The following is a 57,671-nucleotide window of genomic DNA, read 5'->3' as shown; positions in this document are numbered from 1 at the left end:
TCGAATTCGACCGTTTGCGTTCGACTGGATCGCGCTGGCCATCATTGCCGCCGTGCCGGTCGCCATTTTCTGGCAGTCGGCGACATCGCTTGAACAGCAGGGCGCCGCCTCCGGCGGTCCGCTGGAAAATGCGGCCTTCTATCCCCGCGTCATTGCCGTCCTGCTTGCCTTTATCGTTGCTGTTCATGTGGCCCGGCTCGGTCTGGGAAAGGTGCAGACGCTTTCGCCGCTCAAAGCCAGCGACGGAACCCGGCTTGCGCTGGTCCTGTCTGCGGTGTTCGTCGCGTATCTTCTGGTACTGCCCTATGCCGGCTTTCATATTGTTACGCCGGTCCTGCTGCTCGTCTTCCTCCTTGCTTTCGGGGTTCGTCCGGTTTCAGCCGTTCCCGGCGCAATCGGGATGTGGCTCGTCGCGTCTTTCGTCTTCGAGGGACTTCTGAACGTCGTTCTTCCCGTCGGCGTCTTCAACATCACCCTTTTCAGCTAGTGGTCGCCCATGTTTGAACTGTTGCGCGAGGGGCTGCCGCTCTTCTTCAATTTCCAGGCCATACTGTTGACATGCCTCGGCGTCGTCGGCGGCCTCTTCATTGGCGTTCTGCCCGGTCTCGGTCCGTTGATGGGAATCGTGCTGCTGCTGCCGGTCGCCTTTCACATGCCGGCGATCCCGGCAATGGGCATGCTGATCGCGGTTTATATCGGCGGTTCGGCCGGCGGTTCGATTTCCGCCATCCTGCTACGGATACCCGGCACCCCGCTGGCCGCGGCCACGCTTTTCGACGGTTATCCGATGGCCCAGAAGGGCCGCGCCCAGGATGCGGTCGGCCTTGCGGTCAGCGCATCGGCCGTCGGCGGTCTGATCGGCGGTCTCGTGCTGGTCTTCCTGTCGCCCTTGCTTGCGAAATTCGCCCTGCGTTTTGCGCCGCCGGAATATTTCGGCATGGCGGTTCTCGGCGTGCTGACGATCGCGCTGGTTTCGGAAGGCTCCGCAATCAAGGGCCTGCTTGTCGGCGGTTTCGGCCTGTTCCTGTCGATGATCGGAACCGATGAATTCACCAATGCCTATCGTTTCACCTTTGACGATATCCGGCTTTCGAGCGGCCCCAATCTGGTTGCCGTCGTCGTCGGTCTGTTCGCGCTGTCGGAGCTTTTCTTCCAGATCGAGTCGCGCGGCTTCAAGAACAAGCCGGTCGTCGAACGCCTGATCGTTTCGTTTTCCGCTCTGGGCATTCTGCTCAGGCACCGGTTCAATCTTCTGCGTTCGGCACTGATCGGCACGTTTTTCGGCGCCATACCGGGCGCCGGCGGCGATGTCAGCGCCTTTATCTCCTATGCCACCGCGAAGAAACTAGCGAAACCGGAAGATGGATATGGCGAGGGCGCGGAAGGCGGCGTCGTGGCCACCGAAGCGGCCAATAACGGCTGTTGCGGCGGCGCGCTGATCCCCACGCTCTCGCTCGGCATTCCCGGCGATGCCTCGACCGCCGTGCTGATGGGCGCGCTGATTTTGCTCGGTTTCTTCCCCGGACCCGATCTTTTCCGGGACCACCCGGATGTCGCCGGCGGCGTTTTCATTTCCTATCTGATGGGTAATGTCTTCCTGCTCATTCTGGGCACGCTGCTGGCGCCGTTCTTCGGCTCGGTCCTGAAGCTTCCGAAGGCCTGGCTCCTGCCCGCCGTGCTGCTTTTGTCGACGCTCGGCGTCTATTCGCTGGAAAATTCGGTCTTCGACCTCTGGGTCATGCTGGCCTTCGGCATTATCGGCTACATCCTGCGCCGCGCTTCCTATCCCCTGGCGCCGATGATCATCGGCATGATCCTTGGTGGCGTCATGGAGGCCAATCTGAGGCGTTCGCTGCTGATTTCCCGCGACGGGTTGATGATTTTCGTCGAGCGCCCGATCTCGGCAATCATCCTGCTGATCGATCTGGCTCTGCTGATCTCCATTGTCTATTCGACAATAAGATCCTCGAAAAAGCCGGTTGACGTGAAAGCGGATGACCTTGCCTGACCTCTGCCGTGCAAACTCTGTCCCGTTTTAAAACGGGGCAGAGTAGCGGCAGGGCCTGATCCTTACACCTTCCTTTGAAATCCGTTTGCAGGGCTCTCCATTTCCCGTGTCTTTTCTGCCCGATCTGAATTCATCCGTTCTCCGCTCGACCGTGCGTGCGACCAACGCCTGGATGCATCTCCTCTCGCCTGTGCTGAGGCTGCGTCTTCTGGTCCGGCGCAGCGAGATCTGGCTGGTGGCGATTGCCTCTGTCATCGGTGTCGCCGCCGGACTGGCGCAGGTGGCGATATCGTCATCGGCCTATGGCCTGCAATCGCTGCTGTTTTCACTGGAGCCGGGCGAACGGCTGAGTGCACTGACCGGCTCGCCCGGGCTTGTTGCACTGGCGGTTCCGTTGATCGGCGGCGCCATTCTGGTGCCGATTGCCTATCTGGTGAAGCGCAACGGTCGCCGCATGGTCGACCCCGTCGAGGCCAATGCGCTGCATGGCGGACATCTTTCCTTCTACGACAGTCTCGTCATTACCCTTCAGACCGTGGTTTCCAACGGCTTCGGCGCTTCCGTCGGGCTTGAGGCGGCCTATGCGCAGATGGGCGGTGCATTCGGCTCGAAACTCAGCGCGTTCCTCCATGCCCGGCGTTCCGATATGCGGCTTCTGCTCGGTTGCGGCGCGGGCGCGGCGATTGCCGCGGCGTTTCAGGCCCCGCTTGCCGGTGCATTCTATGCCTTCGAGCTTGTGATCGGCACATATTCGATTGCTGCGCTGGCGCCGGTCATGGCGGCCAGTATTGCCGCGACCTTCGTTTCCGGCTGGCTTACGGATGCGCACAAGACCCATCTGGGCAGCATGCCGTCCATCGATACCGGCATGTTTGCGGCCCTGATGGGGCTTGCCGTGGTAACGGCCATCTGCAGCGTGGCGCTAATGCTGCTGGTGAGTGAAACGGAAAAGCTGTTTTCGCGGCTGCGGGTGCCCGCGCTCTTCAGGCCGATTGCCGGCGGTGCGCTTCTTGCCGTGGCGGTTGCGTTTGCGCCTTTCGTCCTGTCGTCGGGACATGGCGCGCTTCAGGCGACGCTGGAAGCCCCGCCCGCCTCGCTCTGGGTGCTTCTGTTGATGATCGCCGCCAAGATGGTCGCATCTGCAGTGTCGCTTGGTAGCGGCTTTCGCGGCGGGCTTTTCTTCGCCTCGCTGTTCGTCGGCGCTCTCATCGGCCTTGCCTATTTCCGGGGTCTCGACATGCTGGTTCCGGGCATGATCGGCGATGAGCGCGTGGCCGCATTCGCGGGCATGACCGGTCTTGCCGCCGCCGTGGTCGGCGGTCCGCTCACCATGGTTTTCCTCACGCTCGAGGATTCGGGTTCGCTGTCTCTGGCCATCACCATGCTGGCCGTCGCCACGGTGTCTTCCGTGCTCATCCGCCAGTTCTTCGGCTATTCGTTCACCACATGGCGTTTTCACCAGCGTGGTGAAACCATCCGTGGTGCGCATGATATCGGGCTTATCCGCTCACTGACGGTCGGCCGGATGATGCGGCGCGATATCCGCACGGTGAATGCCGGCGTATCGGTGGGTACCTTTCAGCGCATGTTTCCGCTCGGCGCCGCAAAACAGGTGGTCGCCGTCAATGATGAGGGCGGCTATGCCGGCATCGCCCTCATGCCGGAAATCCACGCTCTCGATACCGATATGCTCGACCAGCCGCTGGACCGGTTTCTGGCGCTGAAGACCTGTGTGCTGACGCCGGACATGAATGCGCGGCAGGCCGCACAGCAGTTCGAGGAACAGTCATCCGATGCGCTTGTCGTCGTCAGCGACCGCATTTCGAACCGTGCCATCGGGCTTTTGAGCGAAAGCTATGTTCTGCGCCGCTATGCCGAGGAACTCGACAAGGTTCGCATGGATATGAGCGGCGGCAGCCGCGGCTCGGTCGGTGCTCCCGGCGGGCTACGAAAATAGCCGCCCGCTTTCCAAAGCGATCAGGCACTGCAGCAAGTCAGAGATATTCCGCTCAGCCAGTCCGGTTGGCCTACCGACTATCGTTTCGGAAGGGATGATGTTGGCCTGATCCCCGCATGGTCCTGCGTTTTGATGCAGAATTTTCCCAATCATATAAGACAGATTTATGCGAAAGAGCCGATTCACCGAGGCACAGTTTATTGGGACGATCAAGGAACAGGAGGCCGATCTTCCAACGTCCAATGTTTACCGCGTATGGTGGTATGAAGGTTTCCGAGGCTGCCCGGCCAAAGGCTTTGGAAGACAAGCACACCAAGCCCAAGCGGCTTCTGTCCGATACGATGCTCGGCAATGGCGTGCGAAGGACCTCATGGAAAACAACTGACACCATCGGAAGACGGAGCGGGTCTCGATATCGACCTGTATGGTGCGATTGCGGGTCTCTTACACCTTGCGGGGGTGTACGGATGCCAGAACGACCAAAGCCCCCGCGATTTTGCGAAGGCTTTTGGTGATTGCTGATACGGACTTGATTGCGGGGGCAGGATTTGGACACTGTTTTGTGGACCGTTCACAGTCGTTCATTTGAGCAAGATCGGGTCTCCTTTTCCCATGCCCTTCTCTCTGGGATAGGGATTTAGGGACACCACCAGAGCCGTTTGACTGATATTTCTGCCAGATACTGGCGATGATGGACGAAGGAAAAAGTGGTGATCGCCTTGGCCTCGTGATGTCGCTAACCAATTAATACACCCTCGAAGGAGTGAACATAGCACTACCGAACAGGATACCAGATCTGCGAAAGAACAAATAGCATAAGCAGGTTGGAGTTGCGCCAAACCACCGGCTACGATCCGGGCCATTTTGCCCTTCGGCCTGATCATCGCGACCTTGCCCGTCGCAGAAAAGAACGACATAAGATCTTCATTCTTCAAAAGTGTAAAACATTTGTTCCGTCGGCCATGCGCGGCTTACCTATGTTCAGCCCGTCGAATAGATCGGAAAGGACATTGATCAAAGCGCGCGCCGTTGCCCGCACGTTTTCTGCCGCGAGCGACCTTCACATGCGATGGCGGTCGCATCGCCGAGCACGGCCAGAGCGTCTTCAATAATATGCATCGGGAGACACGAAGGCGTTGACGGGGCTTTTGCGGTTCCATTCGGCGCGGCCCAGCAGCAGGTCCACCGTCGCCTCCTGCATCGCCGTCATTGTCGCCCAGGCATTGATATAGGTCGGCACCCTTGGCGCATCGTAGAGATAATAGGGATAGCCGAAGGAAATCATCACCACCGGGATCTCGTGCCACAGCCGGCGCATGGCGCCGTCGAGACCCTGGCCGAGTTTTGCCCAGTCGAGGAATATCCGCCCGCGCGTTAGCAGCGTTTCCTCCGAGAGGGCATAGAGCGCCAGATCGTAGCCCGACGGGTCGATCGGGTCGCCCATGCGGTGAACGTCGACCGCGAAGCCCTCGGCGCGCAGAAGCTCCGGCAGTTCCAGCGGCAGGGTCTGGCCCTGCATCGGCTCGACGATGCCGGGGGCGAACATCAGGATGCGGCGATGGCGCTGCGGGTCGAGCGGCAGCGTCTGGTTCACGTCCTTTTCCAGCACCGGCGCGCGGCGCGAAACCTGCCGGCTCCAGTCATCGCGCGGCGCGGGGAAGGCCGGCGGTGCGGCCGGCCGATGAAGGCCAAGCGCCGCCTTCAGCCCCAGAACCCGGGTAACCGCGTCGAAGAAACGTTCCGGCGTGATCCGGCCGGTTCTGACCGCCTCGCGCACGCCCGCCATCTCGCCTTCGGGATCGAGCGAAAACAGGATCATGTCCGCGCCCGATGCGATGATCTGAACCTTGCTTTCGACGGCCGGCATGAAGGCCGAAAGTCCGGCCATGCGACTTGCATCCGAAACGATCACGCCATTGAAGCCGAGCTTGTCGCGCAGGAGGTCGGTGTTGAGCGCCGCGCTGACCGAAGCCGGGCGGAACGCCTCGACGCCATCTCCCTTGCCGATGCGGCGCGCCCAGTCCGGGAAGGCGATATGGGCGGTCATCACGCTCATCACCCCGGCTTCCACGGCCTCGCGATAGAGGCGGCCATGGGTCGCCTCCCAATCCTCGACCGAGAGCGGATTGATCGTGGTCACCAGATGCTGGTCACGGTCGTCATGCCCTTCTCCGGGCCAGTGTTTTGCGGTTGCCGCAAGCCCTTCTTCCTGAAAGACGCGGATCTGCGCCAGGGCATGGCGCGCGATCACATCCGGATCGGAGCCATAACCGCGGGTCGCGACGATGGAACTGCGCCAGGCCGCGTTGATGTCCAGAACCGGCGTGAACGACCAGTTGACGCCCACCGCGCGGGCTTCCCGCGCCATGATCCGGGCAACCTCCTCTGTGACGGAAAGATCGTCGATCGCGGCAAGGGCGATGGGGTTTGGCACCTGCGTGCCGAAGGGAAGGCTCATACGCGAGCCCTCGAGATCGGCGCTGACCAGCATCGGCACGGCGGCATCGCGCTGAAAGGCTTCGAGACGCGCGCGCTCTGCCGGGCCGTCTTCGCCGAAAAAGCGCGTCACGCCGCCGGGCGCAAGGCGGGCGACGCGTCCGGGCTCGTCTTCGTCATAGCCCTTCGAACGCAGATTGAAGAGCTGGCCGACCCGAGCTTCTTCATCGAGCGCCTCCCAGGTCTTGCGCACCCATTCGATGGCCTCCCGGTCGAGGGAAAACGGCGGCTTTTCCAGGTGGGCAAGATTCATGGATGTGGCTCCTCAAAAAATTTTGTTCGGTGTTGCATCTGCGTCGGCCCCGGCCCACGCTGGAAGCCGCCTGCCGGGTTTCGCGTGACGATAAATCAGAATGAGGTTTGAAGTGTTCGGACAAGACAGCCGGAATGCGGGCCGACCGCGTCAATAACGCACAGCATATCGGATCGGTCCCGTCTTTTGCATGTCTCCTCCCGCCGTGGCCCGTCCTCACCGCGGGCCATCAGCTCCGACAAAATAGCACCGGTTCGGCAACACGCAACATTGCGAAAACTTCGCGCAACGATAAATTCACTGCATGGCTCCGAACCGTGCCGAAGGACGTGGTGAAAATATTTGCGTATCGCTCACCGGAGTTATTGCATTGTCTATGCATGCGTCGCGCGTAGTAATATTTCGAGGCATTCGCCCCGGTGTTTGCGTGAGGAGCGTGGGCGACCGGCGCCAATTGGGAGGAGAACATGAACAAATTACTGACCGCCGCCTCGGCGGCCCTGCTTTTGTCGTTCGGATCGGCAATTGCCGAAGTCCCGAATGATTCCAACGTCATCGCGCTGGCAAACCGGCTGGACAACACGACTTTCGCCCGCGACAAGATCGAGATCGGCAACCGCCTGGCCTATTGGGCGCCGGTGCTTGAAACACTGCTGACGATCATGCCCGACGGCTCGATCGAGCCGAACCTTGCCACCGACTGGAGCTATAACGGTGACAACACCGCGCTCACGCTCACCCTGCGCGAGGGCGTCAGCTTTACCGACGGCACGCCGTTCGATGCCGAAGCGGTGCGGGCAAACCTCGAGGCGCTTCGCACCGGCACCGGACAGAACGTCTGGATGGTACAGTCGATCAAGGACTACGATATCGTCTCGCCAACCGAGATCGTGATCCATCTGACCGAGCCCGATCCGGCGCTGGTGCGCAACCTGACGCTGGTTGCCGGCGCCATGGCAAGCCCCGCCTCGCTCGGCACCGAGGAGGCCGCCAACGTGCCCGTGGGCACGGGGCCTTATGTCTACGACACCGATGAAAGTGTAGTGGGCCGGCAATATGTCTACCAGCGCAATCCCGACTACTGGAACCCCGGGGCTTTCCCCTACGGTACGATGACCATCGCGCCGATGACCGATCTCAGCGCGCGGATGAACGCGTTGAAGTCGGGCCAGATAGATGTGGCCGCGGGCGAGACCGTCTCGGTTGCCGATGCCAAGGCCAACGGCTTTTCGGTGACCACCAACCCGGTCAACTGGCAGGGCCTCTTCCTCGCCGACCGCGATGGCACCATGAATCCAGCCCTTGCCGACCTCAGGGTGCGCAAGGCGATCAACATGGCCTTCGACCAGGATTCAATCCTGAAATATGTCGAACAGGGTTACGGCGTCGTCTCCGACCAGGTCTTTCCCGAGACCAGCATTTCCTACGACCCGGAGCTGACGAACTACTACCCCTACGATCCGGAAAAGGCGCGCGCCCTGCTTGAGGAAGCGGGTTATGGCGACGGGCTGACCCTGACCATGCCCGATGCGCCGCAATTCGCGCAATATTACCCGATCGTCGAGCAGCAGCTCAACGATATCGGGATCGAGGTCGACTGGGTGAAAGTCTCGCCCGATGCGCTGATCGCCGACATCACCAATGGCCGGTTTGGCGCGTTCTTCTTCCGGCTTGGCAACCAGTCGGACTGGGGCGACCTGCTCAAGCTCGCCTTCAAGAACTCCGCCTGGAACCCGCTCGGCGCGACCACGCCCGAAATGCAGGAACTGCTCGCCACCGCGCAGAATGCCAGCGAGGCGGACAAGCCCGTAGCCTTTCAGGCGGTGAACCGCTATCTGGTCGAAAACGCCTGGTATGCGCCATGGTATCGGCCGGAGGCGATCAGCATCACCGCGCCCGACGTGATCGAGCAGCCGATCCCCGGCAACGTCGTAACCTTCCCGGAATTCTACAGACCGGCGGAGTGAAGCCTTATAGATAAAAAATGCCGGAGACCGGCCTTCGCAGCACCCTGCGGAGGCCGGTGCGCTTTTCGGGATTTCATCGTTTCGTCAGGAAAACGAAAGCCCTTGCAGCACCTCGCCGCTGGCCTCGCCAAGCGCCTGCACCGGCTCCCAGCCGGCCGCCTCCTCGCGGATGACCATGCCGATTTTTACCTCGCGCCGGGTCAGGCCCACCGGCACCGGCACAAGCCGTGGAGAAACAGCAGCCATGGTGATGGGTTCCGGCAGCAGCGACAGGTAGTCTCCCCGCTGCAGCGAGGCGAGCGCCGTGTTGAGGCTGTCGCAGACCAACGCAATCTCGGGCGGCTGACCAAGCCGCTCGTGGATCGCGTGCATCGTGATTTCGCGGTAAGTCTGATATTCGGTATAAACCAGCCAGGGATAGTCAAGCAGCGCTTCGGAAGGAACGCGCCCTTCGGCATCGACGCGATCGAAGACCGGATGGCCCTCGCGCGCGACGATGAGATTGTTCACGACCCCCAGCTGTTTCTGCACCAGCCGCGGAAAGCGGTTCTCGGCGCTGATGCCGGAGAGGATGACGTCCAGCCGCCCCTCGCTCAGATCCTCATAGGAATCGGTGGGATGCGCGCGGTGGATCTCGAAGACCATTTTCGGGAACCGGCGCTGCATCCTGAGCATCACTTCAGGCAGGATCACCGTGCGCCAGACCGGGCCCGCGCCGATTCTCAGATGGATGCGCCCTGCGCGCCCCTCGGTCCGCAATTCCTCGTCCGTCAGCTCCCACTGGCGCATCAGCCGCAACGAGGCCGAACGCACCTTCAGCCCGAAAAGCGTCGGCCGCACGCCGCGTGCATGCCGTTCGACCAGCGGCTGTCCGAAATAGTTTTCCAGCTGCGCCAGCGACCGCGAGAGCGCGGGCTGCGTGATATGCAGCCGCTCGGCCGCCTGCCGCAGGCTGCCTTCCTTGATAATGGCCTGGAGTCGAAAGAGATGTGTGATCTGATCGAGCACGAGCAATAAACTCCACGCATTGCTTTCAGGTCTAATTGCATTATCGACGTATAGTGTCCTTGTCTAGACTGGCCAGTCTGGATGTCACCGGAGGATGCCGGCGCGGCAAGCGCGGCGGCAGACATTGAGGAGGAAAATGTATGCTGGGCTATCTGAGCCGGCGCATCGCGTCGGGGATCGTGCTCCTGTTCGCGATTTCGCTTCTGACTTTTTCGCTCATGTACGGCGCGACCGGCAACGTCGCCCGTAATTTTCTGGGCGAGAATGCCACCCAGGAACAGGTGCGCGCCCTTGAGGACGAACTGGGCATCAACCGTCCCCTGATGGTCCAGTATGGCGATTGGCTGAGCAGCGCGGTCACCGGCGATCTCGGCCGTTCCTGGACATCGAATGCCCGGGTGAGCGACGAACTCGGCCGCAGGCTGCCGGTGACGCTGTCGGTCGTCGCCATCGCCGTCGGCTTCATGGCGATCCTCTCCGCCGTGCTCGGCATTACCGCTGCGGTGCGCGGCGGCTGGTCCGACCGGCTGATCCAGGTCGGCAGCGTCATCGGTTTCGCCCTGCCGAATTTCTGGCTGGCGCTGATGCTCGTCATCGTCTTCGCGGTGAACCTGCGCTGGCTGCCGGCAACCGGCTATGTCTCGTTTTCCGCCTCACCGTCTGCCTGGCTTGCCTCCCTGGTTCTGCCCGTGGGCGCGCTCGCCTTTTCCGGCATCGCCTCCTCGTCGCAACAGGTTCGCGGCGCGGTGATCGATGCGCTCAGGGGCGATTATGTCCGCACCTTGCGCGCCCGCGGCATCAGCCCGCGCTCGATCCTCTTCCGCCACGTGCTGCGCAATGCCATGCCCGCAGCGCTCACCGTGCTTTCAGTGCAGTTCATCGCCCTACTCGGGGGTGCGGCGATCATCGAGAGGGTCTTCGCGATCCCCGGCATGGGATCGCTCACCGTCACCTCCGCTCTGGCGGGCGACGTGCCGATGCTGATGGGCATTGTCGTCACCCTCATCATTCTGGTGCTGCTGGTGAATATCCTGATCGACATCATCAATGCGTGGCTCAACCCGAAGGTGCGCGTATCATGAGTGATCCGAACGTCGCAGAGCTGCCGCTCCCCAAAGGCCCGGCACGGGAAAGCTTCTTCCTTTCGGTCCTTCGCAATCCGCTTGGACTGCTGGCGATCATCCTGCTCGGCCTGGTGATCCTGACCGCGATCTTCGCGCCGGTGCTGGCCCCCAACGACCCGACGCGGGTTCAGATCTTCTCGGTCAATGCCCCGCCCGGCCAGGGCTATCTTCTGGGCGGCGACGGTTCGGGCCGCGACATCTTCAGCCGGCTGATCTACGGCGCCCGAAACACTTTGACGGGCGCGCTCATCGCGGTTTGCGTTTCGGGGCTGATCGGCGTTTCCGCCGGGCTTTTCGCTGGTTATCACGGCCGCCGCTTCGATCTCGTCGCCAGTTGGATCTTCGATGCCTTCATGGCGCTGCCGGCGATCATCGTGCTGCTGGCGCTCTATCAGTCGCTCGGCTCGTCGATCTACATCTCCATGGGGGTTTTCGGCGTTCTGCTGTCGCCGGGCTTCTTCCGCCTGACCCGCAATCTGGTGCAGGGTATCAAGCACGAGCTCTATATCGACGCCGCGCGCGTCTCGGGCCTGTCGGATATCAGGATCATCGTGCGCCACATCCTTCTGGTGGTGCGCGCGCCGCTCATCATTCAGGTTTCCATCGTCTCGGGCGTTGCCATCGTCATTCAGGCGGGGCTGGAATTTCTCGGCCTCGGCGATCCGTCCGTGCCAACCTGGGGCGGCATGTTGCAGGACGCCTTTGCCAACATGTTCACCGCGCCGGTCTCGCTGATCTGGCCGGGCCTGACCATCGCGATCACCGTGGCATCCTTCGTGCTGCTGGCCAATGCCATCCGCGACCGCATGCAATCGGGCGGCTCGACCACCCACCGCAAGCCGAAGCTTCCGCCGGCGACGGCGACCACAACAGCAAAGCCGACGCAGGACCCCGACATCGTGCTCGATGTGCGCGACCTCGTCGTCGCCTATCCCGATGGCGACGCGTGGCGCGAGGTCGTCAAAGGCGTATCGCTTGAGGTGCGCAAGGGCGATGTGCTGGGCCTTGTCGGCGAAAGCGGCTCGGGCAAGACCCAGACGGCTTTTGCCATTCTCGGCCTGCTGTCCACCGGCGGCCGTATCCTCGGCGGGTCGATCTTCTTCGACGGGCAGGATCTGTCCAAACTCTCGGAGGCCGAAATCCGGGCGCTGCGCGGTCGCCGCATCGCCTATGTGCCGCAGGAGCCGATGTCGAACCTCGATCCGTCGTTCCGCATCGGCTACCAGCTTGTCGAACCCATGTGCACCGTTCTCGGGATTTCGCGCGCCGAGGCGAAAAAGCGCGCGCTGAAGCTTCTGGCCCGCGTCGGCCTGCCCGACCCGGAGCGCACCTTCCGCTCCTATCCGCACCAGATTTCGGGCGGCATGGCGCAGCGCGTGCTGATTGCCGGCGCCGTCTCCTGCAATCCCGACCTGCTGATCGCCGACGAGCCGACCACCGCGCTCGACGTGACGATCCAGGCCGAGGTGCTCGACCTGCTGCGCGATCTCGAGGCCGAATTCCACATGTCGGTGATCCTCGTTACCCACAATTTCGGCGTGGTCGCCGACAGCTGCAACAAGGTGGCGGTGATGAATGACGGCCGCGTGGTCGAGGCCAACGACGTCAACGCGCTCTTCGCCGCGCCGCAGCACGACTATACCCGCATGCTGCTCGGCTCCGTGCTCGAAGACGGCGACACCCGCACCTACACGCCGCCCAAGCAGGCTTCGACCGCCAATGAGGTGACCGCATGACCGACCAGACGCTCATCGATTGCAGGGAGGTGAATGTGCATTTCGGCGCGCTTCACGTCCTCAAGAATGTCAATCTCGATATCCGCCGGGGCGAGACGGTGGGTCTCGTCGGCGAAAGCGGGTCGGGCAAGACCACGCTCGGCCGCTCGATCCTCGGCATCGGGCCGGTCACCTCGGGAAGCATTCGCTATGAAGATCAGGAGATCGCCGGCCGCAGCCCGCGCGAGCGCGGCGCGGCAGGCTCCGAAATCCAGGCGGTGTTTCAGGACCCCTACACCTCGCTCAACCCGTCGATGACGATCGAGGACATCCTGATCGAACCGATTGTCGCCCGCCGCCGGCAAAGCGCCAGCGAGGCCCGGCGACAGGTGCGCGATCTGCTCGACCATGTGAAGCTGCCCGCCGATGCCGCCCACCGCTTTCCGCGGGAATTTTCCGGCGGCCAGCGCCAGCGTGTGGCCATTGCCCGCGCGCTTGCCCTGTCGCCGCGCCTTATCGTCTGCGACGAACCGGTGTCCGCGCTCGATCTTTCGACCCAGGCGCGGGTGCTGGACCTTTTCATCCAGATCCAGCAAGAGACCGGCGTGGCCTATCTGTTCGTCTCGCACGACCTTGCCGTCGTTCGCCACATCTCCCACCGGGTCGCGGTCATGCGCGGCGGCGAGGTGGTGGAATTCGGCGAATGCGATCAGGTCACCGCCCGGCCGAACCACGCCTATACGCGGCGACTGCTGCTGGCGGCGCCGGTCGCCGATCCCGTCCGGCAGGCAAAGCGCCGCGCCGAATTCAAAGCCATGAAGGAGGGCTGAACCATGCGCGCCATCGTCTTGATGTTCGACAGTCTGAACCGCCGTATGCTGCCCTGCTACGGCAACACGTCCACCCATGCGCCGAATTTTTCCCGGCTGGCCGAACGCACGGCGGTCTTCGACACCTGCTATGCCGGCTCCATGCCCTGCATGCCGGCGCGGCGCGAGATGCACACCGGGCGCTACAACTTCCTGCATCGTTCCTGGAGCCCGATCGAGCCCTTCGACGACAGCGTGCCCGAGATGCTGCGCAAGGCCGGCATCTATACCCATCTCATCACCGACCATCAGCATTACTGGGAGGATGGCGGCGCCACCTATCATAACCGGTTTTCCTCCTACGAGTTCTTCCGCGGCCAGGAAGGCGACCTCTGGAAGGGCGACGTGACCGGCATCGACCGCGATCAGCTCGGCAATTTCGCCTATCGGATGCGCCAGCAGGACAAGGTCAACCGCCGTCACATGGCAAGCGAGGCCGATCATCCGCAGACCGGCGTGTTCGACGCCGGGCTGGAGTTCATCACCACCAATGCCGGTGAGGATGACTGGATGGTGCAGATCGAGACCTTCGATCCGCACGAGCCATTCTTCTCCTATGACCGCTGGCACCGGCTTTATCCGGATAATGGAAAGGACTTCGACTGGCCGCCCTATGACCGCGTGACCGAGGACGAGGCGACGGTAACCCAGGGGCGCAACCGCTATCTCGCCCTGCTTTCCATGTGCGATGCCAATCTGGGCCGGTTGCTCGACCTGATGGACGAGCGCGATATGTGGAAGGACACGATGCTGATCGTGTGCACCGACCACGGCTATATGCTGGGCGAGAAAGGCTGGTGGTCGAAATCGGTGATGCCCTGGTATGACGAGACGATCCACACACCCCTTTTCGTCTGGGACCCGCGCGCGGCGGTCAAGGGCGAACGCCGCAAGTCGCTGGTGCAGACCATCGATATCGGCCCGACCCTGCTCGACCTCTTCGGCCAGGCGCCCACCCGCGACATGGAAGGACAGGCCCTGTCCCGGACAGTCAGGTCAGACACGCCCGTGCGCGAGGCAGGCCTGTTCGGCATGTTCGGCAGCCATGTGAGTGTGACCGACGGGCGCTATGTCTATATGCGCGCTTCCGCCACGCCCGAAAACCGGCCTCTTTTTGAACACACGCTCATGCCCACCCATATGCGCGCCCGGTTCTCGCCGGAGGAGCTGGCGGAGGCCGAGCTTTTCCCGCCGTCCTTTTCCTTCACCAAGGGCGCGCCGGTGCTCAAGATGCCGGCATGGACCATGGGTTCGCCCTGGAGCTACGGCACGCTGCTGTTCGATCTCGAAACAGATCCCGAGCAGGAGACGCCGCTCGACGATCCCGCGCTGGAGTTACGGATGATCGGCCTTCTGGTCGACCTCATGCGCCGCAACGAGGCGCCCGCCGAACAATTCGAGCGGCTCGGCCTGCCCGCAACCGGCACGCCCGACGAAACCCACCTTCTGGTCCGCGCGCAATGGGCGCAGGTGCAGACCGGCCGCCGCCGCGCCCTGCGGGAAAGCGATTTCCCCGACGACGCCCGCATTGCCACGACGACCATCGGGGAACTGATGAAAACCCCCGCCCGCGACCTGCTGTCCAAACGCCTGCCACAGCCGCAGAACGACATGATGGCCTATCTGATGTCCGGCAAGACCATCGTCCAGCTCGCCGCCACCCATCCCGAACTGACCCGCGACCGCCTCGAGGAGATCGAACGCGACCTTGCCGCACTCAGCCCATCATGAGGCTCGGCCTCGGTATGGCGTTCCCTCCGCGACCCCGGCGCGGGCGTGCATAATAGCCACATCGCGAGAGCCTATATGCCGGCCTGGCGGGTCTTTGCGCTGCTTTAGTTGAGATCAGGGATCCCGTTTTCCGCCACCAAGCGTCAGGAACATATTTCACCCCCTCCTGCCAAAAGCGGTTCGTGTTTCAGGACGCAGAGCATGATGCACTGCGCCCTGATATGACTGTGGGCAATCCCGTAAGCCTGAGATCAACCGGTCAGGCGGTGCCTATTCAGCGCTGCAGTCCCAGCTGAAGCGTGAGAAATCGGTGTCCCAGCTCATCATCGGCACGAACTCGTAGCCCTGAAGGCAGTTGCTTGCCGCGTAGCGGCGATTTTCCACAAGCATGAAGACATCCGGCTGCTGTGCGACGATCTTGCGCTGCAACTCCTTGTAGATGTCATTCTGCTTGTCGACTTCGGTCGTGGTGCGGGCATCCTCGATCAGTGCATCGACTTCTGGGTCCTGCAGCCATTCCATCGAGGCCCATGTGCCCGACGCGGCCGAGTCGTACTGCACGTAGAACACGCTGTCGGGGGACGGATAGCTCGGGCCGTTGAAGACCTGGGTCGTGTTCGGCGTCGTCTCGGGCTTGGCGGCAAGCTCGGTGATGCGGTTCCACGGCTCCGGACGCACGTCCAGCGTGACCCCGATCTGTTCGAGATTGGCCTGCATCAGCAGCGCGATGTCTTCCTCGAAGGAAAGCCCGGCCACATAGGAATGGGTCAGGGTAATGTCCTGCCCGGCATATTTCGACTTGGCCAGTTCTTCGCGCGCCTTTTCCAGATTGTATTCCGGCGTCGGCAGATCGCCGGCATAGGCATCGGCAAAGGCCGACGCCATCGGGCCGGAAAGCTCCGAACCCGGATAGATGGCCTCGCGGATTGTCGCATAGTCGGTCGCATAGGCAATCGCGCGGCGCACGTGAATGTCATCGGTCGGCGGCAGCTTGGTGTTCATCTTGATGTAGAAGGCCGTTGCCGTCGGCGTCTCGATGAGCTTGTAGCCGTCCATCGCGCCGATGGCTTCATAGGTCTCGTTGGCCTGCGAATCCGATGACATGCCAAGCTCGCCCTTGGTCGCCAGCGCCTTCACGGTCGCTTCGTCATTGGTGATGACAAAACGAATTTCGTCGATCGGCGTGCCGCGGTCCCACCCGCCGTGATAATCCGCGTAACGCTCAACCACCATCTGCGAACCGCGCTTCCAGTCCTCGAGCGCGTACGGCCCTGCCCCGACGCTGTGGCTGGCGATGTAATCGCTGGCCCACTCCTCGTCGCTGTTGGCCTTTGCCTCATCCTCGTTGACCACGAGGATCAGCGGCGTTGTCGTCAGGAAAGGCGCATAGACCTTGGTCAGGCCGATTTCGACGGTCTTGCTGTCCACCGCCTTCAGCTTGTCGGGGTCGATCAGCTTGGAAAACAGATAGGACGGGCCCTCATTGATCGCCAGCAGACGCTTCAGCGTGTAGACGACGTCGGATGCCTCGACCGGCGAACCATCCTGAAAGGTCGCGCCGTCCTTCAGCTTGAAGGTGTAGGTCAGATTGTCGTCCGAAACGGTCCAGCTTTCGGCGAGCTGCGGCACGATGGAGCCGTCGCCGGCCACCGTCGTCAGGCCGTCATAGAGGTTCACCGCTGCCATGTATTCGGTGTAGTCGTTGATGCGCGCCGGGTCGATGGTGCCGAACACCTGCGTGGCGTTGACCACGATCGAAACCTTGTCCTGCGCGGCCGCCGGGACCAGCGCGGTGGAAGCCGAAGCAGCGAGCGCCAGCCCGGCGACCGCAAGCATTTTCCGTGTCATTGCAAGTTCCTCTCTTTTTGAGATCTCAGTTACATTCTGAATTTATTTTCTTGTTATCGTTCAGTTTTTCGACAGGCATGAAGTCGTGATCATAGCCAAAATAGCCCGGCCCCACGAGCGCGAGTCCCGCTTCCGTGCGCCATTTCGCGTCGGCCGGCAGACCGGTGAACTCCACCAGCAGGCCATAACGCATCTGTTCGGTGGTCACCGGCATGCCGGCATCGGCATCCAGCGCGCAGATCAGGTCGGGCGTTGTCGCCATGACGGCTCCCGCATCGTCGCGGGCCACGAGAAACTCGTTCTGGAAATCGACGCTGAACTGCCGCCCGGCAAAGTCATCCGTGCCCTTGATGATCGCCCGCCCCCGGGCGAAACCGCCGACGGTCCTGCGCTCGATATCGACCACACGGCCAGTGAAAAGGTGGTGGCCTGAAAACCGGGCGCGCAGCGCAGCGCCGGGATGGCGATGGGCCTTGCGCTCGGCCATCAGCGTTTTGCCGATGTCGCGGATCATCGTCATCGTGCCCGGCAGAATGCTGTCGCGCATCTGGGCGCCGGTCATGGAATAGGCCGCCACCAGCGCCGCGCCGCCCATCTGCACCGTATCGGCACGGGCCAGCCGCTCGGTCCAGAGATTGTCGACGGCATTGATCAGCACGGAATTGCCCTTGTCGTCGGCCAGCACCAGAGGCGTGGCGCGAATGCCCGACATCGTGAAGGATACCATCTGCAGTTCCGGGAAGGCGCGGCCCATGCCGTCGCCATCGATCAGCGGCAGGCCCGTGGCCGCCGCGACGGCAAACGGAATGGTGGAGTTGAGGCCGCCGGCTTCCACGCACATCAGCGCCGTGGCCTTCTTGCCGAGATAGGCCTCGAGCTGGGCAAGAGCGGCCATGATTTCATCGCCGCTCGGCAATTTTTCCAGCATCACCGTCGGCGCGCCCATCATGAACACCGGCACGCACAGCGCATCGTCAGCCACATCGGCAGGGTCGATCAACGTGACCGGTCCGGTTTTAGAAAGTGCGGCCTTGGCCATCAGCTTGCCGATATAGGGGTCCCCGCCCCCGCCGGTGCCCAGAAAGGCGCCGCCCAGCGCGATGGCGTCCAGTTCGTCGGCATTGATCAGCGTTTTCGCCATGGCGATCAGGCTCCTGCAAACGGACGGTAGGTGACATCGGAAAACCCGAAAGCCTTCGGGCCGACGACCTCCAGAGCTGCCGGCGACTGCAGCAGCGGATGGCAGGGCAGGACAAGGATGGCGACGCGCTGCCCGTAGCGCAGCATTTCCGTGGTGATGGCATGCCCGCTGTCGATATCCAGAACCACGATCAGGTCCGGCACGGACACTTTCACTTCGCCCTCGTGGGTGAACACCAGATTCTCGTTCTGGATCATCACCGAGGCCGCCTCGCCGCTGTGGTTGTCGACGCCGGCGAGCATCGCCTCGCCGACCACGAAACCGCCGCGCAGATGGCGCTTCAGATCGGTGATCTTGCCGGAGAAGATGTGCTTGCCTTTTTCACGCTCGCAGATGGCGGCGATCGGATCGCGGTGCTGGCGTTGGGCATCCATGACCGCCCGGCCCAGCGCAATCGCCTGGGTATAGGAGTTCGGTATGGCGAATTTCTTCAGGAAGGCCCCGGCCATCGGCGCCGCCGCCATATCGGAGCCGCCGCCCTGCGCGACCACACAGGCGCGCGCCATGCGCTCGTGGAAAATCTCCGTCACGGCATGTTTGAACACAACGATATTGCCGTGAACATCGCACATCACGCTTGGCGTCGAGGTGTGGCCGTAGATGGAATAGGTCGTCATCTGCATTTCCGGAAACGCCCGGCCCATGCCGTCGCAATCGACCACCGGAAGGCCGGTCATGCCGCCGACGATCAGCGGTTCCATGGCGTTGGAGCCGCCGATTTCCTCGCAGACGATGAGGTCGACCGGAAACCCCTGCATGTCTTCGATCGCCCGCACGCAGCGCAGGCCTTCGCGCCCCTCGCGGAGGCGTTCATGGCCGACAACGGGCGCGCCGATGCCGCCGAGCGAAACACAGCAGGCCTCGTCCGGCACCTTGTCGAGCGGCAGGATGGAAAGCGTATAGCCGTCCTCCAGCGCCTGACGCGCGCGCAGCTTTCCGATATAGGGATTGCCGCCGCCGCCGGTGCCCAGAATGGCCGAGCCGATTTCCAGCGCTTCGATATCCTCGCGGTCGAGGACCCACAGGTCGGCCGGGTCGAATTCAAGTTTCGGACGGGAAAGGGTCTCAGACATTGACGCCTCCCATCTCGCCGACGACCTTCACATGAATGCGGGTCGCATTGCCCGGAAGATAGGCAAGCGGCACATCCTCGCGCTCGATCACCTCGATGGTTTCGGCAAGGGCGCCGGCGGCGACCGCCTTTTCCGTCGCTTCCTTTTCGGCTTCGGCAAGGCAAAGCTCGCGTGTCAACCCGTTCTCGAGCGCATAGACGCGATCAACCTCGCCGGAGATCTGGGCAATCGCCGCGCCGACGGCATTGGCGACGGCAAAGTTCTTGGGCCTGATCACGTCGAGATCGCCAAGTCGGTCGGGCATCAGGATCGAACCGCCGCCGACGGCAATGACCGGAATGGGTTCCGGCGACATCCGGCTGCGCTCGACGGCGTTTTCCAGCATGGCGATCATTTCCGCCTCGGCGGCCCGGGCGAGTTCCGTGTCGACATCACTGACGCGGGCGGCATCACCGACGGCGGCAGAACCGAGCGAAACGGCAATGTCGGTTGCCGTCAGCGTTTCGCCGCCGAAAACCCTGGCGTCCTTCGTGATCCGGTAGCCGACCGACTGCGGGCCGACGGTGACCTTGCCGGTATGGTCCTTGCGCACCAGCGAACCGCCGCCAAGGCCGATGGAAAAGACATCCGGCATGCGGAAATTGGTGCGCACCCCGCCGACATCGACAACGGTTGCCGCCTGACGGGGAAAGCCCGCATGCAGCGAGCCGACATCGCTAGTCGTGCCGCCGATATCGACGACGATGGCTTCGCGCACGCCCGTCAGGAAGGCCGCGCCGCGCATCGAGTTGGTCGGACCGGAGGCAAAGGTGAGGACCGGGAAACGGCGGACGACGTCGGCGGCCATCAGCGTGCCGTCATTCTGGGTGATGTAGAACGGGCAGACGAGACCGGCATCGGCGAGCGCCTTTGCGAATGCGCTGACCGTGCGGTCGGCAAGCGAAAGCAGGCTGGCATTCATGATCGCTGCGCTTTCCCGCTCCAGAAGCCCGATCCGGCCGATATCGGTCGAGATAACGACCGGGAGACCGGGGCAGTGCTTTTCGAGTAGCGCCCTGGCCTTTTCTTCCATGGCGTGGTTGATCGGCGCGAAGACACAGGTGATTGCGGCAGCCTTGATGTCATTATCGCGGATTTCTCCGGCGATGCGCACGATCTCTGCCTCGTCCAGCGGCGAGATTTCACGCCCGTCGAATTCATAGCCGCCCTTGACCAGATAGCCGCGATTGCCGACGACCTCCTTCAGATCGTCCGGCCAGTCGACCATCGGCGGCAGGCATGCCGTTGCCGGCAGGCCGAGGCGGATGGCGGCCACCTTGTTCAGATGGCGGCGCTCGATCACGGCATTGGTGAAATGCGTGGTGCCGATCATCACATTGCCGATTTTCGCGCGGTCGATCACGGCCTTGGCAATAGCCCCTTCCAGCGCCTCGATCACGCCACTGGTCACGTCTTCCGTGGTCGAGGCCTTGACACCCGAAAGCACCGTGTTGCCATCCATCACCACGGCATCGGTATTCGTGCCGCCGACATCAATTCCCAGTCGATACACGTGGGTACTCCTTGTCTTTTCGCCGCCTTTAGCGCGGCACTCGCAATGTTTCGTCTTCGCCCTGCTCGCCGGTGCTCTGCACCAGGAAGCGGGCGCGTTCGGCGGCGCTGACCTTCGGCTTTTCCGCCTCTTCCTCATCACTGAGAACCGGAATGGCGGCGATCAGCGCGCGGGTGTAAGGGTGTTCGGGACGGGCGAAGACATCCGCGGTCGGTCCCTGTTCGATGATTTCGCCCTTCAGCATGATGGCGATGCGCGAGCAGAAATTGCGCATCAGCGAGAGGTCATGGCTGATGATCACATAGGTGAGGCCGAGCTCTTCACGCAGCGTCAGCAGCAGTTCGACCACCGTCTTCTGGACCGAAACATCGAGCGCCGATGTCGGCTCGTCCAGAATGATGATGCGCGGCTCGGCGGCAAGCGCGCGGGCAATGGCGACGCGCTGTTTCTGCCCGCCGGAAAGCTCATGCGGATATTTGGAAAGGAAATTTTCCGGCAGCCGCACCAGCGCCAGCAGCTCCTTCTTGCGGGCCTCCGCCCTATGGCGGTCATAGCCGCCGTAATTCAGCGGAACCGACAGGGTCTGCGAGACGGTGCGCTTGGGGTTCAGCGACGTGCCGGGGTTCTGGTAGACAATCTGCGTCAGCCGGCGCGGGTCGGCCGTCTCAGCGGCCGCGCCAACCTGAATGGTCCCCGACGTCGGTTTCAGAAGGCGCATGATCATGCGCGCAACCGTGGTTTTGCCGGAGCCGCTTTCGCCCGCGATCCCGAACACTTCGCCTTCGGCAATCGACAGGCTGATCGATTTCGCCGCATGGTGGCCGGGCCCGCGTGACATGAGAATGCCCTTCGAGCGGTAGACCTTGTCGACATTGTCCAGCGTCACGATCGGCGGCTTGTCGCTGACGGGCTGGTTGACCACGCGCGAACCGTAGAGCGGGGGCACCGCTTCCATCAGGTCGCGGGTATAGCGCTCCCGCGGCGCGTTGAAGATGACTTCCAGCCGTCCCTCTTCCACGATCTCGCCATGGCGCATCACCAGAACGCGGTCCGCCGTCTGGCGCACCACGCCGAGATTGTGGGTGATCATCAGCAGCGACAGGCCCTCGTCGCCGACAAGGCGGTTGATCAGCTTCAGGATCTCGTCCTGCGTGGTCACGTCCAGCGCCGTGCCCGGCTCGTCGGCGATCAGAAGATCGGGCTGGTGCAGCAGCGAAAGCGCGATCAGCACGCGTTGGCGCATGCCGCCGGACAGTTCGTTCGGCCATGCATTGAAAATGCGCTCGGGGTCTGCCAGCTGAACGCGGCGGAGAACGTCGAAAATCCGGCTTTTGCGCTGTCGGGCGTTACTGACCGTGGCATTGCGTCGGTCGGCGTAATAGAGCACGTCGTCCAGAAGCTTTCCGATCCTGAACACCGGATTGAAGGAGGACAGCGGGTCCTGCATGATGATCGAAAAGGCAGAGCCCTTCAGGCCGTCACGGTCACGCGGCGACATGGCGAACACATCGGCGCCCCGATAGAAGATATTGCCGCTTTCGATCGCCGCATTGTCCGGCAGGGTGCCGAGAATGGCCTTCGAGGTCACGGATTTTCCCGAACCGGTCTCGCCGATCAGGGCCACGCGCTCGCCGGCGGCGATCTCGAAACCGATATCCTTCAGCACGTGGTTGCGGCGGCCATAGCCGGTAAAGGCGATGTTGAGGTTTTCAACCTTGAGCAGGGGGACAGCCATCGGGTCAGGCCTCCACGTCGAACATGTCGCGCAAGCCGTCACCCAGAAGGTTGAAGCCGAGCGTGGCATAGAAGATGGCAAAGCCGGGGGCGAGCACTTCCCACCATTTTTCCGGCAGGAACTGGCGGCCGTCGGCCACCATGGAGCCGAGGTCCGGCGTTGGCGGCTTGACCCCGAAACCGAGGAAGGAAAGCGTCGCCCCGAACAGGATGACAAAGGCCGCATCCAGCGTGGTTTTCACCGAAATCACCGAAATGCAGTTGGGCAGGATCTCGCGAAACAGAATGTGAAACGGCCCTGCCCCGGCAAGACGCGCGGCCTCGATGAAGTCCTCCGTCGCGATCGAGCGGGTGACGCGATAGACGAGCCGGGCGTGCCATGTCCACCACAACAGCGTAATTGCGATCATCGCGTTGATCAGGTTCGGCTGCAGGATGTTGCCGATGGCGAGCGCCATGACCAGCGGCGGCATGGCCAGCATGACGTTGGTGAGCCCGGTGATGATGCGTTCCCACCAGCCGCCGAAATAACCGGAGATCATGCCCAGCACCGCGCCCACCGGCACGGAAACGCCGAGAACGCCGATCACCAGAAGCAGGGATACGCGAAAACCGAAAATGGTGCGCGAGAAGATATCGCGGCCCGCCTTGTCCGTGCCGAACCAGTTGACGGCGTTGGGCGCGGTGTGGCGGTTGCGGAAATCGACAACAGCGCCGACATGTTCGGGAAACGGCGTGATCCACGGGGCAATCGCCGCCATGAGGAGAACCGAAATCACGATCAGCCCGCCGATGACGGCCGCGGGATTGCGGCTGAAGCGATACCAGGTCATGTAGCCCGCCGAAAGGCCCGTCTGCTCGCTCACAGTCCGGCCTCCCCAAGTCTCAGTCGTGGATCGATGATGCTGACAATGATGTCGATGGCCAGATTGGCGATGATGAAGAAAATGCCGGAAATCAGCACCACGGCCATCAGCGCGTTGAGGTCTTTCTGCAGGATCGCCGTCAGCCCGTAGGAGGCAAAACCGCCCCAGGAAAACACCATCTCGACCACGAAGGCGTTGCCGATGAGCGAGGCGAATTCGAGCCCCATGATCGTCAGCGGCGCAATCGATGACAGTTTCAGGAGATAGCGAAAGACGATGACCGGATCCGGAACGCCGAAGGATTTCAGCGTCAGCACATGGTCGCGGCGCAGATTGTCGATCATGGCGGAGCGGGTGATGCGGGTAATCTGGCCGATGCCAGCCATGGCAAGCGCAATCGCCGGAAGCGTCAGATGGGCCAGCGCGCTCAAGAACACATCGCCGCGCCCGGCCACGATGCTGTCGATCAGCAGAAAGCCGGTCGGGCCTGACGGGGCGCCGAGATTGTAGTCGATCCGGCCCAGTATCGGCCATGACGGGAAAAACCGGGCGGCAACCAGTTGCAGCGTGATCGCAAACAGGAAAGCGGGGATCGTGACGCCAACCAGCGAGAACAGCCGGCCGGCATTGTCGATCCAGCTGTTGCGGTAGCGCGCGGTGATGACGCCGAGCGGAATGGCAAAGGCCAGCTCGATGATGACGGTGACGATGATCAGCTCAAGCGTGGCCGGCAGGAACGCCCGGATATCGTCGACCACGGCATTGCCGGACACGATGGACTGGCCGAGATCGCCGTGAACAGCATTGCCGATATAGCGGCCGTATTGCACCAGCACGGGCTGGTCCAGACCCATGCGCGTGCGCAGCTGATCGACCTGTTCCTGCGTGGCGCTCGGTCCGAGGCTCATGCGCGCGGGATCGCCGGGCACCACACGCGCCAGAACGAAGATCATCAGGGACAGCACGAACAGCACCATCGCGAACCCGGCAAGCCGCCTGACAAAGATTTCCAGATAGCGCAGGTTCATCAGATGCGCTGCTCCATTGCTTTTACGCTAGGCCACGGCGCTTTCGCCGCGTTTCCCCTTGTGCCGTTCGCGCTGCAGGCGACGGCAACTCTGATTTGTAGAGACATTCTGTTGGGTGCCCCGCCCTGCCGCAAGACGCGAAAGGTCTAGGTTTTGAACAATAAAGGACAGGTTTTGAGAAGGCTTGGGCGCGGCGCGCGATTAATCGCCCTGCCCTTCCGGGAATGGCGGGGCAGGTGACCGTGAGGCGTGAGAGGCTGGAGGCAGACGCCGTCAGTTCAGCCAGTTGCGAGCCCTGGCGACCGCGATCGCTTCGCGCCGCCCGCCGCAGCCAAGCTTGCGATAAAGGTTCGTGAGGTGAAACTTCACCGTCGATTCGGAGATGCCAAGGCGAAGCGCGACAAACTTGTTCGACGCGCCCTCGCACAACAACAGCAGGATGCGGGCCTCGCGCCGCGACAGCCCCGATTCCTGTTCGATCGTGCGTCCCCTGACCCTGGTCTCGGAAAGGCGCCGCATGATCCGACGGGCGGGGCCTGCGGCATAGAGAAAGCTTTCGATCCGGCCGTCGCCCATCAGCTCCTGCAGGAAGCGCCGCTCCTCCTGCAACGGCGCAATGGTGCCCGTGCGGCCCGCGCCGTCGAACATGCGCTGGAGAACCGCGCGCGCCTCCGTCAGGCGACCGGTTCGCTTCAGCACATAAGCAAGCCAGATCTGCAGGGCGCGGCGCTGGCGGCCCGTGATCCGTTCATTGGCGATCATCGCATTGATCTGCCGGTCCAGATAAGGCCGTTCCGGCCGCTCGTGGACAACCTGCCTCAGCCAGGCAAACGCGACCTCGATCTCGTCGCGCATCGACAGTCGGGACAGTTCATCCACCGCCGCTTCGACCCAGGTTCTGTTGATCCGGCTCTGCATGGCCGAAAGCGTGGCAGCGGCATCATTCCAGCGATTGCCGTTCTGCATCACCAGCGCGGCCCGGATTTCGATCATGAAACGAAGGTGACGGCTGTGACTTTGGTGAAGACGCCACCGATCCAGAAAACCGAGCGCCGATATCGTTGAAAAATGCTCGCTGAGCGCCTGGCTGCCATAGTGAAGCGCAAATTCAACGAGACTTGGCCATGTCTCGGATTGCGCAAACATATCGAACTCGTCGTTGATGAAGGCAATCAGCACATGAGGATGGCCATCCTCATAGGCGATACAGGCCGACACCAGCCGACGGATTCGCTCATCGGCAGGGCTGTCGAAACTGACGGCCGCAAAATAGTGTTCCGCTTCAGCAATGTGCTCCTTTGCGGTCAGAACGTCTCCCGAAAGAAGCCTGATCACGGCGCGATGCACGCAGACATAAAAGGCAAGAAGCGGTATGCCGGCAGCGCGGTAGCTGGAAAGGGCCTGCACCGCCGCCATATCCGCTTCGTTGAAGCGGCGCTGGCGGATGTAGAATTCCAGGATCGCGTTATAGAACGATCCCCGCAGCAAGGCGGCGTCCAGCGGCAATTCATTCAGGTAGTCATAAAGCCTCTCGAACATCGCCTCGGTGATGACGATGTCCTCATAGATCATCATCACGAGCCGGAAACCCTTGAAGGTGACGGAATAAGGGGCGCCGCTTGCAAAGACGGCCATCGGGTCCGTGCTCTGCCGGCCGAAACGGTCGGCAATCAGCTTGCGCGCGGTTCCGGTCTGCCCCTGCTTCAATGCCCGCATGGCGTTGGACAGAACCAGGGTTTCGTGACTGGCCGCGATCTCCGGACCAAAGCCGGCAAGGATTTCGCCATAGGCCTCAGGGCCTTCACTATGGATGAGAAATATCCCGCCGGATTCGGTGAAAAGCCGAACGGCCGGCTCTTCCAGGCCAACGGACTGAAGGGCACGGATGGCCCTTGCACTCTGACCGGCCCGATGAAGCGCTTCGCCAATCAGAGGCGCCGCGTCACTAAATTGCAGACGCCGTTTAATCTCGGCGTCGATCGCTTTCAGCACAAGGTCACGCAAGATGGGCGAAGGACAGGTCGTCCGGCCTCCCTCGACCTCCCAGAACGGCATCGGCGGGATTGCGGTCAGGGAGGGATCACTTGCGGCGCCATCACAAATGCTGCGGCATGCGACAAGCTGTTCAGGCTTCAGGTCCCGCAGAAACTCAAAGCCCAGATAGGAAACAAACCGGCCGCGCGTCGCTTGGTCATCAAGGTCAAGGCCGGCAAGAAGCGGCCATCCCGACTGATATCGGCGCTCAGCAGCATCCGGCGGCAGGCACAGAAAATCGTCGCCGAGCGAGACCGCCTCGCCATAAAGCGCCATCCGCGTCACATACGGTATCTCGGTGTCGTGTCTGCGGGCAATGACGACCCGGTCGAAGCCCTGCAGAACATCCGGTTCACACGCCACCACGCCGCTGCCAGCCGGAATATCCCAGACCAGCACACGCTCCACCACCACGGCCGGCGGCTCTGTGCCGTCGCAATAATGCGCGTGAAGACGCCGGGCGACAGTCTTGAGCAAAAGGCTTTTGCCCATGCCCGCAAACGCCGTAACGATGGTGACTCCGGCCGGGCTTGTGCATATTTGTTCGGCAAGCCTCTCAATATGGCTCAACTCTGCACGCCCTCTGTTCATAACAATCTGCGATTCGCGACAAGCCGGATTTGGCCGAAACAAAACAAGCTCCGGTGCTCCTTACACGATATTCAGTGTAACTTGCCTTCAACGGTTTGCAAAAGCGATGACAGCAATCAGCCGCGGTAAATCCTGCGGGCCGTTCAAAGAAACATCCGATTTTCAGGAAAGAGCCAACGCGACCTCCACCCCATGCGTCCCGCATTTAATTTGTGGGTCAGAGGATTGGCAATCAGGGACAGCTTTTTACGAAAGCAATCATCAATCACCGCCTTTGCGCGGAACTTGCGACACCCAGCTAAGCCCACCGCGAACTTGCATCAGTCGAAGCAATTGAAACAGTCCTCTTACATGCATCGGTGGCGCCTCGCTATCGCGAGCAGATTCCGGAGCTCATCGCTGGTCTGAGCCAGACTGATCAGATGCTGGGTCCAAAGAAAGTGCGGAGTGGCCTGCTTGAGAAGATCGTCCTGACGCCATCGGAGGATGGAAACGGACCTCGAAACTTTTTTAACAACATTCTATCTGCGACCCCGCCTCCGCGTTTCACGCGCTCAAGCCGAGATCTTTCAGGACCAGATCGGCAACGAGATTGCAGACCCTGCCGTTCGATTCTTCTGTGAGCCCGGCAATATGCGGGGTCAGGATCAGGTTGGGAATATCGGCAAAAGCGAGGCCGGCCTCTGCATCGAGCGGTTCCTTCTCGAATACATCGAGCGCAGCCCCGCCCAGTCGCCCGTCCCGCAATGCTTCGATGAGCGCGCCCTCATCGACAACACCGCCGCGCGCGGCATTGACCAGAACCGCACCGGGCTTCATGCGTGCAAACGCATCGGCATCCAGCAAGTGGCACGTCGTTTCCACCAGCGGTACATGCAAACTCACGACATCGGCGTCGGCCAGCAGTTCCGGCAGGGTGCATGAGCGCGCATTCTCCCAGGCCGGATCGTCGGCGGCGACGAACGGGTCATGGGCGAGCACGCGCATTCCCAGGGCCCCGGCCTTGATTGCAACGCCGCGGGCGATGGATCCGAAGCCGATCAGGCCCATCGTCTTTCCCGCGATCTCGCTGCCGATCATGGCTTGCCGCGGCCAGTTGCCGGCCGCAACAGACGGAGACGAAAACCAGGCGCCGCGCGTGAGCACGAGTGCCGCGGTCAGCACATATTCGACAACCGACAGATCATTCGCGCCGGTCGCCGGCCGCACATGAACATTGCGCGCCCGGCAGGCGTCGAGGTCTATATTGTCGAGACCGACGCCGAGCCTGCCGACGCTGACCAGCGAAGAACCGGCAGCGGCCAGAACAGCCTCCGTCACTTTTGTCCGATTGCGTACGATCAGTGCCCGCGCGCCACCCACCATGGCCGCAAGATCATCCGGCCGTTCGGCCAGGCCGGGATCGTAATGCGTTTGAGCAACCGACGAGAGACGTTTGACGGAATCGGGTTCCATGAATTCGCTGATAACGATCTCTGACATGGCTCATCCTGTTATTCGTGCAGTTGGGGTACGGGTGTTCTACGCAATTTTTCATCGAAAGCAGAAGCAGAAGCTGCTCGTCAGGTCAGCGCATCCGCGACAGCCTTTCCGCAGGTCTGGGTATCGGCAAGCCCGCCCAGATCGCGGGTCCGCAACGCTTTTTCGGCCAGAACCTTCTCGATAGCGGCCACGATTTCGGCGCCTGCGGCGGGGTAGCCAAGATGATCGAGCATCATCGCGCCCGCCCATATCTGGCCGATTGGATTGGCAACGCCCTGCCCGGCAATGTCGGGAGCGGAGCCGTGAACCGGCTCGAACAGCGAGGGAAAATCGCCCTCGGGGTTGATGTTTCCGGAAGGCGCGATGCCGATGGTGCCGGTGCAGGCCGGGCCGAGATCGGAAAGGATATCGCCGAACAGGTTCGACGCCACCACGACATCGAAACGATCCGGGTTCAAAACGAAATGCGCGGCCAGTATATCGATGTGATATTTGTCCCAGACGATATCGGGATAGCCTTTCGCCATTTCGACGACGCGTTCGTCCCAATAGGGCATGGTAATGGAAATACCGTTCGACTTGGTGGCGGAGGTCAGCCGTTTGCGCGGCCGCCGCGCGGCCAGTTCGAAAGCGTATTTCAACACCCGGTCGACGCCGGTTCTCGACATGACCGTTTCCTGCATCACCACTTCCCGTTCGGTATCGGCAAACATCTTTCCGCCGATCGAGGAATATTCTCCCTCGGTATTTTCGCGCACGATCCACATGTCGATATCGCCGGGGCCGCGCCCAGCCAGAGGTGACGGCACGCCGGGCATCAGCCTTGCCGGGCGCAGGCTGATATACTGGTCGAACTGGCGGCGAAACTGCAGCAGTGAGCCCCACAGCGAGATATGATCCGGCACCGTTTGCGGCCAGCCGACAGCGCCGAAAAACAGGGCGTCGTGCGAACCGACCTGAGCCTTCCAGTCATCCGGCATCATCTGACCGTTTTTGCCGTAATAATCACAGGACGCGAAATCGAACGTGTCGAAACGCAGGTCGATAGCGTGGCGTTTTGCAACCGCCTCCAGAACCCGCATCCCTTCCGGGACCACTTCCTTGCCGATGCCATCGCCGGGGATGACCGCTATTTTCAGGTGATTGTCTGTCATCGTTCTCTTTCAGTCGTTGCGTCCGCGAATGGCCGCGATCACGGCTTCGGTCACCATGCGCGTCGTGGCCTTGCCACCGAGATCAGGCGTGTGAAGGGTGGGGGCTGCCGTAACGGTTTCAACCGCCTGCATCAGCCGGCCGGCCGCTTTTCCTTCATCGAGATGTTCGAGCATCATCGCCGCCGTCCAGAATGTCGCGACAGGATTTGCTACCCCCTTGCCGGTGATATCGAAAGCCGAACCGTGGATCGGCTCGAACATGGACGGCGTTTGGCGTTCGGGGTTCAGATTGGCCGTGGGCGCGATGCCGATGGAGCCGGACAGTGCTGCCGCGAGATCGGACAGGATATCGGCATGCAGATTGGTGGCGACAATCGTGTCGAGCGAGGCCGGGTTCATGGTCATTCGCACGGTCATGGCATCGACCAGCATCCTGTCCCAGGTCACATCGGGAAATTCTTGCGCGACTTCGGCGGCGATCTGATCCCACAGAACCATGCCATGGCGTTGCGCATTCGACTTGGTCACCACCGTCAACAGCTTGCGCGGACGCGACTGCGCAAGTTTGAAAGCGAACCGCATGATCCGCTCGATGCCCGCGCGCGTGAAGATGGAGACATCGGTTGCCACCTCGATCGGCAGGCCGGGGTGGGAACGCCCGCCCTGCCCGGCATATTCGCCCTCGGAATTCTCACGCACGATCACCCAGTCGAGATCGCCGCTGCCGACGCCGCTCAACGGGCTCCTGATCCCCGGCAATATCCGGGTCGGGCGCACATTGGCGTACTGGTCAAGCGGCTGGCAAATCGCAAGCCGCAAGCCCCAGAGCGTCAGGTGGTCCGGCACATCCGGTGCGCCGACGGCTCCGAACAGGATGGCGTCGAAGGCGCGGAGCTGGTCGGCGCCGTCCTCGGGCATGAAAGCGCCCGTCTTGCGATAGCGCTCGGTACCCCAGTCGAAGCTTTCCACATCGAAGGCAAAGCCGCCGTCGCGCGCGGCAAGGGCCTCCAGCACATCAAGGCAGGCGTCGACGACTTCCACGCCGATCCCGTCGCCGCCGATCGCGGCGACCCTGTAAGTTTTTTTATTCATTGATATAGCTCCGTATTCACAACAGGATTGCCTGCGGCATGCGCAGCAGCAGAACATTGGCCATCAGCCACCAGAAACCGGCTGTGATCAGCGCTCCGGCAACGATCCATATGACCCATGTTTTCAAAGGCGGCCGGTCGTAATCGGCAATAACCATGATGGCGATGAAGGCGACAAAGCTGGTTACCAGAAAACCGATCACCGGAATCAGAACAACCCAGGCCAGCATGACCGCTCCCAGAGCAAGCCTGTGCTTTGTCGCCGGGCCGAAGGTGACGCGTTCGCCTTTTTCCGCAGCCGGGCGCCTGAGGTTCAGGACGATCAGTGAGAGGGAGAACGCCGCCAGCGCCACCGCAATGGTTTTCGGGAAAACCGAACCCAGCGGGGACATGCCGCCCGCGCCCAGATAAATCGCCACGCCGAGCAGGATGAAACACCCAGACAGCACCATGCCCGGCAGATCGCGGCCCTTGGGCGCGGCAGCGATATGCGCGCCGTCATCGACAGCGGGCTCGGATACCTGTTCAAGCTGTTTTCTGCGCCGTGCCTTCCACTCCGCCCAGAACGGAAAGGCGACGGTCAAAAGACCGGCGAGGATGATGCCCGCGCTGATCGGCCTGTTGAAGAACATCGCCGGAAGCTGCCCCGAGGCATTGCCGATCAGATAAGTCTGCACAAATCCCTGCTCGGCAATCGAACCCAGCACCAGGCCGAGAACGATGGGCGAAGGCTGAAAGCCGTAATAATTCAATATCCAGGCGATGATGCCGAGCGCAACCATCATCTGGGCATCGTCGATATTCGAATGAATGGCGAAGGACCCGATGATCGTCATCAGCGCCACTGTCGGCGCCAGAAGCGCCTTGGGTATCCGGATGATAGAGCCATAGGCATAGCGGCCGATCAAAAGCCCCATCGGCAGCATCAGGACAGTTGCGATCAAAAGGCCCCAGATGAAGGTGTAGACAATATTGGCATCGGTGGTGAATAGCGTCGGGCCGATCTTGATGCCCTGCACCAGAAGCGCGCCGAGAATGATCGCATCCGGCGGCGTGCCCGGAATGCCCAGCACCAGCGTCGGAATGAAACCGCCGCCCACCGTCGCATTGTTGGCAGCTTCGGTGGCGACAACACCATCCGGATTGCCTTTTCCAAAACTGTCCCGGTCGTCGGAGGAGCGACGCGCCTCGGAATAGGAGACAAGCCCCGCAATCGAACCGCCCGCGCCGGGCAGAATGCCGACAACCGTGCCGATGACCGATGACCTGACGACATTGAACTTGCGCTTCATCGCCAGCCGCGTTGCCTCACCCAGGCGCAGGCCACCGGTTTCGGGCGCTTTCAGGTGCGGATCGCGGGTCGCCACGATATCGAGCAGCACGGGGATACAGTAAAGCCCGATGATTGCCGATGTCAGGTCGATTCCGCCGAGAAAGCGCTGCATCCCCATGGTATAGCGCACATCGCCGCCGACCACGGCCACGCCGATCATCGAAAGGAAAAGACCGAGGCACGCGCCGATCAGACCTTTCAGCGTATTGCCCACCGAAAGCGCGGCAATCAGCGTCAGGCCGAACATGGCCAGCCAGAAATATTCCGTCGGACCGAAAGCCAGCGCCACCTTTGCCAGCGGCGGTGCGAGCAGCAACAGCGCAATGGCGCCGACAAAACCGCCGGCGACGGAAGCAATCGTCGCGAGCGAAACCGCCAGACCGCCATCGCCGCGTTTGGCCATGGGATAGCCATCGAAGGTGGTCGCGATGGCAGATGGCGTACCCGGCGTATTGACCAGAATGGCGGCATAGGCACCGCCATAGATCGCGCCGGTGTAGATCGCGCCGAGGGCGATAAGGCCCGCGGCGGGATCCATGGTGAATGTGAAGGGAACAAGCACGGCCACCGCCATGGTCGCCGAAAGTCCGGGCAAGGCGCCGATGATGGTGCCCAGCACGACGCCGGCCAGAGCCAATACCAGATTGAACGGCGTCAGCGCATCGAGAAGATAGCCGAGAATGTCCATTATGCTGCGGCCTTACTCGGTAATTCCGAGCGCCTTGGCGCCTTTGGTATATTCCTCCACTTTACCCGCGACGAAATCGTCCATTTCGGAATAGGGAATGTCCGTCAGCACGAAGCCGCCGTTTTCCATCTTCTCAATGAAGGCCGGCTGCTCGTTGATACCGGCCACGATATCGGAAATGCGCTGGCGGGTCTCCTCTGACGTGGAATCGGGAACGGCGACGCCGCGATAGGCCCCGCCGACAAGGTCATAGCCCAGTTCCTTGAAGGTGGGCACATCCGGGAAGGCCGGCATCCGCTCTTCGGAGGCCACAGTCAGCATGCGCAATTCGTCGCCCTGATTGACCGCCGAGGTGGCATAGTTGAAACCGGCCGTCGTCTGGCCGCCGAGGATTGCCGTCAGCGACGGGCTGGTGCCCGAAAACGGAACATAGGTTGTCGTCACATCGGCAAGTTCGGCAAATTGCACAGCCCCGAGATTGTTGGCTGAATTCGATCCGGACCCGGCAAAGGTCACAAGCCCGGGATTTGCCTTCGCATATTCCACCAGTTGCTCGAGCGACTGAAATTCGCTGTCCTTGCGTACGAAAATCGCATTCGGCGTGTAGTGGAAATAGTAGACGGGCGTCAGGTCCTCGGTCTTGTAACCGACAGAACCGGCAAGCGGCTGCAGGATCGTGTGGGGCAGGTTGATGCCCATGACGGTGTAGCCGTCCCCTTCAATCGAATTGAGCTGCGACCATGCCTGCGCGCCGCCGGCGCCGGGCTGATACTGGATGACGACCGGGTGTCCGGTAACATTTTCCCATTCGCTCTGCTGAAAGCGCGCCGACACGTCGGATTCGCCGCCGGCATTGAAAGGAATAATGTAGGTCATCGGCTTGGACGGAAAGCTTTCCGCATCCTGCGCGGTGGCAGGCATTGCCATCGCCGCAACGCCGAGCGCCATCACGGCCGCGATTTTTGCAGTTTTCATGAAATCCTCCTCAGTTTCTGGCAGCCCGAGCGGTTTTCCGCTCCGACCGGTTTGCAGCGCGCTGCCTGTCATGCCTTCGAGGAAAAAGGGTATGAACCGGAAACCCGATCCCGTGCTCTCCTCCCGCGCCGATACGACTGGCAAGACGTCACCGACAACAACCACCGGACGATCGCTCCCCACGACACGACCGGAAATTGGACGGTAGACTATTTATTTGCATTTGTTAATTTCATTGAAAGAACATCATTATTGCACTGGATTCAAAAATGAACGAAGGCGATCTGGCGTTTTTCGTGCTTTTGGCCCGCCGGGAAAGTTTCAGCGAAACAGCCCGGGAACTCGGCCTTTCGGCCTCTGCCGTCAGCCGCCGGCTGGCAAGGCTGGAAAGCCGTCTGGGTGTGCGGCTGATGAACAGAACGACACGGCGCGTCAGCCTCACCGGCGAAGGCGAGGCCTATTTCGACAAGGCGGCCCGTATTCTCGGGCAGATCGAGGATCTCGAAAACAGTCTGACATCGGCGCGCGACAAACCGTCGGGACTGTTGCGGATCAATTCGACCTTCGGTTTCAGCCGGGCCTATATCGCGCCTGTCATATCGGCTTTCACGAAAATCTATCCGGATGTGGAGTTTCAGCTTGTTCTGTCAGATGCGCCGCTGAATATCGTCGAGCAAGGCTTCGATCTGAACATCCGCTTCGGCACGCCTCAGGCAAGCCAGATGGTGATGCGGATGCTCCACAGAAACCGCCGCTTCCTGTGCGCCACGCCATCCTATCTTGAAAAACACGGCGAGCCGCAGTCGCTGCGCGACCTGCGTCAGCATAATTGCATCGTCCTGCGTCAGGAACACGATATCTACGACGTATGGCGCTTCGACGCTCGCGGCGGTGAAAACCCGTCGGCCAAGGTCAATGGCATGCTCAGCACCAATGATGGCGAAACCGCGCGCGACTGGCTTCTGGGCGGTCACGGCATCATGCTGCGCTCGGAATGGGACATTGCCCGGCATGTGCGGGAAAATCGCCTGAAAATCATCCTGCCGCACTATATCCAGACCGCAAACATCACCGCCGTCTACCCGCAACGCCACCATTTGACGGCCAAGGTCCGCCTGTTCGTCGATTTTCTCGGCGACGAGATCAGGGCCGTCAACAAGGTCACGCCGTTGCAGATCGACCGCGCAATGCTACAAGCTTGAAATCCGCCCGCAAACAGGTCAACCTCCGGGAAAGCATGCACAACATGCATAGAAAATCGGGAGGAGACCATGGACCTCGCATTGTTGGAGGACTTTATCGAGCTTGCCAAGGAAAAGAGTTTTTCGCGCGCCGCCGAAGCGCGCAACCTGACGCAGCCCGCCTTCAGCCGCCGCATAAAAACCCTCGAAGACGTCATAGGCACCCAACTTGTCCAGCGCACAAGCCGGTCCGTGTCGCTGACGCCGGCGGGAACGGCCTTTCAGCCGCGCGCCGACGCCATTGTGCGGCTTTTCGCCGAAGCCCGCAGTGAGGCGCTTGAAATCGCCGGCCTTGCCGAGACCGGCCTGAACCTCGCCGCGACCCACGCGCTCTCCTATACCTTCGTCCCCAAATGGCTGATGCAGGCTATCGGCCCGAGCGGGATCGGAACGCTGAACATGATATCGGACACGCAGGGGCCCTGCGTTCGCGCGATGCTGCGCGGGGAAGCCAATTTCCTTGTCTGCCACCGGGACAGGTCCGCAGCCTTCGGGCTTTCCGAACGGCAGTTCCGTCACCATGTCATCGGCCATGACCGCCTGGTGCCGCTTTGCATGCCCGATACCAAGCGCCGCCCGCGATGGCATCTCGGCCACGCGAAAGGCCCGGTTCCGTTCATCGCCTATGGCAACCCGTCCGGTATCAGGAATATTCTGGAACACCATTGGTCCCTGCACGGTCGGCCTGCGCTCTCGGTAAGCATGAGTTCGGTTCTGGCCGCGGCCAATCTGGAACTGGCGAAGGAGGGCCACGGCGTCGCCTTTCTGCCGCTATCCCTGGCCGAAACCGCCGTGGCGCAGGGAGAACTCGTCCGCGCCGCCAATCCCGATCAGGACATACCGGTCGAAATCGTCATCTACCGGCCACGCTCGAAACTCTCGAAACATTCAGAAAGCTTCTGGGAAAAAGTTCAGAACTTCGCGCCCTGATTTATGCAAATTTAGCATACATCGTTAAGGAACTGGCATTGGTGAAGCGCCGTCCGGCACAGCTATTCTTTTTCCCGCACCTCGCCAATACGGGACACAGGAAGAAGGCCACCATTCGATGCGCATTGTCGATATCCGGGAAACAACCAAATCAATCTCGTCTCCGATCCGCAACGCCTATATCGATTTCAGCAGGATGACGGCGAGCCTCGTGGCCGTGGTCACCGATGTGGATCGCGACGGCCGCCGCGTCGTCGGCTATGGCTTCAACTCCAACGGCCGTTACGGTCAGGGCGGGCTGATCCGCGAGCGCTTCCGCAGCCGTATCCTGGAAGCCGATCCCGCAAGCCTCGTCAATGACGCCGGCGACAATCTGGATCCCCACAGGATCTGGGACGCGATGATGAAAAACGAGAAGCCGGGCGGTCATGGCGAACGGTCCGTCGCCGTCGGCACGCTGGATATGGCCATCTGGGATGCGGTTGCGAAGATCGCCGGCAAGCCGCTGTTTCGTCTGCTTGCCGAAATGAAGGGCGTCGAGGCCGATCCGCGTGTCTTCGTCTATGCCGCCGGCGGCTACTACTATCCGGGTCGCGACAACACGGCGCTCCGCCAGGAGATGCGCGGCTATGTCGACCGCGGCTACACTGTCGTCAAGATGAAGATCGGCGGCGCGTCAATCGACGAAGACCGCCGCCGCATCGAAGCCGTACTCGAAGAAATCGACGGCGAGGCACAGCTTGCCGTCGATGCCAATGGCCGGTTCGACCTCGAAACCGCCATTGCCTACGCCAAGATGCTGAGAAACTATCCCCTGTTCTGGTATGAGGAGATCGGCGATCCGCTGGATTATCAATTGCAGGCCGCAATGGCGGAATTCTATCCCGGCCCGATGGCCACGGGGGAAAACCTGTTTTCGCACCAGGACGCCCGCAACCTACTGCGCTATGGCGGTATGCGCCCCGACCGGGACTGGCTGCAGTTCGACTGCGCGCTTTCCTACGGCCTCGTCGAATATCTGCGCACACTCGATGTGCTGGAGCAGTCGGGCTGGTCGCCGTCACGCTGCATCCCGCATGGCGGCCACCAGATGTCGCTCAATATCGCCGCCGGCCTTGGACTGGGCGGCAATGAAAGCTATCCGGACCTGTTCCAGCCCTATGGCGGCTTTCCCGATGGGGTAAAAGTGGACAACGGCCACATCACCATGCCCGACCTGCCCGGCATCGGCTTTGAGGGCAAGTCGGACCTGATTTCCGTGATGCACGACCTCGCCGCCTGACAGCGCATGACCACCGGCTTGAAGAAATGGAAGGACCTTCGCGACCTCTTTGCTGTTCTATTTCATTTTCATGGATGGGCATGATGATGAAACGCGAGCCGGACCTCGTCGCCCGCCGCTATACCGATCCTGCAGCTGCCACCTGCAAAATAGGCCGGGTCTTTCCGACACCCGGGTGAGAAAGTTCATATCTCCTTCCTGAGCAGTGTCATCCGATAGAACTTTTTGCTCCGCACGGAAAAAACAACTTAAGGCGAAAGCACGATTCTGCCGACGACCTTCCCTGCTTCAGCCGGGAAAGAGAATCGCAAAGACATGACATTTCCCGATGCCAGACAAGTATTGCCGAAAGTTTGCCGTCGCGCGCCAGCCCAACAAGTTCCTCAAGTTCGCCGAACGTACCCATATAAGTTCCAATCAACGATGGTTTCCTGTTTCAAACCTTCTGTAAATTCTCGCGGCTTCAACTCGAAGTTTCCTGTCAGTTTTTCTAGCCGAACCCCTCCACTTTTGAAGGGGAAGTCCCAAATGGTGTTAACCGGAAATTTGCGACAAGGCCCACCACGTCAATCCGGTGCAGCTCTGCGCTGACCGGTCTTCCATCGGACAACCGCTTCAGGCGTGTCCAGATCGGTGAATATCCCATCGTCCTTGACGGTCACTTCCGCCACCCACTCGGCATGATGGCCAATCAGATGGCGTGCGCCGACGTCGCCGCCAAGGCTGGCAAGATCGGCAAAGAACTGTCGCCCCCAGAGCACCGGGTTGCCGCGCTTGCCCGCGCGCACCGGAACGACGATTGCGCGTCCCTCGTCGGGATCGAACGCACCTGACAGTCTCCGGAAGAGCTCCACGTCCACATCCGGCATGTCGCCGAGGCAGACCATCACGGCATCGATATCATCCCCCAGAGCCGCAATCCCCCGCCGCAGCGAGGTGGACAGTCCATCCCGGTAATCCTCGTTCTCGACCACATCGAGATTAAGGCCGGACAGGGCATCGCGAACCTTATCCCCCTCGTGCCCGACGACAGCAACGACCTGGTGGAATTTTGCTCCCGCAACCGCCTCGGCGACGTGGCGTACCAAGGGGCGCTTATCAAGTTCAAGCAGCAGCTTGTTGCACCCCATGCGGCTCGATTGTCCGGCAGCAAGAATGATTGCGCCGATATGAGGCGACCGATCTTTTGCCCGGCGGGCGGCGTCCCGCATCCGGGCAAGCGTGGCACGCGGCAGCGGCCGTTCCGGCAGATCCTTGAGTAAACCGCCGACACCCATCCCCTGGATGCTTTGCGCCGTGACCGGCTGCTTCGCCATGAGACGGCGCAAGACGAAATCCATGCCATTGAGTTTGGGCGCGCGTGCGCAGCCCGGCAGGCCGATCACCTGCACCTGTCCCACACGGCCCAGAAGCAGGAGATTGCCCGGATCGACGGGCATGCCGAAGTGCTCAACGGTTCCACCCGCCGCGACGATCGCCGCCGGGATCACGTCCTTGCGGTCGACGATGGACGAGGCACCGCAGATGAGCACGAGCTCGTCGCCGGCAGCAAGGCGCGCGGTGATCGCATCGGCAACCGAGGTTGTCTCATGCGCAACCCGAACCTCGCCGACCAGGGTGCTGCCCAGAAGCTCCAGCCGTTGCGCGGTCGTATTGCAGGTCTTGGTCAGAACCGAGGGCTTCGTCTTGCCAAGAAGGGTCTGGATCAGCGACACCCGATGGTGAACGAAAGGCGTTACCTCTATGGCACGCGCTGCCCGGTCCCATGCCTGCAGCGTGCGTTCGGTTACCGCGAAGGGAATGATCTTGATTGTGGCGATCGCGTCGCCGGGCCGAACCGTATCCTGAGGGGAGAGCGTCGCAATGGTGATGCTTTCGTCAATCGCGTTGAGCGCGTTGATTGCGTCCGCATCCAGTTGCACCAGACCATGCGCGTCCGCGTGGAGATTGACCCGCCCGGCATGGGCGGGGGCAGCGACAACGCCAGCACCGGCGAGACCTGCAGCAGCGCGTGTAACCCCAAGGTCCTCACGCACGTCGTCGGGCTCAAGCCGGGCAACGGTGATCTCTTCAAACCCCCTTTCCGCCAGCGCGTCGACATCGCTTTGAGACAGCGCGTGCCCTTTGGTGAGGGTCAGATCAGAAAGGCGCAGCGAATGCGCGAGGATTGCGCCATCCGCCGTGGCGACGGGAACCGTTTCGAATTTCATACCGAACCCTCGATGCTTGTAGCGGGACGGCGGAGCTGCGCCGTCATCTCGGCGACCACCGACAGGGCGATTTCGGGCGGGGTCCGGGCACCGATATCAAGCCCCGCCGGTCCATTGATCCGACCGAGAGCCGCGGCATCGCAGCCTGCGGATGTCAGCCGATCCAGACGCTTTGCGTGCGTGCGGCGCGAACCGAGCGCCGCGATGTAAAATGCCGGCGTTTGCAGCGCGGCTATGAGGGCCGGGTCGTCGAACTTCGGATCGTGGGTCAGCACGACCACTGCGGTCCGCCTGTCAGGGCGAAGCGTCGCGATCGCATCGTCGGGCCAGACGTCGATCAGCGTCACCTCCGGCAACCGTTCGGCCGATGCGAAGGCGGATCGCGGGTCGATCACCGTGACCTCGTATCCGAGTTGGACTGCAAGCGGCGCAAGGTATTGGGTGATATGAACAGCACCGACCACGATCAGGCGGAGCGGCGGCTCCCAGACCTCGACAAAAAGCCGCCGGGAGGGCCCGTCGACAAAGCCGCTACGCGAAGACTCTACTGCATTGGCAACCCCTGCGTGCTCCTGGCTGTCGAGGATGAGGTCGCCTTTTTCTGCCCCGGACGCGAGAAGCCTGCAATGCTGCCCTTCCGGCACCAACGTCACAAGCGCCGCCACGTCACTGCCGGACGCATCGTTCACCAGAGTGGAGAGAGATTCCGCGTCTGCAAGGCGCTCCACGAACACTTCGATGGTGCCGCCACAGGCAAGCCCCACTTCCCAGGCGGTTTCGTCGGCGACGCCGAACTTCAGCAGGCGTGGTTCTCCATTTTCGATCACCTCTCCGGCGGTCTGGATCACCGCGCCTTCGACGCAGCCGCCGGAGACCGAGCCAACGAACCGGCCCTCCTCATCCACGGCCAGGTGAGACGCGACCGGGCGGGGCGACGACCCCCATGTGGAGACGACGGTTGCCAGGGCAACGCGACGCCCTTCCTTTGACCAGGCAAGGGCTTCGGAGAGAACGGTAGTGGTGTCATTCATCACGTGGCCTTCATGTACTGTTCGCCGATTTTCCCTGAACCGAACGAAGAACCGAACGAAACAGGTAAGCTGGCCTGCAGCCTAAGTTCTCGTCTGACCGGGGTGCAGGAGGTCGACGTCTGAGACAATAATTCGTTCTCTTCACACCGCTTATCCTTCAGTGGGATCAAATATCGTTCAGTCTGAATCTTTGGTTTTCGGCTAATCGAACCGCCGCTTTGTATTGCTTTGGACCTCGCCAAGAGGTAATTTTTATTTCCGCCAACTGGCGTTAGCCACCAAAGCAATCGCGGCGAGGAGAAGACTGTCGGCGATCTTTGGTGGGGGCTTTGTGCGTTGTCGCGAGGCCTGAAAAGGGAGGAGTTTTCGTAAGCATGCGGGATGGCGCAGGCGCGTGAGCGTGTCTGCGACGAACCTGACCGCATGTCGCTGCGCGGAGAGCCAAAGAAACTGGCGCCCGAGACACATTAAGCCACGTAGCCCGAACTCCTGACGACAAGGTCAAAAAGGGGATGGAGATGCGCGAAGCTATTGTTCTTTATCAGGGGGATTTCGGACACCTGTCGATCCGAAACGTCGTTGGCGATCTTGTCACGCACGCCCACCAGGACGCTCACCTCATTATGTGGTTGGACGGCGAGGCCGGAGAGATGACGATCGGCAAGCGACAGGTCGTACCGACCCGGAATATGGCCGTTGGCGTCAACTCCTTCGAGCCGCACAACCACAACCTGATGCCGCAGAATAGTGGCGGTATTTTTCTTGCCTTTTATCTCGATCCCGACTGGATCCGGCAACGCCGCTGTCTCAATACAAACGCGGCCTTTTTCGCCCACCCGGCAATCCCGCTTGATCCCTGCATGCATGATATAGCGATCCAGATGGTCGAGCGGCTGGTCGATGGAAACGGGGCGAGCCATATCCAGCTTTTCGAGATCATTTCCTTCATCGATCAGGTCCTCGATGCAGCCGAAGCGGACCGGCAGTGTCAAAACCGGCCGGTGGCGGTACCGGTCGCGCGCGACTTCCGCATCCGCAAGGCTATCGAGCTGATGAACGAGAACGTCACCAAACGGATCCGCTTCGACGAGGTTGCGCGGGATGTCGGGCTATCCCGACCGCATTTCTTCGCGCTGTTCAAGGAACAGATGAACGTCACGCCGAACGTTTTCTGGAACATGCTTCTGATGGAGGAGGCATTGCGCCATGTCCAGTGCAGCGAGGACCGGCTAACGGAAATCGCTCTGGATCTCGGTTTCACGTCCCAGGGCAACTTCTCGCGCTTCTTTCGCGAACATGTCGGCGTGCCGCCTGCGGTTTACCGGTCTGCGGCGCGCTCCATGGTCGCGTAGTTTCCAGACTGAGCGATTGGTACATCCGACGCAGCGATAAGTCCCGCCCGCGTTCATCGCTAGAATGGTGTCGGTTGCAAACAATCCGAGGATTTATTTCTTATGCCTACTGTCACCGTTTCAAGTGTCATTGATGCACCGGCTTCCGAAGTCTGGGCCGTGATTCGGGATTTCAATGGTCTGCCGGACTGGCATCCGCGCATGGTCAAGAGCCACATCGAGGACGGTCTTGCGCCCGACCAGATCGGCTGTGTGCGAAATTTCGAACTCGTCTCCGGCGCGCAACTGCGCGAGAAGTTATTGTCGTTTTCCGAGGACGAGTATTACTTCTCCTATACCATCCTTCAGACGCCGGCCCCGATTACCAACCACAAGTCGACGCTTCGCCTGTTCCCGGTTACCGACGGCAACCGCTGCTTTGCCCAATGGACGGCAACCTTCGACTGCGCGCCCGAGAAAGCGGAGGCCGAGGCCGCCGGCATGGGTAAAAACGTATTCCAGGGCGGGTTCGACGCTTTGAAGAAACGCTTTGCCAGCGCGTCCTGATATTTTTGGACGGAGGGAGGTTCTAGAGCCCTTCAGTTTTGATGACCGACGCTTTGAGCACTCTCTATCAGGAAACAATCCTGGATCACGGGCGGCGGCCGCGCAACCGCCGTTCGTTGACTGGCGCGACGCATCGCGCAGGTGCGCAAAACCCGCTATGCGGTGATAAAATCATCGCCGAGCTGCGCATCGATAGCCGGGGACGCGTGGAGGATGCCGCCTTTGACGGCCAGGGATGCGCCATTGCTATCGCATCCGCCTCGCTCATGACCGAAACAATCAAAAATCGCACGCTGGCAGATGTCAGCGCCCTGAGCGCACGCCTCCAGACTCTATTGTCGGGAACAGGATCCGAAGATCTCGACGGGCTCGGCGACCTGGCGGTCCTGGCAGCGGTCCGGGCTTTTCCCAGCCGGCGCAAATGTGCACTCCTTGCCTGGGAAGCGTTGGCGGCAGCGCTGGACGGTGACTAGGGCCCTGCCCCTCCCCCGGACGATGCGCAAGTCAACAGTATCGCACGCGGCATTTCTTCGTGATCCATGAAACGGCGGTCGAAGTCTCGGCTGCCGTTTTGCCGTGGGCCATGGCCTCCAGGATTTGATCCGACCGGCCCTGCAACGCGCCGGCGCAAGGTTCCGACCCAATGATAAGCACTTCAGACAGACCGATAAGCGCGCTGCGTTTGTGTGCTGTAACGTGATCTCAATGGCAGGAGAAAGCCATATGGGATGGAGAATATGCTAGATAATGTACTCGTTCCTTCGGATCTGAAGGCGGCTTTTGACGCACTGGCCAGTTCGCGGTCCAGCGCGCTCCTCTCCGGCGGGACATTGCTGATGCCGGAGATCAACACCAAGGCCGGTGTGCTTGATACACTGGTATCGCTCCGCAAACTCAGTCTCTCGGGGATAACGGTCGAAGGCTGTCGCGCCACCATCGGAGCCACCACAACGCTCGACGCGTTTGGTCGCGATCCGCGTCTTGCCGTGTTGTCGAACGTTATCGAGTCGATCGCCTCGCCGCCGATCCGCAATGTCGCCACTGTCGGCGGCAATCTCTTCACCGCCAACGGAGGCGACCTGGCGGTATCGTTAATGGCACTTGATGCCGAAGCCGAGGTCGCAAGCGAAAATGGCACGCGCCGGACCTCCGTCGCGGAGATCGTCAGCAAAGGTGTCGGGCACGAGGAGATTGCCACGCGTGTGACCTTCGATATCCCCGACCGCAACAGCTGGTTCTTCACCAAGGCAATGCGGCGAGCGTCGAACTCGGGGGCCATCGTCACGATTGCCGCCCACCTGACAATCGAGGACGGCCTTGTCAGCACGGTCAGACTTGTACTCGGCGGCGTCGCGCCACGCCCGGTCCGCGCATTGACGGTCGAAAAGGCGCTGATCGGCAAACCGCTGGATGCGGAACATGTCACGGCGGCAGCCGCCGCCTTCGAAGAAGACACGGAGCTCTATTCCGACGCGATTGCCAGCGCCTGGTACCGCGCCCGCGTTATCCCGGTTCATATACGCCGGGCTCTGACCGGCGCCTGACGTGCATACCGCTCCACACTTCGACAAATGGCCGCAGGTCGGCAGAAGAGGAAAAAATGGCCTCACGGATTGTGACGCTTCTTGTCAATGACGCAGTTCAGGAACTGCTTGTGAAACCCGGAACAACCCTGCTCTCCGTTCTGCGTGATCAGCTTGGACTGACCGGAACGAAGCGCGGTTGCGAAGAAGGCACCTGTGGCGCCTGCACCATCATTCTCGATGGAAAGCCGGTGCGCTCCTGCCTCATCCCGGTGGAAACCGTGGACGAGTCTCAGGTCAGGACGATCGAGGGGCTGGAGCAGGACGGCGATCTCTCGCCGCTCCAGAAGGCGCTGGTCGAGGGCTTCGCCACCCAGTGCGGCTTCTGCAACGCCGGAATGCTGATGGTGGCCACAGCGCTGCTTGAGGAAAACCCCGACCCCACTGACGATGAGATCGTGCGAGCCATCTCGGGCAATGTCTGCCGCTGCACCGGCTATCACCCGATTATCCGCGCGATCAAGGTGGCGGCGGCTGAGATGCGTTCGGCAAAAAATGCCGAAGCCCTGGTCACAGAGTGAGGAGCGCTGACATGGACGACCAATCATCCTCGGAAACCCTGGATCGCAGCTACTTCGCCGACGAGCGCAAGGACGACCTGCATGTCATCGGTGCGACCGTTCCGCGGCTTGATGCGCGCGGCCACGTTACCGGTACGACCAAGTATTTCGAAGATCACCTTTTCCCGAGAACGCTGCACATCAAGATCTGTCGTGCCGCGCGCCATCACGCCGCGCTGCGATCCGTCGACACCGCGCCGGCGATGCGGGTTCCCGGCGTGGTCCGCGTTATCACCGCCAGGGATGTGCCGGAAAACTGGTATACGGTGCTTCGCCTGATCAATGTCGGCCCGAACGACGAGCCTGTGCTGGCGGAAGACCGTGTGCGCTACTGGGGCGAGCCGATCTGTGCCGTGATCGCCGAAACCGAGGCGGCAGCGTTGGAAGGCGCCAGCCGGATCCGTGTCGACTACGACGATTTGCCGGCCGTGTTCGATGTCGAAGACTCGCTGAAACCGGATGCACCGTTGGTCAATCCGGTTCATGGCCATAATTACTTCGAATATGAAGGGCATCCGTTCCGCCGCATCCGCTTCGGAGACGTCGAAGAGGGTTTCGCGGCCGCTGACCGGATCTTTGAACACCGTTATCAGTCGCGCCCCATCGAGCAGGCGCCGGTCGAGACCACGGGCTGCATTGTCAAGCCGGAGGGCGATGGCCGCCTGACCATTTATTCCGATACCCAGGCCTGCTTCTTCACGCTCGACAACGTGGCGCTCATACTGGACGTGCCGACCGCCAAGTTGCGGGTGATCGGCGGCACCGTCGGCGGTGGTTTTGGCGGCAAGGTCGACGTGATGGTCGAGCCGCTTGCCTGCATCGGCGCCATGCTGACCAACAGGCCGGTGAAATTCGTCTATGACCGCGCCGAGGAAATGCAGGTATCCTCCCCGCGCGCGGCAGAGCGCATCTACATCAAGGATGGTGTGACCAATGATGGCCGGATCCTGGCCCGGAAGATGACCTATTATGTCGATTCCGGCGCCTATTCGCGCCACACGCCCTATGGCACGACAAAAGCGTCTGCGCATGTGCCGGGACCCTACTCGATCCCCAATGTCTGGGCGGATTGCCACTGCGTCTTCACCAACCGTACGCCATCCAGTGCGATGCGCGGTTTCGGCGTGACGATCGCCGACTTTGCACTGGAGAGCCAGATGGACCGCGAGGCCAGGGCACTCGGTATCGATCCCCTCGTGTTCCGGCTGAAGAACGCCTACCGCGACGGCGACATCAAGGCACACCGCAAGGTGGTCGAGGGCGCGGCGCTGGTGGAGGTGATCCAGCGTGCAGCGGAACTGGTCGGGCACGACCTGCCCGAGGACTGCAAGAAAATGTCGTCTCTGACGCGGGAGGGCTTGTGATGACCATACTCTATGGACGCGGCTTTGCCGCCGTAAATTACCCGACTGGCATGAACCTTGGCGGCGATCCTTCGCAGGCGCTTGTCCATGCCACAACGACTGGCAATTTCGTCGTTACCCTGTCTTCGGTCGACCTCGGCCAGGGCATCAAGACAATCGCGGCGCAATGCGCGGCGGAGGTCCTCGGGCTGTCGGTTGACAACGTCATGGTGGAGACCGCCGATACCGACACCGGCCCGCACTGCATGGGAACCTTCGCAAGCCGCGGCACGCACCGGGTGGGCAATGCCGTCATCATGGCGGCGCGCGAGGCGCGTGAGGTCATGCTTGAGGTGGCCGCCGAGGAGATGGAAGTCGACCCGGCAGACCTGGAAACCGACGGCAGTGGCTATATCAAGCTCAAGGGCTCGGAAGAGAAAAAGATCAGTATTTTCGATGTGGCCGGGATTGCGCACTTCCAGCAGGGCAGGACCATCTCCGGACGCGGCATGTTCCTGAAGCCCAGGAGCTACCCCGTTCCGGAAACCGGCGAGATGGATCCCGACTCTGCGCAGTCACATGCCTGCACAGTGATCGATGTCGCCGTGGACGACGAGACCGGTGTGGTCGATATCGTGAAGATCTTCAGCGTCTACGAAATGGGCCGCGCCCTCAACCCCGCCATGGTGCATCAGCAGATTGCCGGCGGTGCGTGGATGGGTGTTTCCCATGCCCTCTACGAGACGACAGAGCCATACTATCCCGACCGGTCGCATGGACCGACCGACTTCTCAAGTTACCTGATGCCCGGACCGGGCGACACGCCTCCGGTTACCAGCGTCATTCTGGAACGTCCGGTCCAGAACGGGCCGTTCGGCGGCAAGGGCATCGGCGAGATGACGGCCAATTCGCCCATCCCGGCCGTCGCGAACGCGATCTTCGACGCCTGCGGCGCGCGCGTCGAGGAACTGCCCATTACACCCGAACGGGTGTTGCGTGCACTCGATATCGCGCGCAACAGCGCCGTGGAGGGCTGAAGATGCAGGCGGCACTGCCAACCATGAACAGCCCCCGTGCTGTCCAGCAAGAGTTGGAGCGTGTCGGCTATTTCGCCGATCTCGGCCTTGCGACCGCGATCTTTCTGAGTGTCAGCCTCGGCAAGCCGTTGCTTCTCGAAGGCGAACCCGGGGTCGGCAAGACTGAAGCTGCCCATGCGCTGGCCGCCATCACCGGGCGCGAACTTATCCGGCTTCAGTGCTACGAGGGGCTTGAAGCGGCACAGTCTCTCTACGAGTGGAACTATCCCAAACAGCTGTTGCAGATGCGCCTTGGCGCAGGCGAGACGGCAGCGTTGTCTGATATCTACACGCACGACTTCCTTTTGGAGCGACCGCTTCTGCGGGCATTGCGACAGGCCGAGGGCGCGATCATCCTGATCGATGAGATCGACCGGGCCGATGCGGAGTTCGAGGCCTTCCTGCTGGAATTCCTCGGCGATTTCCAGATCACGATCCCCGAGCTTGGAACCATTTCGGCATCCGTTCCGCCGATCGCGGTTCTCACCTCGAACCGGACTCGCGACCTGCACGACGCCCTGAAACGCCGCTGCGCCTATCACTGGATCGACATGCCGGACCCCGAATTGGAGTTGCGGATCATCAAGGCCCGCGCACCGGGGTTGCAGGCAGATGCAGCAGCCGCGCTCGTGGAGGCCGTCAGCCATGTCCGCAGCCTGCCGCTTTCGCGCCAACCGGGGATTTCGGAGAGCGTCGAATGGGCGATGAGCGCCATGGCGTTGGAACAAAGCGGCGAGGACTGGCCAACCGCACTGCGACTTTCGCTCGGGCTTCTGGTCAAGGAACAGGAAGACTTGGCCCATGTCATGTGCGAGGCGGATTTGCTGCCGGGGAGCATGGCATGAGCATGCGGGCGGAACAGCATCTCAACGGGTTTCTGGATGCGCTGGCGCATGCCGGCCTCGCAATGTCGCTGATCCGTCGCAGCGATTTCCTGCGGGCGATGACGCTCACTGACCTTTTGTCGGTTGAGGATCTGTACTGGACCGGCCGCATCACGACCGTCTCCCGTGTCGAAGATATCGACACATATGACCAGATATTCAGTGTGTGGTTCAAAGACGGAAAGACGGTGCTCGAGGAGACAGTCGAGCAGACGGACGAGAGCGAGAGCGATCAACCGCCCGAGATGTCGACTTCCGGGGACGCGCCATCAGTTGAGTGCGATGATGGCACCGGCCAGCAGGCGAGCCCGGACGAGTTGCTCACCAACCGGCGCCTGCCGCAGACCGGCCCCGAAAAGCGTGAGATCTGCCGGCGTATCGCCCGAACGGCGGCGTCCGTTCTCCCCCGCCAGCGGGCGCGCCGTCTGGCGCGATCCCCGCGGCATGGCGTGCTGGACATGCGCCGCGTTGTTTCGCATCTGCGGCGCAGCGACGGCGAAATCATTGACCTCTTCTATCGCAAACGCCCGTTGCGTCTCCGCCGTGTTCTGATGCTGATCGATGTGTCCGGGTCGTTGAAGACCACGAGCCCCGATGCCCTGCGTTGTGCGCATGCACTGATGCAGGCCGCCCCGCAGATGGAGGTGTTCACATTCGGCACCCGTCTCACACGGGTCACCCGCACGCTCGCGCGCGGCGATATCGACGACGCGCTGCAGCGTCTGTCGGATGTGATCTACGATTTCGACGGCGGCACCCGCATCGGACCGAGCTTCGAAGCCTTTCTTGGCGAAAACCGCCTTCAGACCCTGGCACGGGGCGCTCTGGTGATCGTGGTTTCGGATGGTCTGGAGCGTGGCGATATCAGCGCGATGCAAGGGGCGACAGAGCGACTGGCCCGGCTCGCACACAGGCTCGTCTGGTTGACACCGCTGATGGGCGACCCGGCCTTTCGGCCGGAAACGCGCGGTCTGAAGGCCGTTCTGGGCGCCATTGACCGGCTCGGCAATGCAGCGACGCTTGGCGCCCTTTGCGACGAAATCTCCGGGCTGGACGAACAGGTTGAAAGACGCGCGCGCCGCGGCGTGGCGTCACGATGGATGAGGCCGGTGCCCGTTTCCGGGCGGCCTGACGACACAAGCAATACCGGGAGGGTGCTATGACTTTGGTCGATTGCCATTTTCATGTCTGGGAACGACAGAACCTCGATTGGCTGAACGGTCCGATGCAGCCGCGCATCTTCGGCCCCTACGAGCCGATCCGCCGTGATTATCCGATCGAAGAATACAAGGCCGATGCGCAGTCGGCAGGGGTCGAAAAGGCGGTCTATGTCCAGCCGAACTGGGGACCGGGCCGGGAGATCGAAGAGGTTCGGTGGGTAGAAGACCTGGCTGAACGTACGGGGTGGCCACACGCTATCGTCGCGCCGGCCAACCTGATGGACGACAGCTGCCTGGAGGTGATGCAGGAGGAAGCGCGCATCTCCAGCCGAATGCGTGGCTGCCGCCAGCAGCTCCACTGGCACGAGAACCAGCTTTACCGCTACGCGCCTGTGCCGGACCAGATGAACGACCCGGCTTTCCGCCGCAACCTCTCCCATGTCGAGGAAATGGGATGGCTGTTCGAGCTGCAGGTATTCTCCGGCCAGATGGAAAACGCTGCAAAGCTGGTGCGCGACTTCCCCGGCATCACCTTCGTGCTTGTGCACGCCGGCATGCTGGAGGGCGATGATCCGGAAACCGTGGAGGCCTGGCGGTCGGGAATGGCGCTCTTGGCGGAAAACCCGAATATCGCGATCAAGTTCAGTGGTCTGGGCACCTTCGTTCACCGGGTCGATCAGGACCTGATCAGCAGCACCATTGATGACTGTATCGGGATGTTCGGTTCCGAACGGTGCATGTTCGGCAGCAACTTCCCGATCGAGAAACTCTGGACGGACTATCCGACCATGCTGGCGGCCTACCGGACAGCGCTGGAACGCTATTCGGATGAGGAGCGCGCCAATGTGCTCGGCGCGACGGCAGAGCGGATCTACGGGATCTGACGTTCCGTTGATGGCTGGCTTCGGGGCGGGATCCTTCTCAAAAAAACAGCCGCACCGAAGCCGGCATGCGAGCAGTTGAGAAGACGGGATGTGTGAGGCCAACGGGCCGAAACACTGGAGCAAGATGGGAGTACAACGATGGTGGCCCGGCTGAAAGGCAAGCGTGCGTTCGTTACTGGCGCAGGACAGGGCATTGGGCGAGCAGTCGCTATCGCCTTTGCGCAAGAAGGCGCAGAGGTCGTCGCGGCGAGCCGAACGGCTTCGAAAATGGCGGACCTGCCGGAGATTGCACCGGCAATCGAAACCGTGGCGCTGGATGTGACCGATGCCAATGCCGTGCGTGGCGCCATCGCCGATGCTGGTCGGATCGACATCCTGTTCAACTGCGCGGGCTGGGTCCACAACGGCACGATCCTCGACTGCTCCGAAGAAGACTGGGCGCGCAGCCTCGATCAGAACGTCACCTCCTGCTACCTCACCATTCGCGCGGCACTGCCGCAAATGATCGACCGCGGGTCCGGCTCTATCATCAACGTTTCGTCGGTGGTTTCCAGTATCTCGGGCGTTCCCAACCGGGCGGCTTATGGAGCGGGCAAGGCGGCATTGATCGGACTGACCAAGGCCGTTGCGCGCGACGTCATCCGCAGTGGCGTGCGTGTAAACGCCCTCTGCCCCGGCACCACCGCATCCCCTTCGCTTGACGAACGCATCGCGGCCCTGGACGATCCGGAGCAGGCGCGTCGCGATTTCATCGCCCGTCAACCGATGGGGCGCTTGGGCGAGCCGGATGAAATGGCCGCAGCGGCAGTCTATTTCGCCAGCGACGAGTCCGCCTTCACGACCGGCCAGACACTCATCGTCGATGGCGGGCAGACGATATGACTGCGGCTCTGAAAACCAGTTATTTTCACCAGTCGGAACGATCAGAACAGAAAAATGCGTTCGAACGGAGGAGCAGGTGACACAGGGTACAGAAGGCCTGGCCATTCAGGCCCGTGGGATATGCAAGTCGTTTCTTGGCGCCCGGGCACTGGATGAGGTCGATTTTTCCGTGGCGCGCGGCGAGGTGCACGGCCTTGTCGGCAAGAACGGCGCCGGAAAGTCGACCCTGGTCAAGATCCTCGCCGGGGCGCAGCCACCCGATGCCGGTGAAATCCAGGTCGGCGGGCGGCGTTATTCGTCGCTCGATCCTCTCGCGTGCCGAAAGGCCGGCATAGCGGTCGTCCATCAGAACGCGGAACTCCACCTCGACCTGTCGGTGGCGGCCAATATCTTTCTCGGCGCCGAACCGCGGACCCGCTTCGGTTTGGTTGACGAAGCCACAATGGCCAGAAAGGCCAAGGCACTCCTCGATCAGATGAACCTGCAGGTTCCGGTCGATAGCCGCCTGGGTGATCTGGATATCGCGCTCAGGCAGCAGGTGGCCATCGCGAAGGCCGTCCACAAGGATGCCGCAGTCCTTCTCCTCGACGAGCCCACGGCCGCGCTGAACAAGAACCAGGCCGAGTTCCTGTTCCAGTTGATCCGCGATCTGGCGGCGAAGGGGCTGGCCATCGTCTATATTTCGCACCATCTCGACGAGGTGCTCGCGATCTCGGACCGGATCACAGTGCTGCGCAACGGCCGCACGGTTCACGTCGTGGAAGACCGCTCGGCCGACAAGGAGGCCCTGATCTCGCTGATGGTCGGACGTGACCTTGAAAGAACGGTGCGCAAAACGGTAACGACCTCGTTTCCGCAGGTTCTTCTCAGCCTGCGCACGATCAATCTTCCGGGCAAGCTCCGCGACATCTCCTTGACGCTCGGCGCGGGGGAGATCATCGGCCTCACCGGCCTTGTCGGCAGCGGTACGCGTGAACTTGCAGAAGTGATCAGCGGTGTAACGCGTGCCGACGGTACGATGGTATTCGGCGGCAAGCCATTCGCACCGGCAACCGTCCGGGAGGCGATCACGCGGGGCGTCGTGTTCATTCCCGAAGATATGCGCGGGCGCGGTCTCGTGATGCCGATGCCGGTTTCCGGCAACATCTCTCTTGCCGCGCTCGGCAAGCTCGCACGCTTCTCCTGGCTGAACCTTGGCGGCGAGCGGGATGAGGCATTGCAGATGTCCGACCGGCTCGACCTGCACCCTCGCGCGCCCGAAAAGGAAGTCCGGTTCCTGAGCGGCGGCAACCAGCGCAAGGCGCTGCTCGGCCGTGCGATCTTTGCCGGAGCGAAGCTCTTTGTTCTCGAAGATCCGACCCAGGGCGTCGACGTGGAGGCGCAACGTCAAATCCATGATCACCTGCGCTCGCTCGCGGCGGCCGGAGCCGGCGTCATCTTCCTGTCAACGGATCTGGAGGAACTGATCGACCTGGCGGATCGAATTCTCGTCCTTAGGGAAGGCCGGATCAACCGCGATATGACCCCTGTGGGGCTGACGCCCGAAGCGCTCCTCACGGCCATCCAAGCCCAGTCAACGGAAGCTGAAGCTCATGTCTGATGCCACACCCATTTCCATGACGGATAAAAACGACACAAAGGCGAAAACGCCCAAATTGGCCACGGTCGGCCGCTACACACTTCTGATAACACTCGTCGCGATCGTTATTCTGACGGCGGTCGGAAATCCGCGCTTCCTGAGCGCCAACAACCTTCTCAATATCCTGTTCCAGGTGTCGGCGCTCGGTATCGTTGCCTTTGGCCAAACCATTCTGCTGATCGGCGCAGGACTGGACCTGTCGGTGGGCGCCATGCTCTCGGTGGCGGGGCTGGTCTGTGCGCTGACCATCGCCTCGACCGGCTCTGTCCTGCTCGGCGTTCTGGCCGGCATCCTTGCCGGCGGCTTCATCGGTTGCATCAACGGGCTGCTGGTGTCGACCAACCGGGCGACCCCCTTTATCATCACGCTGGGCATGATGACCTTTCTTCAGGGGGTCGCCATCATCATCAGCGGCGGCAGTCCCGTGAACGGGTCCGGAGCCCTGTTCGATGTCTTCGGGCTTGGGACGCTGGCCGGCATTCCCTATCCGGTCTACGTGATGGCGCTTACGCTCGTCGCGGTGTTCCTGGTGATGCGCAGCACCACGCTCGGCCGCTACGCTTTTGCGGTTGGCGGCAACGAGGAGGCTGCCCGGCTATCGGGCATCCCCGTGCGGCGTCTGAAGATTGCGCTCTATGCCCTCAACGGCCTGTTGGTGGGTGTGGCGGCGGTGGTGCTGACCGGCATCCTCGATTCCGCCCTTCCGAACATGGGGACCGGATACGAACTCAGAGCGATCGCGGCCGTGGTGATCGGCGGCACTCCGCTCCTGGGCGGGCGTGGCACCGTGATCGGCACGCTCGGCGGCGTCCTGCTGCTTGGGCTCGTCAGTAACAGCATGAACCTGCTTGGAATTGGCGCGAACTACCAAAGCGTCGTTCTGGGACTGATCATCACGGCCGCCGTCATCCTGCAGCGGTCGCGTTGAAGCCGCGCGTTATCGCGTGTGGCCCATCTAAACCACGACTAACGGGAGGAGTGAAAATGACAGGATATAGGTTAAAACTGGCGATTGCGACATCTGTCGCCGCCCTGACGGTTGCGTCCAACGCCAATGCGGAGACCTTCGCATTCATGCGCGCTGGGCCGGACCCGTTCTACCAGTACGGGATGGAAGCCGTGCAGATGGCAGGAGAGGCGCTTGGTGACGACATTGTCACCTACAATGCCAACAACGACTCGACCCAGGAGCTGGCCAATATTCAGGATGCCATCACCCGCGGGGTTGATGGCATCCTGATCTATGCGGTCTCGCTCTCTTCTGAGAAGGCGGCGATCGCTCAGGCGCAACGCGCCAATGTGCCGATCTTCTTCGAATACGGTTACGATCCCGCGCTGCTCGACAAGGTGGCGGGTTTCATGCAGATTGATGTTCCGACCTTCGGCATCCCGGTGGGTGAGTTCATCGGCGAGCAAGTCCCCGAGGGCAAGGTCGCCATTATCAGCGGCAAGCTCGGGCGCGGCGATGCGGAGGCTTACTCCGAGGGGTTCAAGACCGGACTTGCCAACTCCGGGTCCAAGGCAGAGGTCGTGGCCGAGGTGCCGGGCGACTGGAACCGGCAAACGGCGCTCGATGCGACCTCGCAAATCCTGACAGCGCATCCGGACCTCAAGGCCATTTACGTTCACAACGACGACATGGCCGTCGGTTCATCGATTGCCATCGAGCGCGCCGGCAAGACCGGCGAGGTGCTTCTGGCGTCGGGAACGAACGGCGCCCCCTATGGTCTCGATCTTATCAAGGAGGGCAAGCTCGCCGTATCCTATGCCAACCCGCCCTCAAGCGCCTCCGTGATGGCCTACCGACTGCTCAAGGGCGTGGCTGCGGGCGAGGTCGAACCGGGACACTACTATGAAGCCCCGTCGCTTCTGGTGACCATGGACAACATGGACGAGGCGCAACCCTGGGACCCGACGCCCGAGCAGGTCACCGAATGGCTGGAGCTTCCACTTGCCGAACCCGTCGTGCCGGCGCCCGGACAGGAATAGTTCGACTGACAACCAACGACAATTCCTCCGCCGCCCAAACGGTGGTGGAGGAATCAACAACTAGCCTTCATGGCGGGCGTGGACTCCTACACCTTCCGACGGGTGTTTTGCCGCCAGAACGCCAAAAGCCCCGCTGGTTTTCACCGATCGGGGCTTTTATATATCGGATAAGTAAATTTGGTTGCGGGGGCAGGATTTGAACCTGCGGCCTTCAGGTTATGAGCCTGACGAGCTACCGGGCTGCTCCACCCCGCGTTATGCTTGTGTATTCCGGCAACAAAAAAGCCGCCTTATCGGCGGCTTGGTATCGGCAGTCGCCGTTTGATTGTTTTGAGAAGATATTCTTTGCTCAGCGCGACTGCGCGTCGCCGACAGTTCGGCGCGCCGTGTGCAGCGTGGCCGCAGGCCACATTGGCGTGAACACATAAACGATGTTGCATTTGGCAGACCTGGCAGCGACTTACTCTCCCGTGCCTTAAGACAAAGTACCATCAGCGCTGGGGCATTTCACGGCCGTGTTCGGAATGGGAACGGGTGTTAAGGACCCCGCCATAACCACCAGGTCAGCCAAATGCAGCATGTTTTCGAGAAGCTGGAAGAGTTGTTTTGTCCTCAGATTTGTTTGCGCTCACGGGCGTACCGGCCCTTTCAGGGCCTGCCCTGCGCGGGCGCCTCGCATAAGCTCGGACGCGCAGTCGCGCTTGCGAAGCCTTTGGGCTTCGGTCCTTTTCCCTTGCTCTGCAAGAGTATGGAACGAACAAGGTCGTGAGGTCTGTTGTTGTATTGGCGCTTCGTCAGTCAGCAGTCACAATGCCTGTCGAGGGACGACCCTCAGCAGCTTGCCTGCGTCGCGAAGCGGCCCGTCCGGAGCGCAGCGGCCAAAGGCCGCGACAGCGTCAGGACATAAAGTTGATCGTGAAGCCGAAGGCTTCGCGATAAACATAAACAATGAGAACGATCAAGCCGATCGAGCGATTAGTACCGGTAAGCTTCACACATTGCTGCGCTTCCACACCCGGCCTATCAACGTTGTCGTCTACAACGGCTCTGATAGGGAACACTCGTTTTCAGGTTGGTTTCCCGCTTAGATGCCTTCAGCGGTTATCCATTCCGTATATAGCTACCCTGCTATGCGGCTGGCGCCACAACAGGTCCACCAGAGATACGTCCATCCCGGTCCTCTCGTACTAGGGACAGATCCTGTCAATATTCCTACACCCACGGCAGATAGGGACCGAACTGTCTCACGACGTTCTGAACCCAGCTCACGTACCGCTTTAATTGGCGAACAGCCAAACCCTTGGGACCTGCTCCAGCCCCAGGATGCGATGAGCCGACATCGAGGTGCCAAACAACCCCGTCGATATGGACTCTTGGGGGTCATCAGCCTGTTATCCCCGGCGTACCTTTTATCCGTTGAGCGATGGCCCTTCCACGCGGGACCACCGGATCACTATGACCGACTTTCGTCTCTGCTCGACTTGTCAGTCTCGCAGTCAGGCGGGCTTATGCCATTGCACTCAGCGAACGATTTCCGACCGTTCTGAGCCCACCATCGCGCGCCTCCGTTACTCTTTAGGAGGCGACCGCCCCAGTCAAACTACCCACCATACACTGTCCCGGATCCGGATAACGGATCGCGGTTAGACATCCACGAAGATAAGGGTGGTATTTCAAGGATGGCTCCACGCAAACTGGCGTCCGCGCTTCAAAGCCTACCACCTATCCTACACATGTCTTGGTAAATGCCAGTGTAAAGCTATAGTAAAGGTGCACGGGGTCTTTCCGTCTGACCGCAGGAACCCCGCATCTTCACGGGGAATTCAATTTCACTGAGTCTGCGTTGGAGACAGCGGGGAAGTCGTTACGCCATTCGTGCAGGTCGGAACTTACCCGACAAGGAATTTCGCTACCTTAGGACCGTTATAGTTACGGCCGCCGTTTACTGGGGCTTCGATTCAATGCTTGCACATCTCCTCTTAACCTTCCAGCACCGGGCAGGCGTCAGACCCTATACGTCGTCTTAAAGACTTCGCAGAGCCCTGTGTTTTTGATAAACAGTCGCTACCCCCTGGTCTGTGCCACCTCTCAATACTTGCGTACAAAGAGGTCACGCTTCTTCCGAAGTTACGCGTGCAATTTGCCGAGTTCCTTCAACGCAGTTCTCTCAAGCGCCTTGGTATACTCTACCTGACCACCTGTGTCGGTTTCGGGTACGGTCTCACGACGGGGCTATTTCCTGGAACCGCTCCACCGCACACTCAATCCAATAAGAATGTACGATTTGTGCAATCCGTCACCACCGCCTGGCCCACGAATATTAACGTGGTTCCCATCGACTACGCGTTTCCGCCTCGTCTTAGGGGCCGGCTAACCCTGCTCAGATTAACTTTAAGCAGGAACCCTTGGTCTTTCGGCGAGAGGGTCTCTCACCCTCTTTATCGTTACTCATGTCAACATTCGCACTTCCGATACCTCCAGGAGCCCTCACGGGTCTCCCTTCATCAGCCTACGGAACGCTCCGCTACCACGTGGATAAATCCACATCCTCAGCTTCGGTGCATGGCTTGAGCCCCGGTACATTTTCGGCGCAAAGACCCTTATTTAGACCAGTGAGCTGTTACGCTTTCTTTAAATGATGGCTGCTTCTAAGCCAACATCCTGGTTGTTTTGGGATCCTCACATCCTTTCCCACTTAGCCATGACTTGGGGACCTTAGCTGGAGGTCAGGGTTGTTGCCCTTTTCACGACGGACGTTAGCACCCGCCGTGTGTCTGCTGAACAGTACTCTTCGGTATTCGCAGTTTGGTTAGGATCAGTAAGACGGTGAGTCCCCATAGCCCATCCAGTGCTCTACCCCCGAAGGTATTCATTCAACGCTCTACCTAAATAGATTTCGCGGAGAACCAGCTATCTCCGAGTTTGATTGGCCTTTCACCCCTAGCCACAAGTCATCCCAATCTATTGCAACAGATGCGGGTTCGGTCCTCCAGTTGGTGTTACCCAACCTTCAACCTGCTCATGGCTAGATCACTCGGTTTCGGGTCTAATGCAGCTAACTAATTCGCCCTATTAAGACTCGCTTTCGCTGCGCCTACACCTATCGGCTTAAGCTTGCTAGATACACTAAGTCGTTGACCCATTATACAAAAGGTACGCCGTCACCCTTGCGGGCTTCGACTGTTTGTAGGCATCCGGTTTCAGGTTCTCTTTCACTCCCCTTGTTGGGGTGCTTTTCACCTTTCCCTCACGGTACTGGTTCGCTATCGGTCATGCACGAGTACTTAGGCTTGGAGCGTGG

The 57,671-nt window shown here is 61.3% G+C and carries 42 protein-coding genes, 1 tRNA gene, 2 rRNA genes and 1 pseudogene (2 of these 46 cut by a window edge); 26 read left to right on the top strand and 20 right to left on the bottom strand.

The window, feature by feature from the left end; genetic code table 11:
- The 4 genes and pseudogenes from ACHZCU_RS08875 to ACHZCU_RS08860 form a co-directional block, all read left to right on the top strand.
- Positions 1-487 carry the 3' portion of a tripartite tricarboxylate transporter TctB family protein gene (locus tag ACHZCU_RS08875; protein WP_319518478.1) on the top strand. 5 nt of this gene lie to the left of the window's left edge, so 487 of the gene's 492 nt are visible here — the last part of the coding sequence; the start codon falls outside the window, past its left edge; the stop codon is at positions 485-487.
- Between the two features lie 9 nt (positions 488-496).
- The gene (locus ACHZCU_RS08870; protein WP_319518477.1) at positions 497-2,008 is read left to right on the top strand and encodes a tripartite tricarboxylate transporter permease; all 1,512 of its coding nucleotides are present in this window, start codon (positions 497-499) and stop codon (positions 2,006-2,008) included.
- 106 nt (positions 2,009-2,114) lie between these two features.
- On the top strand, positions 2,115-3,965 hold the full coding sequence (locus tag ACHZCU_RS08865) for a chloride channel protein (RefSeq protein WP_319518476.1): 1,851 nt from the start codon (positions 2,115-2,117) through the stop codon (positions 3,963-3,965).
- A gap of 166 nt (positions 3,966-4,131) precedes the next feature.
- A pseudogene (locus tag ACHZCU_RS08860) lies at positions 4,132-4,324 on the top strand (IS3 family transposase); the annotation flags it as partial.
- A gap of 746 nt (positions 4,325-5,070) precedes the next feature.
- Here the strand turns inward: ACHZCU_RS08860 and ACHZCU_RS08855 are convergent.
- Positions 5,071-6,714 carry a glycoside hydrolase family 3 N-terminal domain-containing protein gene (locus ACHZCU_RS08855; RefSeq protein ID WP_319518475.1) on the bottom strand — a complete coding sequence of 548 codons (1,644 nt, stop codon included), beginning with the start codon at positions 6,712-6,714 and terminating at the stop codon, positions 5,071-5,073.
- A gap of 467 nt (positions 6,715-7,181) precedes the next feature.
- Between ACHZCU_RS08855 and ACHZCU_RS08850 the strand changes: the two genes are divergently transcribed.
- Positions 7,182-8,681, top strand: a complete 1,500-nt coding sequence (locus ACHZCU_RS08850) for an ABC transporter substrate-binding protein (RefSeq protein WP_319518474.1) — start codon at positions 7,182-7,184, stop codon at positions 8,679-8,681.
- 84 nt (positions 8,682-8,765) lie between these two features.
- On the opposite strand, the gene ACHZCU_RS08845 is transcribed toward ACHZCU_RS08850, so the two are convergent.
- The gene (locus ACHZCU_RS08845; protein WP_319518473.1) at positions 8,766-9,689 is read right to left on the bottom strand and encodes a LysR family transcriptional regulator; all 924 of its coding nucleotides are present in this window, start codon (positions 9,687-9,689) and stop codon (positions 8,766-8,768) included.
- Positions 9,690-9,829: 140 nt separating this feature from the next.
- Between ACHZCU_RS08845 and ACHZCU_RS08840 the strand changes: the two genes are divergently transcribed.
- The 4 genes from ACHZCU_RS08840 to ACHZCU_RS08825 are packed head-to-tail and all read left to right on the top strand — an operon-like array spanning position 9,830 to position 15,128.
- Positions 9,830-10,771: an ABC transporter permease gene (locus tag ACHZCU_RS08840; protein ID WP_106303976.1), complete on the top strand. Its 942-nt coding sequence runs from the start codon at positions 9,830-9,832 to the stop codon at positions 10,769-10,771.
- Positions 10,768-12,549, top strand: a complete 1,782-nt coding sequence (locus ACHZCU_RS08835; protein ID WP_319518472.1) for a dipeptide/oligopeptide/nickel ABC transporter permease/ATP-binding protein — start codon at positions 10,768-10,770, stop codon at positions 12,547-12,549. The genes ACHZCU_RS08840 and ACHZCU_RS08835 overlap by 4 nt, the downstream gene beginning before the upstream one ends.
- Positions 12,546-13,358 carry an ABC transporter ATP-binding protein gene (locus ACHZCU_RS08830; protein WP_319518471.1) on the top strand — a complete coding sequence of 271 codons (813 nt, stop codon included), beginning with the start codon at positions 12,546-12,548 and terminating at the stop codon, positions 13,356-13,358. Before ACHZCU_RS08835 ends, ACHZCU_RS08830 begins: the two co-directional genes overlap by 4 nt.
- Before the next feature lie 3 nt (positions 13,359-13,361).
- Positions 13,362-15,128, top strand: coding sequence for a sulfatase (locus tag ACHZCU_RS08825; protein ID WP_319518470.1), 1,767 nt, complete (start codon positions 13,362-13,364; stop codon positions 15,126-15,128).
- Between the two features lie 270 nt (positions 15,129-15,398).
- Here the strand turns inward: ACHZCU_RS08825 and ACHZCU_RS08820 are convergent, their stop codons facing one another.
- The 13 genes from ACHZCU_RS08820 to ACHZCU_RS08760 all read right to left on the bottom strand — a co-directional run bounded on the left by ACHZCU_RS08820 (position 15,399) and on the right by ACHZCU_RS08760 (position 33,778).
- Positions 15,399-16,976, bottom strand: coding sequence for an ABC transporter substrate-binding protein (locus tag ACHZCU_RS08820; RefSeq protein WP_319518469.1), 1,578 nt, complete (start codon positions 16,974-16,976; stop codon positions 15,399-15,401).
- Positions 16,977-17,001: 25 nt separating this feature from the next.
- Positions 17,002-18,117: a DUF917 domain-containing protein gene (locus tag ACHZCU_RS08815; protein WP_319518468.1), complete on the bottom strand. Its 1,116-nt coding sequence runs from the start codon at positions 18,115-18,117 to the stop codon at positions 17,002-17,004.
- Positions 18,118-18,122: 5 nt separating this feature from the next.
- Positions 18,123-19,250: a DUF917 domain-containing protein gene (locus ACHZCU_RS08810; RefSeq protein WP_319518467.1), complete on the bottom strand. Its 1,128-nt coding sequence runs from the start codon at positions 19,248-19,250 to the stop codon at positions 18,123-18,125.
- The gene (locus tag ACHZCU_RS08805; protein WP_319518466.1) at positions 19,243-20,802 is read right to left on the bottom strand and encodes a hydantoinase/oxoprolinase family protein; all 1,560 of its coding nucleotides are present in this window, start codon (positions 20,800-20,802) and stop codon (positions 19,243-19,245) included. Before ACHZCU_RS08805 ends, ACHZCU_RS08810 begins: the two co-directional genes overlap by 8 nt.
- 28 nt (positions 20,803-20,830) lie before the next feature.
- A complete protein-coding gene (locus ACHZCU_RS08800; protein WP_319518465.1) occupies positions 20,831-22,537 on the bottom strand; it encodes an ABC transporter ATP-binding protein in 1,707 nt (568 codons plus the stop codon).
- Positions 22,538-22,541: 4 nt separating this feature from the next.
- On the bottom strand, positions 22,542-23,369 hold the full coding sequence (locus ACHZCU_RS08795; protein ID WP_319519771.1) for an ABC transporter permease: 828 nt from the start codon (positions 23,367-23,369) through the stop codon (positions 22,542-22,544).
- A gap of 29 nt (positions 23,370-23,398) precedes the next feature.
- Positions 23,399-24,430 carry an ABC transporter permease gene (locus tag ACHZCU_RS08790; RefSeq protein ID WP_319518464.1) on the bottom strand — a complete coding sequence of 344 codons (1,032 nt, stop codon included), beginning with the start codon at positions 24,428-24,430 and terminating at the stop codon, positions 23,399-23,401.
- A gap of 273 nt (positions 24,431-24,703) precedes the next feature.
- Positions 24,704-27,034: a LuxR C-terminal-related transcriptional regulator gene (locus ACHZCU_RS08785; RefSeq protein WP_394706041.1), complete on the bottom strand. Its 2,331-nt coding sequence runs from the start codon at positions 27,032-27,034 to the stop codon at positions 24,704-24,706.
- Between the two features lie 567 nt (positions 27,035-27,601).
- Entirely contained in the window at positions 27,602-28,537 is a 936-nt protein-coding gene (locus tag ACHZCU_RS08780) for a hydroxyacid dehydrogenase (protein WP_319518462.1), read from the bottom strand.
- Positions 28,538-28,617: 80 nt separating this feature from the next.
- Positions 28,618-29,691 carry a tartrate dehydrogenase gene (locus tag ACHZCU_RS08775; protein ID WP_319518461.1) on the bottom strand — a complete coding sequence of 358 codons (1,074 nt, stop codon included), beginning with the start codon at positions 29,689-29,691 and terminating at the stop codon, positions 28,618-28,620.
- A gap of 9 nt (positions 29,692-29,700) precedes the next feature.
- A complete protein-coding gene (locus ACHZCU_RS08770; protein WP_319518460.1) occupies positions 29,701-30,783 on the bottom strand; it encodes a tartrate dehydrogenase in 1,083 nt (360 codons plus the stop codon).
- A gap of 16 nt (positions 30,784-30,799) precedes the next feature.
- Positions 30,800-32,803: a tripartite tricarboxylate transporter permease gene (locus tag ACHZCU_RS08765; protein ID WP_319518459.1), complete on the bottom strand. Its 2,004-nt coding sequence runs from the start codon at positions 32,801-32,803 to the stop codon at positions 30,800-30,802.
- 12 nt (positions 32,804-32,815) lie between these two features.
- Positions 32,816-33,778, bottom strand: coding sequence for a tripartite tricarboxylate transporter substrate binding protein (locus ACHZCU_RS08760; RefSeq protein WP_319518458.1), 963 nt, complete (start codon positions 33,776-33,778; stop codon positions 32,816-32,818).
- Positions 33,779-34,047: 269 nt separating this feature from the next.
- On the opposite strand from ACHZCU_RS08760, the gene ACHZCU_RS08755 reads away from it, so the two are divergent.
- From ACHZCU_RS08755 to ACHZCU_RS08745, 3 genes are all read left to right on the top strand, one after another.
- The gene (locus ACHZCU_RS08755) at positions 34,048-34,980 is read left to right on the top strand and encodes a LysR family transcriptional regulator (protein WP_319518457.1); all 933 of its coding nucleotides are present in this window, start codon (positions 34,048-34,050) and stop codon (positions 34,978-34,980) included.
- Between the two features lie 69 nt (positions 34,981-35,049).
- A complete protein-coding gene (locus ACHZCU_RS08750; protein ID WP_319518456.1) occupies positions 35,050-35,949 on the top strand; it encodes a LysR family transcriptional regulator in 900 nt (299 codons plus the stop codon).
- A gap of 118 nt (positions 35,950-36,067) precedes the next feature.
- A complete protein-coding gene (locus tag ACHZCU_RS08745; RefSeq protein WP_319518455.1) occupies positions 36,068-37,231 on the top strand; it encodes a mandelate racemase/muconate lactonizing enzyme family protein in 1,164 nt (387 codons plus the stop codon).
- Between the two features lie 566 nt (positions 37,232-37,797).
- On the opposite strand, the gene ACHZCU_RS08740 is transcribed toward ACHZCU_RS08745, so the two are convergent.
- The gene (locus tag ACHZCU_RS08740; protein WP_319518454.1) at positions 37,798-39,441 is read right to left on the bottom strand and encodes a molybdopterin-binding/glycosyltransferase family 2 protein; all 1,644 of its coding nucleotides are present in this window, start codon (positions 39,439-39,441) and stop codon (positions 37,798-37,800) included.
- Positions 39,438-40,472: an XdhC family protein gene (locus ACHZCU_RS08735; protein ID WP_319518453.1), complete on the bottom strand. Its 1,035-nt coding sequence runs from the start codon at positions 40,470-40,472 to the stop codon at positions 39,438-39,440. Before ACHZCU_RS08735 ends, ACHZCU_RS08740 begins: the two co-directional genes overlap by 4 nt.
- A gap of 518 nt (positions 40,473-40,990) precedes the next feature.
- On the opposite strand from ACHZCU_RS08735, the gene ACHZCU_RS08730 reads away from it, so the two are divergent.
- The 14 genes from ACHZCU_RS08730 (at position 40,991) to ACHZCU_RS08665 (ending at position 54,370) form a co-directional block, all read left to right on the top strand.
- Positions 40,991-41,824, top strand: a complete 834-nt coding sequence (locus ACHZCU_RS08730) for an AraC family transcriptional regulator (protein WP_319518452.1) — start codon at positions 40,991-40,993, stop codon at positions 41,822-41,824.
- Between the two features lie 102 nt (positions 41,825-41,926).
- The gene (locus ACHZCU_RS08725; RefSeq protein WP_319518451.1) at positions 41,927-42,370 is read left to right on the top strand and encodes an SRPBCC family protein; all 444 of its coding nucleotides are present in this window, start codon (positions 41,927-41,929) and stop codon (positions 42,368-42,370) included.
- A gap of 41 nt (positions 42,371-42,411) precedes the next feature.
- On the top strand, positions 42,412-42,843 hold the full coding sequence (gene sufU, locus ACHZCU_RS08720; protein ID WP_319518450.1) for a Fe-S cluster assembly sulfur transfer protein SufU: 432 nt from the start codon (positions 42,412-42,414) through the stop codon (positions 42,841-42,843).
- A 264-nt stretch (positions 42,844-43,107) separates the two neighbouring features.
- Positions 43,108-43,914 (top strand): FAD binding domain-containing protein, encoded by an 807-nt coding sequence (locus ACHZCU_RS08715; protein ID WP_319518449.1) that lies wholly within the window; start codon positions 43,108-43,110, stop codon positions 43,912-43,914.
- 56 nt (positions 43,915-43,970) lie between these two features.
- On the top strand, positions 43,971-44,474 hold the full coding sequence (locus ACHZCU_RS08710) for a (2Fe-2S)-binding protein (protein WP_319518448.1): 504 nt from the start codon (positions 43,971-43,973) through the stop codon (positions 44,472-44,474).
- Positions 44,475-44,485: 11 nt separating this feature from the next.
- Positions 44,486-45,877, top strand: a complete 1,392-nt coding sequence (locus ACHZCU_RS08705) for a molybdopterin cofactor-binding domain-containing protein (RefSeq protein WP_319518447.1) — start codon at positions 44,486-44,488, stop codon at positions 45,875-45,877.
- Positions 45,877-46,893: a molybdopterin cofactor-binding domain-containing protein gene (locus ACHZCU_RS08700; protein WP_319518446.1), complete on the top strand. Its 1,017-nt coding sequence runs from the start codon at positions 45,877-45,879 to the stop codon at positions 46,891-46,893. The genes ACHZCU_RS08705 and ACHZCU_RS08700 overlap by 1 nt, the downstream gene beginning before the upstream one ends.
- Positions 46,894-46,916: 23 nt before the next feature.
- Entirely contained in the window at positions 46,917-47,777 is an 861-nt protein-coding gene (locus ACHZCU_RS08695; RefSeq protein ID WP_394706040.1) for an AAA family ATPase, read from the top strand.
- On the top strand, positions 47,774-48,979 hold the full coding sequence (locus ACHZCU_RS08690) for a VWA domain-containing protein (protein ID WP_319518445.1): 1,206 nt from the start codon (positions 47,774-47,776) through the stop codon (positions 48,977-48,979). The genes ACHZCU_RS08695 and ACHZCU_RS08690 overlap by 4 nt, the downstream gene beginning before the upstream one ends.
- Positions 48,976-49,860: an amidohydrolase family protein gene (locus tag ACHZCU_RS08685; RefSeq protein WP_319518444.1), complete on the top strand. Its 885-nt coding sequence runs from the start codon at positions 48,976-48,978 to the stop codon at positions 49,858-49,860. Before ACHZCU_RS08690 ends, ACHZCU_RS08685 begins: the two co-directional genes overlap by 4 nt.
- Positions 49,861-49,998: 138 nt before the next feature.
- Positions 49,999-50,742 carry an SDR family oxidoreductase gene (locus ACHZCU_RS08680; RefSeq protein ID WP_319518443.1) on the top strand — a complete coding sequence of 248 codons (744 nt, stop codon included), beginning with the start codon at positions 49,999-50,001 and terminating at the stop codon, positions 50,740-50,742.
- A 76-nt stretch (positions 50,743-50,818) separates the two neighbouring features.
- The gene (locus ACHZCU_RS08675) at positions 50,819-52,342 is read left to right on the top strand and encodes a sugar ABC transporter ATP-binding protein (protein WP_319518442.1); all 1,524 of its coding nucleotides are present in this window, start codon (positions 50,819-50,821) and stop codon (positions 52,340-52,342) included.
- Positions 52,335-53,309, top strand: coding sequence for an ABC transporter permease (locus ACHZCU_RS08670; RefSeq protein WP_319518441.1), 975 nt, complete (start codon positions 52,335-52,337; stop codon positions 53,307-53,309). The genes ACHZCU_RS08675 and ACHZCU_RS08670 overlap by 8 nt, the downstream gene beginning before the upstream one ends.
- Before the next feature lie 56 nt (positions 53,310-53,365).
- The gene (locus ACHZCU_RS08665; protein WP_319518440.1) at positions 53,366-54,370 is read left to right on the top strand and encodes a sugar ABC transporter substrate-binding protein; all 1,005 of its coding nucleotides are present in this window, start codon (positions 53,366-53,368) and stop codon (positions 54,368-54,370) included.
- 178 nt (positions 54,371-54,548) lie between these two features.
- On the opposite strand, the gene ACHZCU_RS08660 is transcribed toward ACHZCU_RS08665, so the two are convergent.
- From ACHZCU_RS08660 to ACHZCU_RS08650, 3 genes are all read right to left on the bottom strand, one after another.
- Positions 54,549-54,625, bottom strand: a tRNA-Met gene (locus tag ACHZCU_RS08660).
- Positions 54,626-54,817: 192 nt separating this feature from the next.
- Positions 54,818-54,933 (bottom strand): 5S ribosomal RNA (gene rrf, locus ACHZCU_RS08655).
- A gap of 391 nt (positions 54,934-55,324) precedes the next feature.
- Positions 55,325-57,671, bottom strand: a 23S ribosomal RNA gene (locus ACHZCU_RS08650); it runs 601 nt beyond the window's last position.

Origin of the sequence: uncultured Martelella sp., assembly GCF_963677965.2 — a bacterium.
Taxonomy (GTDB): domain Bacteria; phylum Pseudomonadota; class Alphaproteobacteria; order Rhizobiales; family Rhizobiaceae; genus Martelella; species Martelella mangrovi.
This window is presented reverse-complemented; position numbering and strand designations above follow the sequence as displayed.

Coding starts and splice junctions, on each gene's coding strand:
- ACHZCU_RS08870 (WP_319518477.1), top strand. CDS start 497: ATGTTTGAACTGTTGCGCGAGGGGCTGCCGCTCTTCTTCAATTTCCAG.
- ACHZCU_RS08855 (WP_319518475.1), bottom strand. CDS start 6,714: ATGAATCTTGCCCACCTGGAAAAGCCGCCGTTTTCCCTCGACCGGGAG.
- ACHZCU_RS08850 (WP_319518474.1), top strand. CDS start 7,182: ATGAACAAATTACTGACCGCCGCCTCGGCGGCCCTGCTTTTGTCGTTC.
- ACHZCU_RS08840 (WP_106303976.1), top strand. CDS start 9,830: ATGCTGGGCTATCTGAGCCGGCGCATCGCGTCGGGGATCGTGCTCCTG.
- ACHZCU_RS08835 (WP_319518472.1), top strand. CDS start 10,768: ATGAGTGATCCGAACGTCGCAGAGCTGCCGCTCCCCAAAGGCCCGGCA.
- ACHZCU_RS08830 (WP_319518471.1), top strand. CDS start 12,546: ATGACCGACCAGACGCTCATCGATTGCAGGGAGGTGAATGTGCATTTC.
- ACHZCU_RS08825 (WP_319518470.1), top strand. CDS start 13,362: ATGCGCGCCATCGTCTTGATGTTCGACAGTCTGAACCGCCGTATGCTG.
- ACHZCU_RS08820 (WP_319518469.1), bottom strand. CDS start 16,976: ATGACACGGAAAATGCTTGCGGTCGCCGGGCTGGCGCTCGCTGCTTCG.
- ACHZCU_RS08815 (WP_319518468.1), bottom strand. CDS start 18,117: ATGGCGAAAACGCTGATCAATGCCGACGAACTGGACGCCATCGCGCTG.
- ACHZCU_RS08810 (WP_319518467.1), bottom strand. CDS start 19,250: ATGTCTGAGACCCTTTCCCGTCCGAAACTTGAATTCGACCCGGCCGAC.
- ACHZCU_RS08800 (WP_319518465.1), bottom strand. CDS start 22,537: ATGGCTGTCCCCCTGCTCAAGGTTGAAAACCTCAACATCGCCTTTACC.
- ACHZCU_RS08795 (WP_319519771.1), bottom strand. CDS start 23,369: ATGACCTGGTATCGCTTCAGCCGCAATCCCGCGGCCGTCATCGGCGGG.
- ACHZCU_RS08790 (WP_319518464.1), bottom strand. CDS start 24,430: ATGAACCTGCGCTATCTGGAAATCTTTGTCAGGCGGCTTGCCGGGTTC.
- ACHZCU_RS08780 (WP_319518462.1), bottom strand. CDS start 28,537: ATGTCAGAGATCGTTATCAGCGAATTCATGGAACCCGATTCCGTCAAA.
- ACHZCU_RS08775 (WP_319518461.1), bottom strand. CDS start 29,691: ATGACAGACAATCACCTGAAAATAGCGGTCATCCCCGGCGATGGCATC.
- ACHZCU_RS08770 (WP_319518460.1), bottom strand. CDS start 30,783: ATGAATAAAAAAACTTACAGGGTCGCCGCGATCGGCGGCGACGGGATC.
- ACHZCU_RS08765 (WP_319518459.1), bottom strand. CDS start 32,803: ATGGACATTCTCGGCTATCTTCTCGATGCGCTGACGCCGTTCAATCTG.
- ACHZCU_RS08760 (WP_319518458.1), bottom strand. CDS start 33,778: ATGAAAACTGCAAAAATCGCGGCCGTGATGGCGCTCGGCGTTGCGGCG.
- ACHZCU_RS08755 (WP_319518457.1), top strand. CDS start 34,048: ATGAACGAAGGCGATCTGGCGTTTTTCGTGCTTTTGGCCCGCCGGGAA.
- ACHZCU_RS08750 (WP_319518456.1), top strand. CDS start 35,050: ATGGACCTCGCATTGTTGGAGGACTTTATCGAGCTTGCCAAGGAAAAG.
- ACHZCU_RS08745 (WP_319518455.1), top strand. CDS start 36,068: ATGCGCATTGTCGATATCCGGGAAACAACCAAATCAATCTCGTCTCCG.
- ACHZCU_RS08740 (WP_319518454.1), bottom strand. CDS start 39,441: ATGAAATTCGAAACGGTTCCCGTCGCCACGGCGGATGGCGCAATCCTC.
- ACHZCU_RS08735 (WP_319518453.1), bottom strand. CDS start 40,472: ATGAATGACACCACTACCGTTCTCTCCGAAGCCCTTGCCTGGTCAAAG.
- ACHZCU_RS08730 (WP_319518452.1), top strand. CDS start 40,991: ATGCGCGAAGCTATTGTTCTTTATCAGGGGGATTTCGGACACCTGTCG.
- ACHZCU_RS08725 (WP_319518451.1), top strand. CDS start 41,927: ATGCCTACTGTCACCGTTTCAAGTGTCATTGATGCACCGGCTTCCGAA.
- sufU (WP_319518450.1), top strand. CDS start 42,412: ATGACCGACGCTTTGAGCACTCTCTATCAGGAAACAATCCTGGATCAC.
- ACHZCU_RS08715 (WP_319518449.1), top strand. CDS start 43,108: ATGCTAGATAATGTACTCGTTCCTTCGGATCTGAAGGCGGCTTTTGAC.
- ACHZCU_RS08710 (WP_319518448.1), top strand. CDS start 43,971: ATGGCCTCACGGATTGTGACGCTTCTTGTCAATGACGCAGTTCAGGAA.
- ACHZCU_RS08705 (WP_319518447.1), top strand. CDS start 44,486: ATGGACGACCAATCATCCTCGGAAACCCTGGATCGCAGCTACTTCGCC.
- ACHZCU_RS08700 (WP_319518446.1), top strand. CDS start 45,877: ATGACCATACTCTATGGACGCGGCTTTGCCGCCGTAAATTACCCGACT.
- ACHZCU_RS08695 (WP_394706040.1), top strand. CDS start 46,917: ATGAACAGCCCCCGTGCTGTCCAGCAAGAGTTGGAGCGTGTCGGCTAT.
- ACHZCU_RS08690 (WP_319518445.1), top strand. CDS start 47,774: ATGAGCATGCGGGCGGAACAGCATCTCAACGGGTTTCTGGATGCGCTG.
- ACHZCU_RS08685 (WP_319518444.1), top strand. CDS start 48,976: ATGACTTTGGTCGATTGCCATTTTCATGTCTGGGAACGACAGAACCTC.
- ACHZCU_RS08680 (WP_319518443.1), top strand. CDS start 49,999: ATGGTGGCCCGGCTGAAAGGCAAGCGTGCGTTCGTTACTGGCGCAGGA.
- ACHZCU_RS08670 (WP_319518441.1), top strand. CDS start 52,335: ATGTCTGATGCCACACCCATTTCCATGACGGATAAAAACGACACAAAG.
- ACHZCU_RS08665 (WP_319518440.1), top strand. CDS start 53,366: ATGACAGGATATAGGTTAAAACTGGCGATTGCGACATCTGTCGCCGCC.